Here is a 56,391-nt window from a genome sequence, read left to right on the forward strand (position 1 = left end):
GCTCGGCGCCAAAGCCCGAGTCGAAGCGGTAGTCGACGTAGCCACTGGCGGTGTATTCGGGAATCTGCACCGCGTCGAAACGCCCGGAAGGTCGCTGGTTGAGGCTGTTGTTATCGCCGAACACCGTGCCGTTGTCGGGCACGAACCCGGCCGATGCAAATCCCGCCTGGGAGGTGAATTCGTTGTAGGCATTGAGCTTGGACAGGTTCAGGCCGCTGCGCAGGTGGTCATCCGGCTGATAGCGCACGGTGGCTTCCACGCCCTTGATCACCAGCCGCGCGATGCTGTTGTTGCTGTCTGGCGCCTGGTCCCGAGCCTGCTTGAACGCGGCAAGGGTCATGAACAATTGGTTGGGCACCGCTTCGACCTTCACGCCCACTTCGTGCAACACGCTCAGGCTTTGGAACGCCAACGGGTTGAGCTGGTTGGCGCCACTGCCGCTGCCCCAGCCCAGGCCGTTGGAGAAGAACCCGGTGTTGACCGCCAGCGAGCGATCGAAGGTGTAGTACAGCGTGGTGTTTTCCGTGGGCTTGACGTAGGGGCTGACCTGGAACGCGAACAGCCGGTAGTTGTCGCTGTCCTTGCGCGGGTTGCCGCCGGCGAGCACGAACGGGTTGTCGATCTCGGCCTCGATCCAGCTGCGGCTGGCACCGATGTTCAGGCCGAAGTAGTCGCCGTACTTGAGGTTGTGCTGGCTGAACAGGGTTTTGGTGGTCCAGGTGCTTTCGGCGGTGTAGGGCGCTACAGACTCGGCGTAGAGCCCGTGCCCGGCCGGGTACATCGGTGGCAGGTTCAGCCAGCCGTAGTAGTTGGAATACTGCGGCACGCCGGGCTGGCCGATCCATGCGCCATTGCCGCCGGCGGGGTTGGCACCGGTAAGGCCCAGCAGGTCGCCGGGGTTCTTGCCCGAGGGGTTCTGGGTCAGGTCATAGGCGTTGATGGTGGAGCCGAAGCTGTTATTGGCCGCAATCGATTGGTTGAATTCGCGGCGATAGATCAGGCCGGTGTTGCTGTCATCCCGCAGGGTCCAGCCGCCCAGGCGGGTTTCATTGCGCGAGCGGAATTCGAAGCGGTTGTCGAAGATGTTGTCTTTGGACTGCACCTGGAACGAACCCACGGCATCGGTGATGTCCTTGGAGCGTTCGTAGAACGTGCTGTTGGCCAGCGTGATGGTGGGCGACAAGTCGGCCTCGACGCGCAGTTGCGTGGTAAAGCGCCGGGAGCTGCTTTCGTCTTCCTTGCGTTGCCCGGTTTGCGAGGACAGCGAGCGTTCGCCGTTGCCCGCCAGCGTCGGGTCATACACCCAGCCCCGCAGGCTGCCGGGGTTGCTCTGGGTGTTGGGCGAGGCGGTCTGGAAGCTGCCGTCCACCACGCTGTATTGGCCCTGGGCATTGCGCTGGCGCTTGACCCAGCCGAGGGTTGGCGCATCGGCGGCGCCAGATGCCAGCACCGGCGACCACAGGGTGTTACCGTTCTGGATAATCGGCGTGGCGCGCCCGGCGTAGTACTTGCCGTTGTCCACCAGGTCCTGGGTGGCGCGGTTCCAGCCGTGGGTGATGTTGTAGTCGTAGTAGTTGTCGTAGCTGGCGTTCCAGTCCACCCGCACGTTGTCGTTGCGCCAGGCGAGGGCGCCGTAGAACGCGTCGAAATTGTTGTCGACGTTGTCGTAGAAGTCCTGCTGGCGCTGCTTGGTGATGCTCAGGCGATAGGCCAGGTTGTCGTTCAGTGGCCCGGTATTGTCGATGCTGAATTTGTTGGAACTGCGGGACGTGCCGTCCGGTATCCACGAGCCCAGTTCACCGCTGAGCTTGGTCTTGAACTCATTGAAGTCAGGTTTTTTGCTCAGGTAGTTCACATAGCCGCCGCTGCCGGACACCGAACCGTAGGTGACCGACGACGGCCCGGCGACGATGTCGGCGCCTTCGTAGGCGTTGAAGTTCGCCGGGTGGCGCACGCCGTAACCGCGCTGGCCGTCCTGGAACACCTCGGAGCCCTGGGCGCGAAACTGCGGGGCGATGCCGGCGTTCTGGCCGCCGCCCCGGGTGATGCCGGGGGCGTATTTGACCAGGTCATCGGCGCTGCGGATCGAGTCGTTGGCCAACTGCTCGGCGTTGATCTGCACCACCGAACGCGGCGTGTCGAGGACCTTGGTCTCCGTGCCGCCGTACACCGACGTCGGCGGGCGGGTGGGCAGGGCATCATCATCGGACTGGCTGGCACTGGCCTGCACGGTCACGGTTTGCAGTTGGGTATCGGCGGCAAACGCCTGGATTGGCAGGCTTGCGGCCAGCAGCAGAGGTAAACGCAAGGCGATAGCGTGCATGGCAGAGGTGCCCCATAAAAAACAATGAAGAGCGCACGGTCCCTTGTAGGAGCCGGCTTGCCGGCGATGAGGCCCTTGGGCCCTGCGCCGGTCGACCGGACGCCATCGCCGGCAAGCCGGCTCCTACAGGGCGATGCGGTGTAAGTGGGTCAGGCCGTGTCTTTGAGCCAGAGCTTTTCAAAGCGCCAGGTGCTGAACAGCGACTCTTCCGACTGCGCCCCGCCGACGCGGGTGGAAACGCTGTCGAGCAAGTCGGCGTAGCCCCAGATCAGCATCCCGCCGCGCTCGTACTGGATCTGCTGGACCTGATGCACCAGGGCCTTGCGTTTTTCCAGGTCGGGCTGGGCCATGGCGGCCAGGAACAGCTCGCTGAATTGCGGGTCGTTGAAGTGGGTCTTGTTGGACACCGCAAACGGCGCGTCGGTATGGATCGCACTGGCCAGGAACGGCGCGCCGATGCTGCCGCCGGTGCTCAGGGGCCAGTCGTTTTTCAACGGGCCCTGGAAAGTCGCCAGGTCCACCTGCTTGACCTTCAGGGTCACGCCAATGCGCTTGGCCTGCTCGGCCAGCACCAGCGCCGAACTCAAGCCAGGCCCCGGAGTGGTGATCAATTCCACCTCGAGGTTTTCCTGGCCGGCGTCCTTGAGCAGTTGCGCCGCCCGTTGCGGGTCGTAGGGGCGTGGCCCGAGGTCGTGGTTGAAGGTCGGGTCGCTGGGCGCATACAGGTCATTGGCCACCCGGCCCTGGCCATTCAACGCGCGGCGCACCAGTTCTTCGCGGTCGGCCATCAGGCGAAACGCTTCGCGCACCCGTGGGTCGTTGAACGGCGGCTTGTCGAGGTTCATGTCGAACGACAGCCAGTTACCGGTCACCGAGGTGATCACCTTCAGGCGCGGGTCATTTTGCAGGATCGGCAACTGCTCGGTGGGCATCACGTTGGCCATGTCGATTTGCCCGGAACGCAGGGCGGCCAGGCGCGAGACCTGATCCTTGAAGTCGATGATCTCCAGCTCATCGGCGTAGGGCTTGCCGTCCTTGTAGTAGTTCTCGAAGCGGGTAAACAGTGAGCGTTGGCCGGGGGTGAAGCTTTTGAGCTTGTAGGGGCCGGCGCCCACCGGGTTGGTGACCGGGTGGTAGTCCACCGGCACGATGCCGCCGAAATTGACCCAGGTTTCTGCCAGCGGCATGTAGCTACGCCCCTCCCGGAAGCTCAGGCGCACGGTGCGGTTGTCGAGCTTGACCAGGTTGTCGCGGTCCACCCAGTGCAGCAGCGCCGCGTAGGGCGAGGCCAGCTGCGGGTCGGTGAGGCGGCGGATCGAGAAGATCAGGTCGTCGGCGTCGATGGTCTTGCCGTTGTGGAATTCCAGGCCGGGGCGCAGGCGCAGGGTCCAGCTGCTGGCGTCGGCATTCGGCTCCGCGAACTCGGCCAGAGCCAGGCGCGGCTGCATCTGCTCGTCCCATTCCCAGAGCTTGCTGTACAACGCAAAGCCGCGAACGATGCCGCTGCCAATGGGTTTGTGGGCATCGAGGTTGCCGCTCTGGTTGCCGTCGAGAATCCCCAGGCGCAGGCGCCCGCCGTAGCGGGGTTGATCGTTGCCGGTGACGTTTTTGGGCGTGTCAGCGGGGCCGCAACCGGCCAGCAGCAAGCCGCCGCCGACGGTCACGCTGTAGCCGAGAAAGTCCCGACGGCTAAGCAGTAGGCTCATGGCATCAGACTCCGGCCGGGCCGTTGGCGGAGCGCAGTTCCAACACCGGCTCCTGGGGACGACTCAACTCGGCGCGTTCACTGCGAAAGTGCGGCAGGATGTGCTCGCCGAGGCGGTAGGCTTCTTCCAGGTGCGGATAGCCGGCGAGGAAGAACAGGTCGATGCCGATGCTGTTGTACTCGCGAATCCGCGCCACCACGTTCTCGTAGCTGCCCACCAGCGCACAGCCCGGTGGAATACCGATGTAGCCAAAACCGGTCCATACATTGGGGTGGATGAAGAAGTCATCGAAGCCCTGGGTCTCGGTTTTTTCGCTGAAGCCGTGCTCGTAGCTGAGCTTGCGCGCCGTACGCAACCCGGCGTGGGCCGCCACGGCCTTGACCGCGCCGCGGGCGATGCCTTCGTCGAAGAAGCGTTTGGCTTCGGTGCGGGCCAGTTCTTCGGTTTCCCGGGTGATCACGTCAATCGACAGGCCGAAGCGAATGTCAGTGCGGCCCCACTTCAGCGCGCGTTCGCGCAGGTCGGCGATCAGGGCGGCGATTTCGTCCGGGTGTTCGGCGCGCATCAGGTAGAAGTCGGCGTGCTTGGCGGCAAACTCCCGGGCGGCGATGGATGAGCCGGCGGTACAGATCAGCGGCAGCTTGGCCTTCTTCAATGGCCCGCGCAGGCCACCACCGTCGGCCTTGTAGAACTTGCCGTCGTAGTGGAAGGACTCGTTGTGCCAATAGCCCTTGACCACGTCCATGAATTCGGTGGCGCGTTCGTAGCGTTCATCGTGGTCGCTGAAGTCGCCGACCTGGCGCTGGATCACGTCCGAGCCGCCGTTGATGATGTTCCACACCAGGCGGTTGCCGGTGGCCCGCTGGTAGGTCGCCGCCTGCTGCACCGCCACCCACGGGGTGTAGTGGTAAGGCTGGAAGGCGGTGACGAATTGCAGGGTACGGGTTTCCCGGGCCAGCAGCGCGCAGACGGTCCACGGTTCTTCGCCGGTGGGCGCGTTGACCATCAGTGCGCCGCCAAAGCCGTTGATCTCCGCAGCCCTGGCGATTTGCCCGAGGTAGTCGATGTAGGTGAAATGATCACCGACACTGAAGCCCGACACCGCGCCGGTGCTGGGCCCGCCGCGATGCCAGTCGCCCCGGTTGCGCGGGTCGCCGGGCAGGAACTGGGTTTCGCCGTGCAAGGGCAGGCGGGTAAAGAATTCGATGCTCATGCAAGCCTCCTGCTTATTGCTCGGTGGGGGCGCAGATCGGGGTGATCGGCTGGTCGTTGATGACTTTGTGGGCAAACGGGATCGAGTCCTTGAGCGATGCATTGACCGTGGCACTGTGGCCCAGGCCTTTGTACAGGTGGCCTTCGACGATGGAGCCAGCCTTGCAGGCGTCTTGCATCAGCTTGACCTGGGTCGCGGCGGCCGGCGTGGTGTCTTCGGCGCCGGTGCCGATGAAAATCGGCTTCGAGGTTTTCAGCGTCGGGTAAGACACCTGCGCCAGCCACGGCGCGAGTTGCTTGCCCTTGTAGTCTTTCTTGGTGTTGGCGATGCTCAGGCCGAGGCCTTCGACATCGCCTTCGAGGGCGAACAGGCAACTGGTACGGGCCTGCTCGAAAATCGGCAGGGCCTTGTCGGTATAGAAGTCGGCGGGGTTGATGCTCGGGTCGTATTGCTGGGCGGCGAGCAACGTGTAGAAGCCGTAGGCCAGGGTGGGATCGACCTTGTTGCGCACTTCCTCGCTGGGGTTCTTCGCGTAGTCGAGGGTGTAGATCACGCCGGTGCCGATGCTGCCTTTCACTCCCAGGTCCGGAGCGTAGGTGGCGGCATAGGCGGCTGCGGCGAAGGCGCCGGCACCGCCCTGGGACTGGCCGACGATCAGCACTTTGTCGGCCAGCCCGGGTACGCCGGCCACCACGGCCTTGGCGGCGTCGAGAATCCCGTAGGCGGCCATGCGGCTGTTCAGCAACGGATGCCCACCGGGTACGCCGAGGCCCTGGTAGTCGGTGGCGACGACGGCAAAGCCTTCGGCCAGCCAGCGATTGAGGTAGGCCACGTCACGGTAGGAGCGACCTTGCCACGACGGCGCACACACATCCGCCACGCCCACGGTGCCATGGCCCCAGCTCGCCACTGGCCAGCCACCGGCAGGCGGCGTGCCTTTGGGCAGGAACAACGCGCCGGACACCACGATCGGTGTCTTGTTATCGATGCCGTCGGTGGAGGTGTACAGGATGCGTTGGGCGCTGGCGGCATTGGCCAGGCTCAGGGTGTTGTCCAGCGGCTCGCTGCGCAGCAGTTTGCCGGGAACGGCCGGGATGGCTTTTTCCCAGGTGTAGAAAGCCGAGACGCGGCCATCACCTTGCAGCGGGTCAGGTTTGGGGGCGTAGGTGTCGGCAGCAAACACGCTCATGGACAGGGCCAGGACGCTGAGGCCGAAGGCAAAGGAGTGCGGCAGTTTCATGCTCAATTTCCCTATTACGGATTGGTGCTGACCTGGCCACGCAGGGCCGGCCAGTAGTCGGTGAGTTTCAGGTCGATCAGGGCCTGGTTGGTAAAGCCGGTGGCCAGTGACGGGCCGATGTCGTAGGTGTCGCGAATCAGGTGATTGGCCAGGGCGTAGGTGGTGAGGGCCTGGTAATGAGCCTTGAGTTGCTGGTCGCTTTTTGGCGCCCAGCGATCCTTCCAGGCCACCGGGTCGTTCTGGTCGTCGCGACGCAGCACGCTCTCGGCGGTGCCGGCGCGGGATGACAGTTGGTAATAGGCGTCCTGGTTCTGTGGCTGGGAAATCCACCACGCAGCTTTCACCCAGGCGGTGGCGAGCAATTGGGTGATATCAGGGTGCTGCTGTACGAAGGTCTCGGTGCCCCACAGGTCGGAGACCAGCCGCCAGTCGTTGCTGCCTTGCTTGGTCGACCAGATGATCTTGCCCACGCCTTTGTCTTCCAGGGCATAGGCCTCGCTGAGCAACACTGCTGCGTCGACCTTGCCGGCAGACACAGCCGCGGCGCCGACTTGCGGGTTGAGGTTGGCAATCTTGAAATCGTCGAGCTTCAGGCCCTTGCTGGCCAGGAAGTTGCTGAAGGCGAACTCCCATGGCCGACCGCGATGCAGCGCCAGGCGCTTGCCCTTGAGGTCTTCGATGGTGTTCGCGGCGGAGCCTTCCGGTACCACCAGGTAAATATTGTTGCCGCTGCCACCGGGCACGATCAGCTTGCCTGGTACGCCACCGGCGCCGGCAATTACCGAGGGCAGGTCACCGCGTACGGCGAAGTCCAGGCTGTTGTTGCTGAAGCCTTCGTTGATCTGCGGCCCGGCGCCGGCATGGGGCAGGGCGATCCACTCCAGCTTGACCCCGCGCTCACGCAGTTGCGCTTCGAGCCAGCCGTCTTCGATAACGCGCCCGGCGATGCCGCCGAACACCGGTTTGCCGCCCTGGGTGTAGGCGACGATCGCGATCTTCACCGACGCCGGTGGCGCCTGTTCGGCCAGCACGCCGGTGCTGACCAGCACAGCGAACATGGTGGCGATGCTGTTGCGCCAGAATCTTTTCATTGGGATCTCCCTGCTAAGTGATCGCGACCCCCTGTAGGAGCCGGCTTGTCGGCGAAAGCGTCCGTTTAGTCGGTGCAAGGCTTTAGGGCCTCTTCGCTGGCAAGCCAGCTCCTACAGGGCAGGTGGCGTTGAGAGGGAGAGAGCAGATTGCATGCCATCAGCTGAAAAACGCGCTGCACACCTTGTAGAACGTGGCTTTGCGGATTTTCGAAGGGCTGCCTGGCAACGGCTTGGTGTTGATCTGCACACACGCAGGTGCTGGCTGATTGCTGCTCCAGCAGCAGACGAGGTGCGATGTGTTGGTATATTCGTTTTGGGAATATATAAATATTAATTAATAATTAAATGGTATAGAAAACTTCATGCACTATTGACACGCGCTTTTACTGCCAGGAATGCACCATGTCGCTGATCACCCATCCCAATGCCCGTGAATTGACCAAGTCGGTGCGCGCCACCGTGCTGGTCTTCAAGGACCCGCGCTCACAGGAATTGCTGGCGCGTATCGAGCGCCTGGCCCCCAGTGAGGCCAACACCTTGATCATCGGCGAGACCGGCACCGGCAAGGAATTGGTCGCGCGGCATATCCATCACCTGAGCCGTCGCGGGCGTGAACCGTTTGTGGCGGTGAACTGCGGCGCCTTCGCCGAAACCCTGGTGGAAAGTGAGTTGTTCGGCCACGAGAAAGGCGCATTCACCGGCGCCACCACCCACAAGGCCGGCTGGTTCGAAGCGGCCAACGGCGGCACGCTGTTTCTGGATGAGATCGGCGATTTGCCGTTGAACATGCAGGTCAAATTATTGCGGGTGTTGCAGGAGCGAGAAGTGGTGCGCCTGGGCTCGCGCACACCGATTCCGATCAACGTACGGCTGGTGGCGGCCACCAACGTCAACCTCGCCGACGCGGTGGTGGCGGGGCATTTTCGTGAGGATTTGTTCTACCGCCTGCACGTCGCCACCATCCGCCTGCCGCCCCTGCGGGAACGGCCCGGCGACATCCTGCCGCTGGCGGAATTTTTTCTTGAAGAGCACTGCCAGCGCCTCGGCTACAACCGCGCGTCACTGAGCATCGATGCCGAGCGCAAGCTGCTGGAACACAGCTGGCCGGGGAATATTCGCGAGCTGGAAAACGCCATTCACCATGCGTTGCTGGTGTGCCGCAATCAACTGGTGCAGCCGCCGGATTTGCACCTGGTGGACATGCGTTCTTCCGGCATTCGCCAGGACGAGGCGAACCAGGCCGCGCCTGCGATCACTGGGCCGGTGAGCCTGGAGGCGGCGCTCACTGCGTTGTTCGAACAGAACATTCCGGACCTCTACGAGCACATCGAAGAGACGATCTTTCGCGCGGCCTATCGCTATTGCCATGGCAACCAGTTGCAGACCGGGCGCCTGCTGAATATCAGCCGCAACATCGTGCGGGCGCGGCTGGAGAAGATCGGCGAGTTGGGCAAACCGGTGCTGCTCGACGGGCAGTGACGGGGGTGTTAGCGTTTCGGGCTTCTCTGATCTGTAGAGGGCTCGACGTTGATTCGACTGACCGATTACATCGCTGATTTTTCCCGTTCGCCGCTGGCACCCTGGGTGGATCTTGCGCCGTGGGAGTTGGTGACCCAGGCGCCGGAAATCGTTCGCAAATTGCTGGCGGGGCTTTCTGATGACGACTATGAGATTCATGACGAGATTGCCGTGCACCGTACTGCGGTCGTGGAGGCGGGCGCTGTTTTGAAAGCGCCGCTGATCATCGGCGCCCACTGTTTTATCGCTGCCGGTGCCTACCTTCGCGGCGGTTGCTGGGTGGATGAATATTGCATCTTCGGACCGGGTGCAGAGCTCAAGACATCCTTTGTCTTCAGCGGCAGCAAGTTGGCGCATTTCAACTTTGTCGGTGATTCGGTATTGGGCCGCGGGGTTAACCTGGAAGCCGGCAGTATCGTGGCCAACTACCGGAACGAGCGTGACGACAAGGAAGTGCAGGTGCGCATTGACGGGCAGTTGCAGCGCACCGGCTGTGACAAGTTTGGCGCGCTGCTTGGGGATCAGTCGCGGGTTGGAGCCAATGGTGTGTTGGCACCGGGAGCGGTGCTTGCGGCGGGTAGTGTGGTTAGGCGTGGGGAGGTTTTCGATTGTGAGGGGTAGGGGTTTTTAGTGTACATATCCGTTAGTTGAGTAACGGCTGCTTATGGTTTCGCTCTTACAGCGACTCGCTTTGGAAAAGCCGGAATGCCGGCCCAGCCCAAAGTAAGCACAGGGCTCTGCCCCGCCTGTCGGCGCCTCGCTGTGGCTCGGGCTTATTGGGGCAGTCAGAGCCAGATCAAAATCAAAAGCAAGAGCACAGCGGCCTACAGGCCGGCTTGAGTGGTAGAAGCCAGAGCAAGATCAAGGGCGCACACGGTCCAAATGTGGGAGCGGGCTTGCTCGCGAATGCAGTCTGTCAGTTGATGCATTGGGTGACGGACACACCGCATTCGCGAGCAAGCCCGTTCCCACATTTTTTGACTGTGCTCGCTTTAGATTTTGATTTTGCTCTTCAACACTCAAGTCGGCTTTCAGGCCGCTGTGCTCTTGATCTGTTTTTGATCTTGATCTTAGGCGCCCCGTTAAACCACGCTGGCCGAACGCAGGTAGCACGGGGCAGGGACGCCCCGTCGCGGCGGCCCGCTTCCCAACGCTACTGCAAGTTGACAAACAATCCCCCGTCTACCAACAGCGAAGCTCCGGTCACATACCGCGCCATGTCCGAGGCGAGGAACACGATGGGCCCCGCGACGTCGTCGGGTTCACCCAGGCGCCCCAACGGCGTGCGCGAAGTCATGTACGTCAGCTTCTCCTCGTCGGCCAAGTCTTCCTTGTTGATATCGGTGGCAATCGTTCCCGGCAGCACCGAGTTGCAGCGAATACCATACGGCCCCAACGCAATCGCACAGGACTGCATCAACGAGTGCAGCCCGGCCTTGGTCGGCGTGTAGTGCGTCTGCATCCCGCCACCCACCAGCGCACTGATGGAACTGACGGCGATGATCGCGCCGCCCTTGCCCTGGTTTTTCATCTGGTTTGCCGCCGCTTGCACGGCGAAGTAGGCGCCGTTGAGGTTGGTGTTGACCGTCTTCAGGTACACCTCACGCGGCATGTCGAGAAACGAGTGGAACGGACAAATCCCGGCGTTGTTGACGAACACATCCACACTGCCGAATGCCTTGAGCGCGCCGGCCACCAGTTTGTCGCCGGTGTCCGGATCAGCCGCATCGCCGCCCACCTCCACCGCTTGGCCGCCGAACGCCTTGATTTCCTCGATCAACGAAAACGCCGCTTCAGTGCCTTGGCCGCTACCACTGTGGCCGATGACCACACGGGCACCCTGGCGTGCACATTCCCTGGCGGCGGCGCGGCCGATTCCACGGGAGGCGCCAGTAATAATCACGGTTTTGTCTGCAAGTAACATAAGTGAACTCCTGAAAAAAAAGCGGCCTCAGCCGAGATAGTTGCCGTAACCGACCATGGCAATGGCACCGAGAATCACCGCGATACCCGCGGCCAATACGCCTTTGTTGGTGGCGCTGGTGCCCTGCCATTCGCGGAAATACAGGCCCCAGCAGTTGGATACGATGATGATGAAAGACATGTGCAACACCCACGAACTGGCGTCGTTCTGCAGGCGGCTTTCGCCCATGCCGTAGAAGAAAAACTGCAGGAACCACAGGGTGCCGGCACACGCCACCAACAGGTAGTTGCCAAGCAGCGGAGTGCTGCGGTCGGTGTAGTTGTGGAACGTGCGGTTGCGCCAGTTCAGCCACAGGCACCAGAGGCCGTTGGTGGTCAGGCCACCCCACATGATCACCATGAAGGTCACGTTGTTCTGGAACAGGCTGTTGGCGCCATGCTCGACAGCCGCGGCAGCCAGTGGGCGCCCGGCTGAAATACCGTAGCTGAAGCACGCGCTCAGCACCCCGGAGATCACCGCAACCAGCATGCCCTTGGCCACCGAGAACTCGCTGATGCTGGCGAATTTCACCGCTTCCGGCACTTCTCGTTCCTTGATCAGCCCGGCCTTGCCGCACACGGCGATGCCCACCAGCGATACCGCCACGCCCCACAGCACCCAATGCCCGCCCTGGGAGGTGAGCATTGAGGTCAGGGTGCCTTCGGTGGCGTCGGTGAACAGGTCGCGATACAGCGCCGGCATCAAGGCGCCAAGGGCCGAGGTCAGGCCCAGTACCAGCGACATGCCCAGGGACAGCCCGAGGTAGCGCATGGTCAGGCCGAAGGTCAGCCCGCCGATGCCCCAGAGCACGCCGAACAGGTAGGTCCAGAGCAAGGTGCTGCTGTCGGCCTGGCGCAGGATGTCGGCCCAGCCGGGCACGGTCAGTTGCGCGGCAATCAGCGGCACGATCAGCCATGACACCAGGCCGCCGGTGATCCAGTAGCTTTCCCAGGCCCAGCCGCGGACTTTCTTGTAGGGGATGTAGAAGCTGCCGGAGGCGAAGCCGCCGATGAAGTGCAGAATCACACCGAAGAGAATGATTTCCACGTAGTCGAATCCTTTTTTATTGTTGTGGTAGCGCGCTGTTTCAGCCTGGGGTAAGGCTGAACATCGGGATTAAATCCACGCTGACGGGCGAGGCGTCCGGCTGGCTGGGCATGATGTCTTGCATGTACTGCCACCACCGTTGCATCAGCTCGGTGCCCGGCAGTGCGTCGAGCCCGTGCCGCTCTTCGTGGGTCATCACGGCGAACAAGGCGTTGCTGGCCTCGTCGAGGAAGATCCGGTAGTCCACCACGCCGGCATCACGCAGGGCCTGGGCCAGTTCGGGCCAGATCTCATCGTGGCGTCGACGGTACTCGGCGTGCTGACCGGGGTTGAGGTTCATGCGAAAGGCTCGGGTCTGCATGACTTGCCTCCGTGGGGTGGCGTAGGACTGTAGATGCGCACCGCGTTGTGCAGGAAGAACTTGCCCTGTACGTCCTCGGGTTTGCCCGCCATGCAGGCTTTCACCAGGCCCAGGGTGGTGGCGAAACTGGCCAGGTGATCGCTGTTGGGCCAGTCGCTGCCGAAGAAGCAACGGTCTTCGCCAAAGGCTTCCCACAGCACGGCCAGGCGGTCGTTGTAGAACGCCGGGTCAAGGATCAGACCCTGCGGGCCGACCTGGGGGATTTCCGCCAGTTTGGCAAATACATTCGGCCGCTCTGCCAGGCGCATCAGGTCGGCGTGATACGCGGATTCTTCGCCGGCGGGCACGCTGGCATTGGGCAGGTGATCGACGATGATGCGCAGCTCGGGCAAGGCATCGCTCAAATGCAGCAGCCCTTTGATCAAGCGCGGATTGGGGTTGGCGCTGTCCAGGCCACGCCCGTATTCGGCGAGGCGGCGCAGGCCTTCGATAAAGCCGGGGCGCTTCTGGTCGTCTGGCAAATCGCGGTCCCACAGGTTGCCGTAGCGCAAACCGAGGAACAGCGGTTCATGGGCCAAGGCATCGAGGTCTGCCGCAAAGTCGCCGTGCAGCGGGTCAAGGTTGCCGACGAAACCGAGCATGCGCAGGTCGCTGCGCAGGGTCTCCAGCAACCAGCGGTTGTCGTCGCGCCACGGGCTGGCTTCCACGGCAATCGCGCCGATCACGTTATGTTCGCCTGCCAGCGGCCAATAATCCGCCGGCAAATGTGCGGCATACAGCGCGTTTCCCGGCTCGGGCCAGGGAATACCCTGGGGGCGGCGCGGGTCGAACAGGTGCAAATGGCTGTCGATGATCGGCCCGCTGTAAGGGGTAAGGGGCATAGCGCAATCCTTCGGAACAATGGATGGGGAAGGGCCCGCACGCTACCGCGCCAAGGCCCGTTGCACCACTTCAGCTCTGCAAGTACACCGCATGGGTGTGGGTGTACTCGTACAGGCCGTGCTTGCCATCGGCGCCGCCGATCCCGGATTTACGCACGCCGGCATGAAAGCCTTGCATCGCCTCGAAGTTCTCGCGGTTGACGTAGGTCTCGCCGAACGACAATTCGCGCACCGCCTGCATCGCCTTGCCCAGGTCGCGGGTGTAGATCGAAGAGGTCAGGCCGTAGTCGCAGTCGTTGGCCATGGCGATGGCTTCATCCAGGTCGTCGACAATCTGGATCGGCAGCACCGGGCCAAAAATTTCTTCGCGCATGATTTCCATGTCGGCGTGGCAACCGGCCAATACCGTCGGCTGGAAGTGAAAGCCCTGGCCCAGGTCGGCGATCTGTCCACCGGTGACCAGCGATGCACCCTGGCTCAAGGCGGTGCGTACCTTGCGATTGACGCTGTCCAGGCCTTGGCGGTTGATCAGCGGGCCCATCTCCACATCGGCCTGGGCGATGGGGTCGCCGTAGCGGGTGGCGGCCATCGCGGCGCTGATGCGCTCGATAAACTGGTCGGCCACCTTGCGCTCCACGTACACCCGTTCGGCGCAGTTGCACACCTGGCCGCTGTTGATGATCCGCGAGTCGCGAATGGCGTTTACCGCGAGGTCCAGGTCGGCATCGGCGAGGACGATGGCAGGTGCCTTGCCACCCAGCTCGAGGTTGAGCTTGGTGATATGGGGGGCGGCGGCAGCCATGATCCGCGAGCCGGTGGCGACGCTGCCGGTGAAGCTGATCATGTCCACGCCCTTATGGGCGGTGAGGGCGCCACCGACGCGGCCATCGCCGCAGACCACATTGAATACCCCGGCCGGCAGGTCGGTCTCGGCCACCAGTTTGGCGAACTCGAAGCAGTTGTTCGGCGTTTCTTCGCTGGGTTTGATCACGATGGTGTTGCCGGTGAGCAACGCCGGGGCCATCTTGCGGGCGATCAAAAAGAACGGGAAGTTCCACGGCAGGATGCCGGCCACCACACCCAGGGGTTTGCGGAACAGGAAGATATTTTCATTGGGGCGGTCGCTGGTGATGATCTCGCCTTCAATGCGGCGCGCCCACTCGGCCATGTAGTCGAGGTAGTCGGCGGTGAAGTTGACTTCCACTTCCGCCAGGCCGCTGACCTTGCCTTGCTCCAGGGTAATGGTGCGCGCCAGGTGGGCGACGTTTTCCCGCAGCTTGGCGGCGATGCGGCGCAAGTGCCCGGCACGTTCGATCGCCGGTTTGCGCGCCCAGTCTTTTTGCGCATGACGTGCGGCAGCCAAGGCTTGGTCGATGTCTTCGGAGGTGGACGCCGGGACCTTCGACAGCAGGACGCCGGTAGCCGGGTTCAACACATCCAGGTGGGCATCGCTCGGGGTAAAGCGGCCGTTGATGAAGTTCTGGTAGACCGGTACGGATGACATGCTTGGCTCCTCAGTAAGTACGTGACGGTGCTTTGGCGTCGGCGGCGGGGCGATAGCGGGCCAGGGTCGACATGGCACCCTGGCGCAGCAGGCTGATGTCGATGGCCACCGCAATGAACTGGCAGCCCCAGGCTTGATAGCGGCGGGCGTCGTCTTCGTTGGGCGCGAGAATGCCGCAGGCCTTGCCGGCCGCCAGCGTGGCATTGACTGCGTACTGGATGCGCTCCTGTACCTCGGGGTGCCCGGGATTGCCGGCGTGACCGAGGCCGATGGACAGGTCGGCGGGGCCGATAAACACCGCGTCCACGCCTTCCACCGCCGCAATCGCCGCGACGTTTTCAACGCCGAGACGCGACTCCACCTGCACGATCAGGCACAGCTGTTCATGGGCGGTGTTGAGGTAATCCGACACGCCGTCCCAGCGGGTGGCGCGGGTCAAGCCGCCACCAACGCCACGAATACCGTGGGGCGGATAACGCATCGCACGCACCAGGGCCTTGGCTTGCTCGGCGGTTTCGACCATCGGGATCATCAGCGTCTGGGCGCCGACGTCCAGCAGTTGCTTGATCAGGTTGGCGTCGCTGCTTACCGCGCGTACCACCGGGGCGGTGGTGTAGGGAGCCACGGCCTGGAGCTGGTTGAGCACGCTGGGCACGGTGTTGGGGGCGTGTTCGCCGTCAATCAGCATCCAGTCATAACCGGTGCTGGCGACGATCTCGGCGGCATAGGCGGTGGCGAAGCCGGCCCAGATCCCGTATTGCGCGGCGTCTTTACGCAGCGCGGCCTTGAAAGCGTTGTGGGGCATGTTCATGGCAGGAGTCCTCAGCGGTTGTACGGGCGATGCAATTGGCAATCGGGGTTGAGGTCCACGCCAAACCCGGGCTTGTCGAGCACCGACAGGCGCATGCGGCCATTCACCGGCACCGGCTCACCGAGCAGTTGCGGGTGGAACATCGGCACCACCTCATCGGCCTTGGGCGCCATCATCAGGAACTCGGCGAACGGGCTGTTATGGCGGGTGGCGACGAAGTGGTAGCTGTAGACCGACGAGCCGTGAGGCACCACCAGCGCATTATGGGCGTCGGCCAGGGCCGAGATTTTCACCAGCTCGGTGAGGCCGCCGCACCAGCCCACATCCGGCTGGATAATGTCGCAGCAACCCATCTCCAGCAGCATGCGAAAGCCCCAACGGGTAGCCTCGTGTTCGCCGGTGGTGACCAACATGCCTTTGGGCACGTTGTTGCGCAGGGCGGCATAGCCCCAGTAGTCGTCGGGCGACAGCGCTTCTTCAATCCATTTCAGGCCGTATTCATGGGCGCCGATCGCCAGTTTGGTGGCGTAATTCAGGTCCAGGCTCATCCAGCAATCGAGCATCAGCCAGAAGTCCGGGCCGACCCGCTCGCGCATGGTCGCCAGTTCCTCGAGGTTTTTGCGCAGGCCTTCTTCGCCTTCCGATGGGCTGTAGTGCAAGGGCATCTTGCCGCCGATAAAGCCCATCTTCTGTGCGAGGTCCGGGCGGGCGCCGGTGGCGTAGAACTGCAATTCGTCACGCACCGCGCCGCCGAGCAACTGGTGCACCGGCTCCTGGCGGATTTTGCCGAGCAGGTCCCACAGCGCCAGGTCGACACCGGAGATCGTGTTGATCACCAGGCCCTTGCGGCCGTAGTACAGGGTGGACTGGTACATCTGGTCCCAGATTTTTTCGATATCGGTGACGCGGGCGCCTTCCAGGAAGCGCGCCAGGTGCTTCTCGACGATATAGGCGGCGGGCTCGCCACCGGTGGTCACGGCGAACCCGACGGTGCCGTTGCTGGCCTCGATTTCGACCACGAGCGTGCCGAGTACGTTGATCCCGAAACTGCGGCGACTCTGGCGGTACTCGGGGTATTTGCTCATGGGGGTGCTGATGTGATCGTCGATCCAGTGGCCGTCTGCCTGGTCGTGGTAGTCCGCGCCGCCGCCGCGCAGCACAAAGGCGCGCACGTGCTTGATTGTGAGATTGCCCATGGTGTGACTCCTTGATTAAACAGTGGCCGGCGTGTTCGTCGCTTTATGGCCTGGGGAATGGATACCGAGTACCAGCAAGGCTGCGACTACAGTGGTGGCGGACAGCAGGTAAAGGCCGGCCGCAGGGGAGTGAAAGGCGGTTTCTGCCCAGTTCTTCAGCACCGGGGCGATAAAACCGCCGAGGGCGCCGAAGGAGTTGATCAGAGCGATGCTGGCGGCCGCTGCGCTGCCGGCCAGGTAGCTGGACGGGAAGGTCCAGAACACCGGTTGCACGGCGATAAAGCCCGAGGCGGCAAAGCACAGGGCGAGCATGCCCAGCAGCGGGTTGGCAAAGGTCACCGAGCAGGCGATCCCGGCGGCGGCCATCAACAGGGTCAGGGACGCGGTTTTGCGGCGCTCGCCGGTGCGGTCGGAATAGCCGGGAATCCACCACGCGGCGAACAGCGCGCAGACCCAGGGAATCGCCGAGACCAGGCCCACCATCAAGCCGACCCTGGTCCCCAGCAGCCCACCGACCTGGGTTGGCAAGTAGAACACCACGCCGTAAACGCTGGCCTGGATCAACATGTACACCAGGCACAGGTACAGCACGCTGGGCTGGCACAGCACAGTGAGCAGGCTACGGCCGTGAGAGGTTTTGTGCTGGTCTTCGCGGTCGAGCAGGTCCTGGATCTGGCGGCGCTCTGCAACGCTCAGCCATTTGGCATCGGCGGGGCGGTTGTCCAGGTACCAGTAGGCCCAGATGCCAACCGCGGTGGCCATCAGGCCTTCCACCGCGAACAGCCATTGCCAGCCGTGCAGCCCAGAGAACCCGTCCAGCTCCAACAACAGGCCCGAGAGCGGGCTGCCGAAGATGAAGGCCAGGGGCGCGCCAAAGTAAAAGAAACCCATGGCCTTGCCGCGCACGGCAGAGGGGAACCAGTAGGTGAGGTAGAGAATCACCCCGGGGAAGAATCCGGCTTCGGCCACGCCCAGCAGGAAGCGCAACAGGTAGAAGCTGGTTTCGTTATGGGCAAACATCATGGCGGCGGACACCAGGCCCCAACTGACCATGATCCGGCACATCCACAGGCGGGCACCGACGCGATGCATGATCAGGTTGCTCGGCACTTCCAGCAGCGCATAGCCGACAAAAAACACCCCGGCGCCAAAGGCGAAGGCGGCATCACTGAGGCCGGTGTCGGCCTGGAAGGCTTGCTTGGCGAACCCGACGTTGGCGCGGTCGAGGAAGGCCATGATGTACATCAACAGCAGAAAGGGCAGCAGCCGCCAGGAAATCTTGGCGAGCAAGGACGCAGGCAGGGTCTTCATTGTTCAGTCCAGTTGTTTTGTTCTTATGGGAAGGACTGTACGGCGCTCTATCTATACGCTACAAATCGAATCTCGCTTACAACTGATAACCTCAGGGTATCGATAACAAGGAAAAAAATGAGTAGTCCCGCAATCTCCCGCAGCCTGTTCAACCGCCTGCGCTACAAGCATCTGCATATGCTGGTGGCCTTGAGTTCCAGCCAGAACCTGCACCGTGCGTCCCAAAGCCTGAACATGTCGCAGCCGGCGGCGACGCGCATGTTGCGCGAGATCGAGGATATGTTTGCCTGTGACCTGTTCGAGCGCCTGCCCCGGGGCATGCGCCCGACGGCACTGGGCAAGGAATTGATCCGCTTTGCCGAGTCGGCGCTGAGTGGCCTCGACCGCTGCGCCGAGGAACTGATGATGCGCCAGCAGGGCGGCTACGGGTATTTGTCGATCGGCACCATCATGGGCGCGGCGCCGGACCTTGTGATGGACTCCATTGCGCAGATCAAAACCCTCAACCCGCAGATGCGCATTCGCATCATGGGCGATACCAGCGACCAGGTGATCCAGTTGCTGGAGCAAGGCCGCATCGACCTGGCCATCGCCCGGCGCAACGCCGCTACCGACAGTGAGCATTACACCTTTGAGCCCCTTGGCAACGAACGCATGCTGGTGGTGGTGCACGCCGGCCACCCCCTGGCCCAGCGCGAGCATCTGCCGCTGGCGGAACTGGTCAGTGACTGGCCGTGGATCCTGCAACCGCAAACCAGCCCGGCGCGCATTGGTTTTGATGAAGCATTGCAACACCTGGCCTTGCCGCAGCCGGCGGACATTATCGAGTGCAGTTCGGTGTATTCCATGCAGCAACTGATTCAACTCACCGACGCGATCATGGTGCTCTCGGAAAGCGCCCTGCGGGATTACTTGAAAATGGGCCTCGTGGTGGCCTTGCCGGTGGTGCTGGAGGTGCAACTGGCACCGTTCGGGATGCTGCTGCGCAAGGGCGACCCGGTGAGCCGCGAGTTGGGGTTGTTTATCGACATGCTCAGGCAAAAGGCCGCAATGCTTTAAACATCGTGTGCAAAAGAACGTGGTATGCCGGCGGGTTATTAAATAGAATGAATCTCATTTGAGACTGACTCGCGCCGCGCAGGTTACTTGCCATGAATGATGCTGTAGTGCCGACGCACCTCGCTGAACCCAGCCTTCACACGTTGTATCGCGACCACCGCAGCTGGCTCGAAAGCTGGCTGCGGCGCCGCTTGGGCAACGCCTGGGATGCGGCCGACCTGAGCCAGGACACGTTCCTGCGGGTGCTGGCCAGCGCGCAGCCGATTGCGCAATTGCAGGAGCCCCGGGCCTATCTGGTGACGGTGGGCAAGCGCTTGCTGGTGAATTTTCACCAGCGGCGCAGTCTGGAACAGGCGTATCTCAATGCGTTGATGCAGTTGCCGGAGGCTTGCGTGCCGTCGCCGGAGCAACGCTGGTTGCTGCTGGAAACCCTGCAAGCCCTGGATGAATTGCTCGACGGTTTGCCGGCGGTAGTGCGCCGCGCGTTTCTTTGGAGCCAGCTGGAAGGACTCGGCTATCGGGAGATTGCCGAGCGGCTCAAGGTGTCCGAGCGTACGGTCAAGCGCTACATGGCCCAGGCTTACGAGCATTGCCTGCTGGTGGAACTGTGAGCCGTGCTGCGCCGGATCTCGCCCGGGCGGCGGCGCAATGGCTGGCGTTGCTGGAATCCGGCAGCGCCACCGAACGTGATCACGCCCGCCTGCAGCAGTGGCGTGACAGCCATCCCCAGCATGAGCAGATCTGGCAAAAAGCCCAATCGCTGCGCCAACGGTTTACCGACTTGCCGCCAGCGCTGGCCATGGCCAGCCTTGATCGTCCGCAACCGGGACGGCGTGCAGTACTCAAGCGTGCCTTGGGTATCGCCGCGTTGTTGCCAACCGCGTGGTTGCTCAGCCGGCAATTGCCTATCGACGTGTGGCGCGCCGACCTGCACACCGCCACTGGCGAACGCAAGCGAGTGCCGCTGTTGGATGGCAGCAGCCTGCAACTGAATACCGCGAGCGCGGTGGACGTGGATACGGCCCGGCGCCGTGTGACGCTGGTGGAAGGGGAGATGGCGTTGACGGTGCCGGGGGCTGGTACGCTGACGGTGCAGACGCGTTATGGCCAAGTGATCGTCAGCCAGGCTGAAGTGTGTGTGCGGCAGTTGTCTTCCGGGTGTTTGGTGTCGGTGTTGAAGGGCGCGGTGCAGGTGCAGGACCTGCGTGGGCAAGTGGCGACATTGCAGGGGGGGCAGCAGGCACGGTTGCAGGCGTCGGGGATGGGCGCTGCGGTGGGGTTTGATGCGTTGCAATTGGGTTGGCGCGACGGTGTGCTGACTGCGCAGAACCAGCTGTTGGGTGATTTTTTGCGGGAGCTGGAGCGGTATCGGCCGGGTGTGCTGCGCTGGGACCCGAGCCTTGAAGCGCTGCGGGTCACTGGGAGTTTTCAGTTGGCTGATACCAATCGAATTCTTGCGTTGCTGGCGTCGACGATGCCGCTGCAAGTGCAGTCCCGTACGCAGTATTGGGTGACGTTGACGCCGCGTAAATCGGCTGCTTGATGCGATCCTTGTGGGAGCGGGCTTGCTCGCGAAGAACCTGAGAGCGCCGCGTTGAATCAGGATGCCCGCGTCATCGTTGACGACCTTCGCGAGCAAGCCCGCTCCCACATTTGAACCGTGCCCGCTTTAGCTCTTGATTTTGGGCGGCCTCAACACGTGCCTTTCAGATCACATGCGCCCGCTGCAACTCAGTCAGCGCCAGTGCCTTGAGCCGCGCCAACAGCGGATCCCGCCGATCCCGCGGATGCACCAGCTCCACCGCCAGCTCCTGGCGAATGCTGCTGGGCCGGTTATCCATCACCAACACCCGGTCACTCAGATACAACGCCTCGTCCACATCGTGAGTCACCAGCAGCAAGGCGATCCCATGATGCTCAGCCAATTGCAGCAGCAAATCCTGCAGCTTCATGCGGGTAAACGCATCCACTGCGCTGAACGGCTCGTCCAGCAACAACACTTGCGGCCTTGAATACAACCCGCGAGCAATCGCCACCCGTTGCGCCATCCCGCCAGACAATGCCTTGGGCAACGCCTGGCCAAAGCCTGTAAGCCCCACTTCATCGATCAACTGCGCAACCCAGGCCCTGTCATAGCCGTCGTCATCGCTGAAGCCGATGTTTTGCTCCACCGTCAGCCAGGGCATCAGGCGCGGCTCCTGAAAGACAAAAGCGACCTCACCACCGCCTTGCAGCAGTTCCCCCTGATAGTCCTTTTCCAGCCCGGCGACGATCCGCAGCAAGGTGCTTTTGCCACAGCCGCTGGGCCCCAGCAAGCTCACCGCTTCCCGGGGTTGCAGGGCCAAGTGGACGTTGGTCAGTACGGTGGTCGCGCCGAAGCTCTTACGCTCGACGCGAATATCCAATAGCGCTTCACTCATGTTCAATGCTCCGGACCTTGGCCGTTGAAGGTATCGCGCCAGGCCAGGCAGCGTTTTTCCAGGGCAGCCAACAGGCCGTCGCTGATCTTGCCCAGCAGCGCCAGCACGATGATCGCCGCCAGCACAATGTCAGGCCGTGAGGTTTCCCGGCCATCGCTGAGCAGGTAACCCAGGCCCTTGGTGGCGGCGATCAACTCGGCCGCCACAAGGAACATCCACGCCAGGCTCAAGCCGCTGCGCAGGCCGGTGAACAAACCGGGCAGGGCGGCGGGCAAGAGGATGCGACGCACCAGGCGCGTACGGCTGAAGCCATACATCTGCCCGACTTCCACCAGCTTGCGGTCGATATCGCGTATCGCCGCAACGCCATTGAGGTACACCGGGAAGAACGCGCCGATGGCAATCAGCACGATCTTCGAGGTCTCATCAATGCCCAGCCACAGCAGCAACAGCGGCACCCAGGCCAGGCTCGGGATCGAGCGCAGGCCGGCGAAGGTCGGCTCCAGATACGCCTCGGCCTCGCGGCTCAAGCCGACCCAGGCGGCAAACACCAACGCCAGGCTGGCACCAATGGCGAACCCCAGCAGCACCCGCAACAGGCTGGCGCTGATGTGTTTCCACAGCGCGCCTTCGGCGAGGTCGGTGAGGGTCACGGCGATCTCGCTGGGGGCTGGCATCTGGTAGGAGGGCAGCCAACCGATGCGCACCACCACTTCAAGGATCACCAGGATCAGTACCGGCAACGCCAGGCCCTTGATTCGCCTTGGCCAGGCGCTGCGCTGCGCGGTGACGGAGGGCGCAAGCGCGACGGGCAGGGTTTCGCTTTTGCTGCTCATGACGCTCCCCTTATGGACGAGGCAAGGCCTGGCCGAAGCTTGGGTCGATCAACTGGTCGATCACCTGATCCACATTCACCCCACGGCGCACCAGTTCTTCCGACACCAAAATCGGCGCGGCGGCCTTGGACGACACCACGTCCTGGGACGTGAGCAATGGGCTGCTCAGGTCGGTACGGGATAGTTGCAGCTTGGCCACGTCGAGGGGCAGGCCGGACTCGTCGGCCAGCAGCTTGGCGAATTCATCTGGGTGCTTGACCGCCCAGTTGCGAGCTTTTTCATAGGCGCCGAGCACCTTGGCGATGGTCTGTGGATGCTCCTTTGCGTATTTGTCGGTCACGCTGACCACGCCGTAGCTGTTGAAGTCCTTATTGCGGTACAGCAGGCGCGAGCCCGCCTGGATTTCGCTGGCGGCCATGTGCGGGTCGAGACCGGCCCAGGCATCCACATCACCTTTCTCCAGGGCGGTACGGCCATCCGGGTGTTGCAGGTGCACCAACTCCACATCGTCCTTGCTCAGGCCGGCTTTCTGCAGGCTGCGCAGGGTGAACAGGTACGGGTCGGTGCCTTTGGTGGCGGCGATTTTCTTGCCCTTGAGGTCGGTGACGCTCTTGAACGTCGAGTCCTTGCGCACCACCAGTGCGGTCCACTCGGCGCGGCTGTACACATACACCGACTTGATCGGGCTGCCATTGGCCCGGCTGAGCACCGCCGACAGGCTGGCGGACGAGGCGAAGTCGACGCCGCCGCTGTTGAGGTATTCCAGGGAACGGTTGCTGCCCTGGCTCAACACCCAGCCGACCTTGGTTTGCGGCAGCGCTTCTTCAAGCCAGCCGAAGTGCTTGAGCACCAGGCTCACCGGGGAGTAGTAGGCGTAGTCCAGGTTGACTTGCGCAGGGTCGGTTTCCGCTGCATGGGCCAGGGGTTGCAGGCTGAAGGCGAGGGCGCAGGCGCCCAACAGGGTATTGAAGAAGGGTTTCATGGAACAGCTCCGGGCAAGGCGGGAAAAGAGAAAGCTTTCTTATATTCAGAAAATTCATATGGCATGCTCCATCATGCGTTATAGGAATATGCAGTCTCTGTGCCAGCGTCTTTGCAGGGCAGGGCAACACCCTGGCGTAGCAGCTGTCGAGCCCAAGCGAGGCTGCGTTCGCGGTGTGTCAGACAGACCGCTGACGCAGTCTCGCTTGGGCTTGACAGCTGCTACGTGGGGAGTGGTTGGGAGTAGGGAGGCGGGCACTTTGTTGAATCACTGTTGGCTGTGCAACAGCTTGCATATGTTTTTAGGGAATAAATAAAGAGTTATATATTCCTTTTGTTGGTTTCACGAATAGGGCACTTTGAGTGCCTGCGCATTCGTGCGGATTGACCCAACAGACCAAAGGAAAGCCGACATGACCATTAAAGCGATCAACGTGCGCAACCAGTTCAAAGGCGTGATCAAGGAAATCCTGATCGGCGAAGTGGTGTCCGAGATCGACGTGCAAACCGCGTCGGGCATCGTGACGTCGGTGATTACCACACGCTCGGTGCGTGACCTGGAATTGAAGGTGGGCAGTGAAGTGATTGCCTTTGTGAAGTCGACTGAAGTGTCGATCGCCAAGCTGTAAACCCGAGTCCAGTTGTGAACCCAATTCAAATGTGGGAGCGGGCTTGCTCGCGAAGGCGGTGTGACAGTCGACATCTACAATGACTGATCCAGCGCTTTCGCGAGCAAGCCCGCTCCCACATTTTGTTTTGCATACAGCCGTTGGAGGGTTAGTTGAGTCGAGGCCCGCCTCCCGATGGCCGGGACCCAGGCTTCTCATCCGACGCATCCGGCAGTGCCTTGGGCGTTTCACTCGGGTCCTTGTAGTCCTTGTGCAAATCCCCATCCAGCCGGTTGCTCGACGAGCCGCCGCTTTGTGGTGTGGAGTCGAAATGCTCCCACTCCGATTGCTGGAAGCGGAACAGGCTGTCATCGGTCGGCGTGTCGCGGCCGTGGTAGTGGTGGATCTCGTAGTGGGCGTATTCGACCTTGTCCGCCCAGTTGTCCTGCAGCAAGCCGTCGCCGGCCAGGTCGCGGTACCAGTCGTTTTCCTTCTCGGTAGCCTTCTGTTTTTTATTGTGGTCGACGAAGTAACCGATGATCCCGCCTACCACCGCCAACACCACGCCCACCAGGAACAGCGGCCCGGTCAGCGCCGCCGCCGTGCCCGCGCCAAACAGCGCCGCCGCACCCAATACCCCGGCCGACGCGCCGAACGCACCGCCCGCCACTTGCAAGCCCCCTGCGGCCTGAGCCAACGGGTCTTTGCTGTCCACGCCGCTTTTGATCGCCAGGGCGCCGAGCACAATGTCGGCAAAACCACCGGCAATGTCCGTCGCCGGGCCCAACACCTTGATCACGGAACCGGCGATCTTCGCCGATTGGGAGGCGCCAAGCTTGGCCGCACCGGCTGCCTTGAGGCCGTCATCCAGGTGAGTGGCGAGGCCTTCGGTAGCTTCGGTTACCGCCTTGTCGCCCTCGCCAAACAGCTTGGCCACGCCGTCGTACTGGCTGTCGGGAACCGCGTCCAGGGCCGCAGCGATTTCCTTGCTGACCTTTGAGTCGATTTCGGTGGGCTTGCTGAAGTCGATGACTTTGCCGGCCGCCCCTTCCTTGCCCCAGATTTCCGGCAGGGTCTTGTCCAGGCCGAGGAAGTCCACCAGGCCGCCCTTGCCCAGGGCTTCGCCGATCTTGTCACCGAGCTTGACGAAGTGGCTGGCGCCGCCGGCAAAACTCAGGAAGTCCTTGGCGATGGTCATGCGTTGGGCCGGGGTTTCGCCGAGCTTGCCGCCTTTGCCCACCAGTTGGTAAATCCCCGAGAACAGGCTGACGCCGGCGCCCATCGAACCGAGGATGCCTTTGCTGTTGAGGGTGTTGAACACTTCGCCGAGCATGCCGCGATCCGCCACCGGGATATACGGTTTGCTCAGGGCGGTTTTCACGTCGGCTTCGCTGATGGTGCCGCTGTTCTTGTAGACGTCGCCGAGCTCTTCCAGGGCCTTGGTCACGGCCGAGGATTTCTCCTTGCCCTCCAGGCCTTCGTTGAGGAATTTCTCCAGCACTTCCTGGCTGCGGCGCGGCAGGTCCAGCAGGTTGCCCTTGAGCACGCCCTTGAGCAGGCCGAACAGGTCCTTGGTGGCCAGCTCCTTGTTGTCGTCGGAGATCTTGCTCGGGTCCGAGAGAATCTCGTTGAGGTCGGTGGTGAGGCCGTCGGCCTGGATATTCTGCGCGGCCTTGGTGGCGGCTTCCGGGTCGAACAGCGACAGCGAGGTCAGGGTGTTGCTCAGATCCTGCTGGGCTTCGTGGCTCTTGCCCTGTTTTTGCAGGTCCTTGAGGTACAGCACATAGTCGGGGTTGCTGGTCAGGTCGAGAAGCTTCTGCTTGATCTCGTCCTTGTTGGGCAGGTGACTGATGGCGTCGTCCATCTTGGTCTTGTAGTCGGCCTGCACCGTCGGGTCCTTGAACAACTCGCCGATCTGCTCCTGCACCGCCTTGCCGTCGATGATGTCGTGCATGTCGGCGGAAGTGAGCTCGGTCTGCTTGTCATCGAACTCGCGCCAAGTGGTATTGAACGGGCGCTTGGATTCTTCGTAGCCGGTGATGCCATGGCCGTTCTGGTAGGCGGCCTGGGCTTCCAGGGCGCGGACCAGTTTGGCCCGTGGGTCGTCCTTGGGAATCGAGCCGTCCTTGACGCCGGCGCGGTAGGTGTCGATCAGTTCGGTGGTGGCCAGTTCGCTGACGCTCTGGGTCGGCGATTTGTCGTCGTCCTTGTCGGCATGCACGCCGGTGTCGAGGTTGAGCACGTCGAGCTCATCGTTGCTCGGCAGGTTGTACTTGGCGCGGGTCTCGTCGACGGTGCCGGCGCTCCAGGCTTCCCATTTCGCCACCACTTCGTCGTAGAGCTGCGGGCTGAGCTCCTTGGAGACGATGACCTTGCCTTCGCTGGTTTCATAGCGGATCAGGCCATCCCCCAGCTCGTCGGGGGAACCGAAGGTGATCTCGGTGTTCTTCAGGAAGTCATTCGGCCCGGCCAGCTTGTAGCCGGCGTCTTCACTGGAGTGGATCTTGCTCCAGGTGTCCTGGGCGGTGGCCACGCTCTTGAACAGTTCCGGGCTGACGTCGGCCGATACGACGACCTTGGTGCCGTCGTGGGTTTCATAGGTCAGCACATTGCCTTGCTGGCCTTCGATCCAGCCGAAGCCCTTGTAGTCGTTCAGCTCCGGCGCCTTGGTATTGGCGTCTGCCAGGGTCGAGCCGTCGTTGAGCGCGGACTCTACGGCGGCCTTTTTGTCGGGGTTGGTGTAGACCTCGTGCAAGCCTGCCAGGTAGTCGAACAGCTTGGGGTTGTCGTCGCGGGCCACGACCATTTTCTGGCCATTGCTTTCAAAGCGGATCAGGCCGGGGCCGACTTCATCCTTGGGGCCGACGGTGGTGCCGGCGTAGGGCGGCCACACTTCGTTGTCGCTGGCGCGCTTGTAGCCGGCGTCTTCGCTGCTGCCCAGGCCGGTGAAGCTTTCATAGGCTTCCTTGGCTTTCTGGAAGGCCTCCGGGTTGTCGCGCTGGCTGATGACGAACTTGTTGCCGTCCTGGGTCTCGTAGCGAATCACGCCGGGGCCGGTTTCGTCGGGCGGGCCGAGGGATTTGTAATCACCGAGCTTTTCCGGGGCCGTGGCGTCGCCGCCCAGGCGCTGGTAGCCGGCAGCTTCGCTGGCGTTGACGCCGGAGAGTGCCTTGAAGTCGGCGCTGACTTGCTTGAACAGCTCGGGGCTGTCTTTTTCGCTGACGATGACTTTCTTGCCGTCCTGGGTTTCATAGCGGATCAGGCCGGGGCCGACTTCGTCCGCCGGGCCGATGGCCTTGTAATCCCCCAGGGTGGTGGGCGGCGCGGCGTCCTTGGCGGCCAGTTCATAGCCTTGTTCCTTGCTGGCAGCGAGCCCTTGCGCGGTTTTGTCGCCGGCCTCCACCTTCTTGTTGTTGGCGCTGTTCTTGAGCAGCACGTGGAACGCCGCGCCGGACTTGGGCGGTGTGAGAGGAAGGGCTTTGGGGTCGGTCGAGCGGTTGAGCGGCTGGGTCGTCATGCCATGGAACTCCTGCTGTTACCGGTGGGACGAATCGGCAAAAACAGTAACAGCAGGGGTTCGGCGGTCGTTGCGAAAAGTTGTGAATTGCGCCTTAACGGTGACGCAGGCTGCGTTCCAGGCGGGCGATGCCTTCTTCCAGCATGGCCCGTGGGCAGCCGAAGTTCAGGCGCACGAATTGCTGGCTGTCATCGCCGAATTCAATCCCGGCGCTCAAGCCGACCCTGGCCTGTTCGAGGAAGAACCGTTGCGGGTCGTCCAGGCCCAGGGCGCTGCAATCCAGCCAGGCCAGGTAGGTGCCTTGGGGCGCATGCATGACCACGCCGGGCAGGCGGGTTTGCACGGCGTTCAGCAGGTAATCGCGGTTGGCTTGCAGGTAGGCCACCAGCGCCTGCAGCCAGTCGCCGCAGTCGCTGTAGGCCGCACGCGTGGCTTCCAGGCCCAGGGGGCTGACGCTGTCGACCATGCCGCAGCGGGCTTGGTTGAAGCGCTCGCGGATCTCGGGATTCTGGATCACCGCGAAGCAGGTCTTCAATCCGGCGACGTTATACGCCTTGCTCGCCGACATCAGGGTGATGGTGCGCTGGGCAATCTCGGGGCTGAGGCTGGCGGTGGGAATATGCCGGCGGCCGTCAAAGCACAGCTCGGCGTGGATTTCATCGGAGACGATCAGCGCACCCTGGTCCAGGCAGGCGCTGGCCACGGCCAGCAGTTCCTCACGGGGGAAGACCTTGCCCATCGGGTTGTGCGGGTTGCTCAACAGCAGCGCCCCGGCGCCGGTGAGGGCTTCACGCATTGCCGGCAACGGCGTGAGGTACTCGCCTTCGGCGCTCAGCTCAAATGGCACTTCGATCTTCGGCAGGTTCCAGTGGCCGGGCGCCAGGCGGATCGGGCGATAGTTGGGGGTTTGCAACACCACCGGTTGGCCGGGCTGCACAAATGCGTGCAGCGCCATGTTGAAACCAGGCTCGACCCCCGGCAGGAACAGCAACTCATCCGGCTGTACGCGCCAGGCGTACTTGGCCCACAGGTCGGCGACGATCGCCTCGCGCACGCCATCGCAGGCCACGCTGTAGCCGAGGATCTGTTGACCGAGGCGCTGGTGCAGCGCCTGAAGCACAGCCGGTGGTGCGGCGATGTCCATGTCGGCAATCCACATCGGCAGAACGTCTTGCGGGTAACGACTCCACTTGGTGCTGCCGGTGCCGAGGCGGGAGTGGATCGTGTCGAAATCAAAGCTCATGGGTGGCTCGTATCAGGGAGGCGGGCGTAGAAATGGCGCTGATTCTAGCGCCATTAATTTTACGCGCCAGCGCTGATTGCCGCCCGGGCGCCCGCTTGCCGGTCAAATGCCTCGGCCAACTGCGTGTGGGCCTGTTCCAGGCTGCGCTGCACGGCGGCTGCGCCACGCACCATGGCCCCCAGATAGACGAAATCCACCGCGTGAATGCCCACGGTTCCAAGGATCGCCTGCAGGTAGGGCGTGAGGAAGTCGGGCTCGCGGTTTTTTCGCGAACTGCCGGAGCTGACCAGTACAAAGGTGCGCCGGTCCTTGAGCAAGCCGACTTTCTCAAACTGCGGATTCACCGTGAAACTGCGGTGGATGCGCACCACATGGTCGATCCAGCACTTGAGGGCCGCCGGCACCGTGAAATTGTGCACGGGGGTGCAGATGATCAACAGGTCACAGGCTTCCAGCTCGACAATCAGTTGCTCGGAGCGCTCGGTTGCCGGGCCGCTCAGGCCGCCGGGCGTGGTCAGGGCGTTGGCGTATTCCCGGGTCAGCGCCGGCAAGCCCTGGCCGCCGTAGTCGCGTTCGACCACTTCGGCCTCGGGTGCCTGTTCGCGGAGCAGGGCGCGGGCCAGGCGGAAGGTCTGGGCGGCCTTGCCGTGGGGGCTGAAGCTCAGTAGCAGGGCGCGGGTCATTGGCCGAGGTCCTGTGAAAAGTGCATCCCCAGTGGCAGCAGGCCCTGGCGAAAATAGAAGCGTTGGGCCAGGGCCATGTGCATGCCGGTGTCCAGCACCAGGTAGCGATAGCCCAGGCGGCGGGTGTGCTGGCGTACCTCGTCCAGCAGGCGCGCACCCAGGCGTCGGCGTTGCAGGGAGGCGTCCACCACCAGGTCATCGACGTAGATAAAGCGCCCATACAGCAGGTTTTCCGTCAGGCGATAACCGGCCAGGCCCAGCACCTGGCCGTTTTCCCGGGCGGCCAGCAGGCGGTAGCCGGTTTCGCGCTGGCGCTGAATCTGCTGGACGAAGGCGTGCGGGTCTTCGAGCTTTGGCCGCAGTTGCTGCATGACGGCAAAGCAGGCCAGGCAGTCGGCGTCGCTTTCGATGTGCACAAACTCAACAGAGTCATTCATGGTTGCCGTGCTCCATGTGCGCTTTTACGGCGGCAGGGACTTTGCGAAAGCTGATGGCGACGCGGTTCAGGGCGTTCATCAGGGCGATAGCCAGGGTCAGGTCGGCAATTTCCTTGTCATCGAAGAGGGCCTTGGCCTCGGCATAGTGTTCGTCCGGCACCTCGGTTTGTGCGACCTGGGTGACCGACTCGGCCCAAGCTAACGCGGCGCGTTCACGCGGGCTGAACAACGGCAACGCTTCGCGCCAGGCGGCCAGCAGCATCAGCTTTTCCAGGCTCACGCCCTGTTTGAGCAGGTCGCGCGAATGTGAGTCCAGGCAGTAGGCGCAGCCGTTGAGTTGCGAGACCCGCAGGTACACCAGGTCAATCAATTCCTTCTCCAGGCCGCAGCCGTGGATGTAGCTGTGCACCGAGCCAAGGGCCTTGTAGCCGACGGGCGCCGCCAGGGCGTAGTCGAGACGGTGTTGCATGGGGTGCTCCTTGTTTTGTGAAGTGATGCCGTCAGTGTGGCGGCCGGGTCGCCGGCTCAATAGGGCCAAGAATGGACAAGCGGGTTGGGACAAGATCAGACTTCAGGGCTGATTCACTGTGAGCCGGATAACGATGTCGTCACTGCCCAAATACCAGGAGATCTACCGGCGCTTTCGCCAGGCCATCGACCAGGGCCAACTGCGCCCCGGTGAGCGGGTGCCGTCGGTGCGCAGCCTGGCCCAGGAACTGAAGGTGGCCCGGGGCACGGTGGAGACGGCCTACCAGTTGCTGGTGAGCGAAGGGTTCTTCCTGGCGCGGGGCCAGGCGGGAACAGTGGTGGCCGAGGCGTTGCCGCAGCGCTCGATCAAGTCGTTGCCGGTTGAACCCGAACCCGTGGCGCCGGCGTCGGCCCCGCGCCTGTTGCAGTTGGGCTTGCCGGCGCTCGACAGCTTTCCGCGCAAGCTGTGGGCGCGGCTGGTCACCCGGCAAGTGCGCCGAGTCGATGTGAACAGCCTGGCCATGGGCGATGTGCGTGGCGCCCGCTCGCTGCGTGTGGCGATCGCGCAATACCTGGCGCTGTACCGGGGCGTGGAGTGTTCGTCGGAGCAGGTGTTCGTGTGTGCCGGTTACTCGGCGTGCCTCGCGCTGGTGTGTGATGCGCTGCAGATGGCCGGCCAGCCATGCTGGTTCGAAGACCCGGGCTACCTGCATGCGCGGCAACTGCTGCTGCACCTGGGGGCGCAGTTGGTCCCGGTGCCGGTGGACCACGACGGGCTTGATGTGGAGGAGGGCATACGGCGTGCGCCCGGCGCCCGGCTGGCGATTGTCACCCCGGCCCACCAGAGCCCGCTGGGGGTCGCCCTCGGTACTGCGCGGCGCCATCGCTTGCTCGATTGGGCACAGGCCCACGGCGGCTGGGTGGTGGAAGACGACTACGACAGTGAGTTTCGCTACAAGGGCCAGCCCCTGGCCGCGCTCAAGAGCCAGGACACGGCCGACCGGGTGATCTACTCCGGCAGTTTCAGCAAGATGCTCTTCCCGGGGCTGCGCCTGGGTTATCTGGTGGTGCCTCGGGCGCTGCTCCCGGCCTTTGAGGCCAGCGCCGGCGTGCTGCAAAACCGCAGCGCCGAATTGTTGCAAGCCACCACGGCGGACTTTCTCGACCAGGGCCATTTCACCCGCCACCTGAAAAAAATGCGCCAGCTCTACACCGCGCGGCGCGGCTTTCTGGTGGAGGCACTGGCCAGTCATTGCGGGGCGCTTTTGCAGGTGGATGAGCAGTCCGGCGGGATCAACCTGCTGGCGCGGCTGCGGGTGGACGTCTGCGATCAGGCCGTCGCTGCGGCCGCCGCACGTGCCGGGCTGGGGATACAGGCCGTGTCGGGCTGGAGCATCGAGCCCGGTGGTCAGCAAGGTCTGTTGATGGGCTTCACCAACCTGGCGACTCGCCAGCAAGCGGTGCAAGCGGCGCTGGTGTTGCGCGAGGTCATCGACGGCGCTTTATGAACACCGGTTGAACATCTTCATTCGCCACATCGGCCCCGAGCTTCTACCCTGAAGGCATAGCCCTCAGGACGCCAAGCGCTCATGTACAAAGACCTGAAGTTCCCGGTTCTGATCGTACACCGCGACATCAAGGCCGACACCGTTGCCGGCGACCGCGTCCGGGGCATCGCCCGGGAGCTTGAGCAGGAGGGCTTCAGTATCTTTTCGGCGGTGGACTACGCCGAGGGTCGCCTGGTGGCTTCGACCCATCACGGCCTGGCCTGCATGCTGATTGCCGCCGAGGGCGCCGGGGAAAATACCCATCTGATGCAAAACATGGTGGAGCTGATCCGCCTGGCGCGGGTGCGGGCGCCAAACCTGCCGATCTTCGCCCTCGGTGAGCAGGTCACCCTGGAAAACGCCCCAGCCGATGCCATGAGCGAGCTGAACCAGTTGCGGGGCATTCTTTATCTGTTTGAAGACACCGTGCCGTTTCTTGCCCGGCAAGTGGCCCGTGCGGCCCGCGCCTACCTGGATGGCCTGTTGCCGCCATTCTTCAAGGCCCTGGTGCAGCACACGGCGGATTCCAATTATTCCTGGCACACCCCCGGTCATGGCGGCGGCGTGGCCTATCGCAAAAGCCCGGTGGGGCAGGCGTTTCATCAGTTCTTCGGGGAAAATACCCTGCGTTCGGACTTGTCGGTGTCGGTGCCGGAGCTCGGCTCGCTGCTGGACCACACCGGCCCGTTGGCCGAAGCCGAGGCGCGGGCAGCGCGCAACTTCGGCGCCGATCACACCTACTTCGTGATCAATGGCACCTCCACCGCCAACAAGATCGTCTGGCACTCGATGGTGGGCCGGGATGACCTGGTGCTGGTGGACCGCAACTGTCACAAGTCGGTGTTGCATTCGATCATCATGACCGGCGCCATCCCGCTGTACCTGTGCCCGGAGCGCAATGAACTGGGGATCATCGGGCCGATTCCCCTGAGCGAGTTCAGCCCCGAGTCGATCCGCGCCAAGATCGAGGCCAGCCCGCTGACCCGAGGCCGACCGGCCAGGGTCAAGCTGGCGGTGGTCACCAACTCCACCTATGACGGCCTGTGCTACAACGCCGAACTGATCAAGCAGCAACTGGGCAACAGCGTCGAGGTGCTGCACTTCGACGAAGCCTGGTACGCCTACGCGGCGTTTCATGAGTTTTTCGCCGGGCGCTATGGCATGGGCACTTCGCGCACGCCCGAGAGCCCGCTGGTGTTCACCACGCACTCCACGCACAAGCTGCTGGCGGCGTTCAGCCAGGCGTCGATGATCCATGTGCAGGATGGCGGCGTGCGCAAGCTGGACCGCGACCGCTTCAACGAAGCGTTCATGATGCATATTTCCACCTCGCCGCAGTACAGCATCATCGCCTCCCTGGACGTGGCCTCGGCGATGATGGAAGGCCCGGCGGGGCGTTCCTTGCTGCAGGAGATGTTTGACGAAGCCCTGAGCTTCCGACGTGCCCTGGCCAACCTGCGCCAGCACATCGCCGCTGAAGACTGGTGGTTTTCCATCTGGCAGCCGCCGCTGGTGGCGGGCATTGACCGGGTGGTGACCGCAGACTGGCTGCTGCAACCCCAGGCCGACTGGCATGGCTTTGGCGATATCGCCGAAGACTACGTGCTGCTGGACCCGATAAAAGTCACCCTGGTGATGCCTGGCCTGAACGCCGGCGGGGCTTTGAGCGAGTGCGGAATTCCCGCTGCGGTGGTCAGTAAATTCCTCTGGGAACGTGGGCTGGTGGTGGAAAAGACCGGGCTGTATTCGTTCCTCGTGCTGTTTTCCATGGGCATCACCAAAGGCAAGTGGAGTACCCTGCTCACCGAACTGCTGGAATTCAAGCGCAGTTATGACGCCAACGTGAGCCTTGCTGTCTGTTTGCCATCGGTGTTTCAGCAGGGCCCGGCGCGGTATCAGGGATTGGGTTTAAAGGATCTGTGCGACCAGTTGCACAGCTGTTACCGCAGCAACGCCACGGCCAAGCACCTGAAGCGGATGTACACGGTACTGCCGGAAATCGCGATGAAACCGGCCGACGCCTACGACCTGTTGGTCAAGGGCGAAGTCGAGGCGGTGTCCATCGACGCTTTGCCAGGTCGGGTCGCAGCGGTCATGCTGGTGCCTTACCCGCCGGGCATTCCGTTGATAATGCCGGGTGAGCGCTTTACCGAATCGACTCGCTCGATCATTGATTACCTGGCGTTTGCCAGGACGTTCGATAGCAGTTTCCCCGGCTTTGTTGCCGATGTTCATGGACTGCAACACGAAGATGACGGCAGTGGTCGTTGTTACACCGTCGACTGCATCAAGGGTTAAGGATGTTTATGCAAGCTGTAATGAACCCGAAGTACCCGGGCCTCAGTGTCCGGGTGGCTGACGAAGGATTTGACGCCTACGTGTGGGGGAACGACTTCAGCTTTGAAGTCAACGCCTACGGCAAGCCGGAAATGGGCAAGCGCGTCGACCAGTGGGCGGTGGAGCGTATCGTGCCATACCGCAAATGCTACGGCATCGATCCCGAGGAATTCGCCAGCTTCCGTGACGCGGCCGACAGTGCGGTGTTCATGGCCTACCTCGATGACCGGCCCGTGGGGCATATCGTGGTCAGCACCAACTGGAACGGCTTTGCCCATGTGGATGAGCTGGCGGTGGTCTTGCCCGCGCGGCGCCACGGGGTGGCCAAGGCATTGCTGGACGTGGCGCAGTTCTGGAGCCGCAAGAAGAACCTGCCGGGGATGATGCTGGAGACCCAGAACAACAACCTCGGTGCCTGCCGGCTGTATGAGCGCTGCGGGTATGTGATGGGCGGGATCGACCACCTGCGCTATCGCGGGATTGATCCGCAGACGCGCGAAGTGGCGATTTTCTGGTATCGGTTGTTCAAGACAGAATTGGAAGCAGTCTGAGCTGCACCGATCAACTGTAGGAGCCGTCGAGCCCCAGCGAGGCCGCGATGGCGGTGTGTCAGGAAACCTCTTTATCGACTGTGCCGCCGTCTTCGCAGCCTCGCTAAAGCTCGACAGCTCCCACATTCGATTTGCGCAATTCAAGTACTTGCGACCGAACACACAGCTCCCAGACTTCCCCCGATCCCCTGTGGGAGCCGTCGAGCCCCAGCGAGGCCGCGATAGCGGTAGATCAGGCAACCTCTTTATCGACAGTGCCGCCGTCTTCGCAGCCTCGCTAAAGCTCGACAGCTCCTACATTCGATTTGCGCAAGCCGAGTGCTTGCGACCGAGCACACAACTCCCAGACTTCCCCCGATCCCCTGTGGGAGCCGTCGAGCCCCAGCGAGGCCGCGATGGCGGTGTGTCAGGCAACCTCTTTATCGACAGTGCCGCCGCCTTCGCAGCCTCGCTAAAGCTCGACAGCTCCCACATTCGATTTGCGCAACCCGAGTGCTTGCGACCGAGCACACAACTCCCAGACTTCCCCCGACCCCCTGTGGGAGCCGTCGAGCCCCAGCGAGGCCGCGATGGCGGTGTGTCAGGCAACCTCTTTATCGACTGTGCCGCCGCCTTCGCAGCCTCGATGAAGCTCGACAGCTCCCACATTCGATTTGCGCAACCCAAGTACTTGCGACCGAACACACAGCTCCCAGACTTCCCCCGCCCCCCTGTGGGAGCCGTCGAGCCCCAGCGAGGCCGCGATAGCGGTAGATCAGGCAACCTCTTTATCGACTGTGCCGCCGCCTTCGCAGCCTCGCCAAGGCCCGACAGCTCCCACATTCACGGCAATGTGCTTGTCAGCAGGTTTTCAGCCTTCTCGGTGACGATCTCCAGCAGCGCATTCAAGGCGGGCGATGGCTCGCTACCCTTCAGGGTCAACGCATACAAGGTCACCACAATCGGCGGTGACAACGGGCACGCATCCAGCCCGGCTTCCCGTGCGCCGCTGGCGGTGAACGGGTCGACAATCGCCAGGCCTTCCCCGGCTTCTACCATGCTGCGCATCATCTGGTACGTCTGCACCCGCGTTTGCACCACCGGCAGCGGGCGCAGGGCTTGCAGTTTGCTGTCCAGCAGGCGACTCAGCGGGTCCTGGCCTTCAAGGCCGATCATCGACTGCCCGGCCAGTTCCTGTAGCGCAATGTACTTCTGCCGAGGCTTCAGCCAGCCATGGGGCGCGAGCAATTGCAGCTTGCCGTGGGCCAGTGGTTGGCTGTGGATTTGCGGATGGTCCGGGTCGTGCAGGCTCAGGCCGAGGTCGGCTTCGTGCAGCAGCAGGCTTTTGACGATATCCCGGGTGGAATGGCTGGAGAGGTTGCACGGCGTGTCTTGGAAACGTCGGCGCAGCACGGCGATCGCCTGGGGCAGCAGTTGATTGGCCAGCGGCGGGGTGCACAGTGCGCGCAAGGGCGGGGCATGATGGTGCTTAAGGCTGCTGGCCAGGCGTTGCACCGGCTCAAGGGCTGCATAGAGGTGGGCGATTTCGGCCTGCAGCTCAAGGGTTTCCCGGGTGGCCTGCAAGCGTCCGCGCACACTGGCGAACAGCATGAAGCCCAACTGCAGCTCGGCATCCTTGAGGGTTGCGTCCACATCGGCCACAGGCAGTTGCAACCATTCGGCGGCGGTGCCGAGGTGTCCGGTCTGTAAAATCGCTTGAATGACTTCGATATGACGTAAACGCATGGCCGGAGTCTATGTTCAGCGCGACGTGGATTCAATGGCTCAGGCCCGGGCGTGGAAAAAAGACCCGCCACGGCAGCGCCCCAACTAGACTTGCACGATCAAGTCCCTTGGCGCCTGCAACCAGCAGGTCATACAAAGGGCGTATCAACCAGAGGATCCACGGGGGAGCCTTATCGATGCTCGGTAAAACAGACACGCGCGGGTTTTCGTTGTGGGACCTGCTGGTGGTGGTGCTGGTGGTCGGCGTGTTGGCGGTTGCGGTGGGGCCGCGGATCTTCGGCGACGTGACTCAGTCGGAAATCGCCACGGCCAAGGTCCAGTTGAAAGAGCTGGGCAAGGCAGTCGAGCAGTTTCATCAGGATGTAGGGCGTTATCCTACCGACGACGAGGGGCTGGCGGTGTTGACGGTTCAGCCAGCGGGAGAAGGGAAGTGGCGGGGCCCCTATCTCAAGGATCAGGACATGCTGACGGACCCTTGGGGCGTGGCCTATCAGTACCACTATCCTCCCAGCCAGGCCAAAACCAACTTTGATCTGTTCTCGTTCGGCAAGGACCGGACACTGGGAAGCGTCGGCGATAATGTTGATATCGCCTATGGGGAATAACGTCTTATGAAGCCTGGATCGTTGCCGATTCGCGTTTGATGACGGTGCCCGACTGAATCAGCCTGAACTCATCGCCATCCAGTTTTTCTACGCGGTCGCCAATGGCCAGCTTGTACGTGGTGGTGGGCGCCGAGCCAGCCAGGCCGTCGAGGGGCGGGTTGGATTCCTGGAACTCATGCACCGAATAAACGCGACCTTCCGCGTCTCTGGCATGGAACTGTCCGACAAGTACTGCTGCCATCTGTTTAGAACCTCTGGAGATAAACACTCGATTTGCGGTTCTGTAGACCGTAGGAGAGCGGGGTAGTTTACCTATTGAAAAAAAATACTATTCGTTGACTTTTTCAGACATTACTTACAAATCCATCTGCGGTGTAAACGTCCCTGGGGATTGCAAAAACGCGCTGGTGATAGCGTCGCGCAGGCTCTATAACTACAAACTCCTTAAGTCAGAAATCGGGAAACCCCAATGAGCAAGGTCTACACGATTGCCGTACTGGTCGGCAGCTTGAGAAAAGAGTCGATCAACCGCAAGGTCGCCCTGGCACTGGCCGAGTTGGCGCCCGCCAACCTCAAGTTGAACATTGTCGAAATTGGCGATTTGCCGCTCTACAACGAGGACATCGACGGTGCTGCACCGCCGGCAGCCTACAGTACTTTCCGTCAACACGTGCGTTCATCCGACGCGGTGTTGTTTGTGACCCCCGAATACAACCGCTCCGTGCCGGGTGTATTGAAGAATGCGATTGACGTCGGTTCACGTCCTTATGGCCAGAGTGTCTTCAGCGGCAAGCCGGGTGCGGTGATCAGTGTGTCTCCCGGCGCCATCGGCGGTTTTGGGGCCAATCACCATTTGCGCCAGTCGCTGGTGTTTCTCGATGTGCCGTGCATGCAGCAGCCGGAAGCCTATCTGGGCGGTGCGGGCAGCGTGTTCGATGAGTCGGGCAAGGTCTCGGAAAAGACCAAGCCGTTTTTGCAGGCGTTTATTGATGCCTACGGCAAGTGGGTGGAAAAGCAAAGCGCATAAGTAACCTGTAGGAGCGAGCTTGCTCGCGAAGAACGTCCAGGCGACGCGAGCTTTCAAATAGCCCGCGTCATCGTTAACGATCTTCGCGAGCAAGCTCGCTCCTACAGTGGCGGGACTTACCTGAGCCAGTTGGTTTTCGCCAACTCGATCACTTCATCACCACGCCCGCTCATCACCGCCTTGAGCATGTACAGGCTGAAGCCCTTGGCCTGTTCCAGCTTGATGCTGGGCGGCATCACCAGTTCCTGAGTGGCGGTCACCACATCCACCAGCACCGGGCCGTCATGAGCCAGGGCGCGGCGCAGGGCCGGTTCGAGGTCTTCGGACTGTTCGACGCGAATGCCGAGGATGCCCATGGCGTTGGACATGGCGGCAAAGTCCGGATTCTTCAGCTCGGTGCCGGTGTCCAGATAGCCCGCAGCTTTCATCTCCATGGCGACAAAGCCCAAGGACGAGTTGTTGAACACCACCAGTTTCACCGGCAGGTTCAACTGCGCCAGGCTGATGAAGTCACCCATCAGCATGGTAAAGCCACCGTCGCCAGACATCGAAATCACCTGGCGCCCGGGAAACGCGGCTTGGGCGCCGATGGCCTGGGGCATGGCGTTGGCCATCGAGCCGTGGTTGAACGAGCCGATCAACCGGCGCTTGCCGTTCATTTTCAAGTAACGCGCCGCCCAGACGGTCGGCGAGCCAACGTCGGCGGTGAAGATCGCATCGTCGTCCGCCAGCTCACTGAGCAGGCGCGCGACGTATTGCGGATGAATCGGCCGGCCGGCCTTTGACGGTTCCGCCAGGTCATCCAAGCCTTGGCGCGCTTTCTCATAATGCTTGAGCGAGGTTTCGAGGAAGCTGCGATCCGTCTTGCGGGTCAGGCGCGGCAACAGCGCTTGAATCGTTTCGCTGACGTCGGCAGCAATCCCCAAGTCCAGCGTGGCACGTCGGCCCAATGCCTGCGGGTTGCGGTCGACCTGGATGATCTTCGCGTCAGTCGGGTAGAACTGGCGATACGGGAAGTCGGTGCCGAGCATGATCAGCGTGTCGCAGTTGAGCATGGCGTGGTAACCGGAGCTGAAGCCGATCAGGCCGGTCATGCCGACGTCGAACGGGTTGTCCCACTCCACATGCTCTTTGCCACGCAGGGCGTGAACCACCGGTGCACCGAGGGCGTCGGCCAGGGCTACCACTTCATCGTGGGCGCCGGCACAGCCGCTGCCGCACAGCAGGGTGACTTTGCCGCTGTGTTCGAGGATGTCGGTAAGGCGTTGCAGGTCCTGTTCTGCCGGCAACGTGCGCGGTGCCAGCAGGGCCGGCCACGGTTTGAATTTATCTTCTACTTCCAACAGTGACACATCCCCGGGAATCACCACCACCGCAACGCCGCGATTGAGGATCGCCGAGCGCATGGCACGGTGCAGCACGTGAGGCATCTGCTCGGGGTTGGTCACCAGCTCGATAAAGTGGCTGCACTCCTTGAACAGTTCCTGGGGATGGGTTTCCTGGAAGTAGTTCAGGCCGATCTCGGAGGAGGGGATCTGTGCGGCAATGGCCAGCACCGGCACGTGGTTGCGATGGCAATCGAACAGGCCATTGATCAAGTGCAAGTTGCCGGGGCCGCAGCTGCCGGCGCATACGGTCAGTTCGCCGGTGGCGGCGGCTTCGGCACCGGCGGCAAACGCGGCCACTTCTTCGTGGCGCACATGCATCCACTCGATGCTGTCCATGGTGCGCAGGGAGTCGGTCAGGCCGTTGAGGCTGTCGCCGGTCAGGCCCCAGATGCGCTTGATGCCCGCCTGTTCAAGGGTGGTCGCCAATTGCTGGGCCAGGGTGATTTTCGCCATGAAGAACTCCAATCGTCAGTGAGGGTAAAAAGCTGCTGATCAGTTAAGGACAGTTCCATGGCGCTGAATGCTCCCCGCTCAATGTGAAGAATTGGTCATCGCAGCGCGATATTGCCGAGTGCGGCGGGCGATAAACAGTTGGTCTTTTATCAACGCCAGCAGCGGCGTCACCCCGGGTTTCGGCTGGCGGCCACGGCTCAGGCGGCGAAGCTGATAGCGCACCACTGCCATGCTCGCCAGGCTGGCCAGGGGTTTGCGCTTCCAGCGGATCGGCGGCAATTGCGGGTTGAGATCGCGGCCGGCGCGCCATTGCTTGATCAGGTGCGGCTCCAGGGTCAGCGCGGTGGCGATCCCGGCCATGGCGATGCCGCTGTCCAGGACTTGCTGCACGATCGGCAAGCGCCGGATGCCGCCGGTGACCATCACCGGCATGTTGGCGACTTTCGCCAGGTCGCTGGCCATCTCGATGAAATAGGCTTCGCGGGCCAGGGTGCGTCCGTCGCGAGCCTCGCCTTGCATGGCCGGGGCTTCGTAGCTGCCGCCGGACAACTCCAGCAGGTCGATGGCCAGCGGGTTGAGCAGTTCGACCACGGCGTGGGCGTCGGCGGCGTCAAAGCCACCGCGCTGGAAGTCGGCGGAGTTGAGTTTCACCGCCACGCAGAAATCCGCGCTCACGGCGGCGCGCACGGCTTTGATCACCTCCAGCAACAGCCGAGCGCGGTTTTCAACGCTGCCGCCCCAGCGGTCTGTGCGCTGGTTGCTCAAGGGCGAGAGAAACTGGCTGAGCAGGTAGCCGTGGGCCGCATGGATCTGCGCACCGCTGAAACCGGCTTTTTCGGCGAGACGCGCGCTGGTGGCGAAGCGCGAGATGACGTCCTGGATATCGTCCTCGGTCATGGCTTTGGGTTGGGCGAACATCTTCGAAAAGCCGCCGAGATCGAGGGCCACCGCCGAAGGTGCCAGGGCCTGCTGGCCGAGGTTGGCCATGGTCTGACGGCCCGGGTGGTTGAGCTGCACCCAGAAGTGCGCGCCCTTGGCCCGGCCAATCGCGGCCCATTGGCGAAACTTGTCCAGGTGACGTTCGTCTTCCAGCACCACGCCGCCGGGGCCGGTCATGGCGTGGCGGTCGATCATCACGTTGCCGGTCAGGATCAGGCCGGGCTCGCCGTCGGCCCAGGCTTGATACAAGCGCATCAGGGCCTCGGAAGGCGCCTGGTTCGCATCCGCCATGTTCTCTTCCATCGCCGCCTTGGCGATGCGGTTACTGATGAGCTGGCCGTTGGGCAATTGCAACGCTTCAAAGGGCGACATGCTTGACTCCTCACATTGGGAGCGCTCAGGCTAAGCTTAAAGGTCACTTTAAGGTCAATGGGGTTGGCGATGAATATTGGTGAACTGGCGGAACGCAGCGGCTTGGCAGCCTCGAAGATTCGCTTTTACGAAGCCCAGGGGCTGATCCAGGTCGAGCGACAAGGTAATGGCTATCGCCGTTATCCCATGCAGACGTTGCAGACGCTGCAATTGATCCAGGGCGCTCAGCGCGCCGGTTTCAGCTTGCAGGAGTTGAAGGCGCTGATGCCCGACGATTCGCCGAGCGAGGCGAAACGCGCCGATATCATCTTGAGGCTTGAGCGCAGGATTGCGCAGATAGAAGAGCTTCAAGCCCGAATGGACCAGAGCAAGGCAGAGTTACGCGCGGTGATCGCCACGATCCAGGCACACCCGGAAGGCACGCCGTGCACCCAGGCGCAGGACAAGGTCTGGGCCTCAATCGAGGCGCATAAAAAAACGCCGCGCATCTGATGATACGCGGCGTTCGTTTACAGCAACAAAACCTTAGGCTTGAACCACAGGAATGTTGGCGCTTGCAGCAATTTCACGGAACTCGGCGATCTGGTCAAAACTCAGGTAGCGATACACGTCGCTGGCCATGGTGTTGATCTTCGCGGCGTATTCCATGTACTCCTCGACGGTCGGCAGGCGACCCAGGATGGAAGCCACCGACGCCAGCTCGGCCGAAGCCAGGTAGACGTTTGCGCCGTCACCCAGACGGTTCGGGAAGTTACGGGTCGACGTCGACACAACTGTCGAGTTCGGCTCTACACGTGCCTGGTTACCCATGCACAGCGAGCAGCCCGGCATTTCCATGCGCGCGCCAGCCTTGCCGTAGATGCCGTAGTAGCCTTCTTCGGTCAGTTGGTGAGCGTCCATCTTGGTCGGCGGCGACAGCCACAGACGGGTTGGCAGCTGACCCTTGACCTGATCCAGCAGTTTACCGGCAGCGCGGAAGTGACCGATGTTGGTCATGCACGAACCGATGAACACTTCGTCGATCTTCTCGCCAGCAACGCTGGACAGCAGACGGGCGTCGTCCGGATCGTTTGGCGCGCAGAGCACAGGCTCCTTGATGTCGGCCAGGTCGATCTCGATGATTTCCGCGTATTCGGCGTCAGCATCGGCAACCATCAGCTCAGGGTTGGCAACCCAGGCTTCCATCGCTTGGGCACGACGTTCCAGGGTGCGCGCATCGCCGTAGCCTTCACCGATCATCCAGCGCAGCAGGGTGATGTTGGAGTTCAGGTACTCGGTGATGGATTCTTTCGACAGCTTGATGGTGCAACCGGCAGCCGAACGTTCAGCCGAGGCGTCGGACAGCTCGAAGGCTTGTTCGATGCTCAGGTTGTCCAGGCCTTCGATTTCCAGGATGCGGCCGGAGAAGGCGTTCTTCTTGCCTTTCTTCTCTACGGTCAGCAGGCCAGCCTGGATCGCGTAGTAAGGAATGGCGTGAACCAGGTCACGCAGGGTGATACCAGGCTGCATTTCACCTTTGAAACGCACCAGGATCGATTCCGGCATGTCCAGCGGCATGACGCCGGTGGCGGCGGCGAACGCTACCAGGCCGGAACCGGCCGGGAACGAAATGCCCATCGGGAAACGGGTGTGGGAGTCACCACCGGTACCGACGGTGTCCGGCAGCAGCATGCGGTTCAGCCAGCTGTGGATGATGCCGTCGCCCGGACGCAGCGATACGCCGCCACGGGTCATGATGAAGTCAGGCAGGGTGTGGTGGGTGGTCACGTCGATCGGCTTTGGATAGGCCGCGGTGTGGCAGAACGACTGCATTACCAGATCGGTGGAGAAGCCCAGGCACGCCAGGTCTTTCAGTTCGTCACGGGTCATGGGACCGGTGGTGTCCTGGGAGCCGACGGTGGTCATCTTCGGTTCGCAGTAGGTGCCTGGACGAACGCCAGCCACGCCGCAGGCCTTGCCGACCATTTTCTGCGCCAGGGTATAGCCCTTGTCGCTTTCAGCCGGGGCTTCCGGCAGTTTGAACAGGGTCGAAGGTGGCAGACCCAGCTCGGCGCGAGCCTTTTCGGTCAGGCCACGGCCGATGATCAGCGGGATACGACCGCCGGCACGGACTTCATCCAACAGGACCGGAGTCTTCATTTCGAAGGTGGTCAGGACTTCATCGCTGTTGTGCTTGGTGACTTTGCCAGCATGCGGGTACAGGTCGATCACGTCGCCCATGTTCATGTTGGTAACGTCGAACTCGATTGGCAGTGCGCCGGCATCTTCCATGGTGTTGTAGAAGATTGGAGCGATCTTGCTGCCGAAGCAGAAGCCGCCAGCGCGCTTGTTCGGCACGTAAGGCACGTCGTCGCCGAAGAACCACAGTACCGAGTTGGTGGCCGATTTACGCGACGAACCGGTACCGACCACGTCACCGACGTAGGCGATCGGGAAGCCCTGGCCGCGCATTTCTTCGATCTGCTTCATCGGGCCGGTCTTGCCTTGCTCATCCGGCACGATGCCTTCACGGGCCATTTTCAGCATGGCCAGGGCGTGCAGCGGGATGTCAGGGCGGGACCAGGCGTCCGGGGCAGGGGACAGGTCGTCGGTGTTGGTTTCGCCGGTGACCTTGAACACGCGCAGGCTGATCTTGTCGGCCAGGGTCGGGCGGTTCTTGAACCACTCGCCGTCGGCCCAGGACTGGATCACGGCTTTGGCGTGTTCGTTGCCGTTCCTGGCTTTTTCCGCGACGTCGTGGAAAGCATCGAACATCAGCAGGGTGTGCTTGAGTTGGGCGGCTGCGACGGGGGCCAGGGTGGCGTCGTCCAGCAGCTCGACCAGGGTCACGATGTTGTAGCCGCCTTGCATGGTGCCGAGCAGTTCAACAGCGCGTTTCTTGTCGATCAGGGGAGAAGTGGCTTCGCCCTTGGCCAGGGCAGACAGGAAACCGGCCTTGACGTAGGCAGCTTCGTCAACGCCTGGTGGAATGCGGTTGGTGATCAGGTCAACGAGGAATTCTTCTTCGCCAGCCGGGGGATTTTTCAGCAGCTCGACCAGGCCTGCGGTTTGTTCGGCGTTAAGCGGCTGGGGAACGATACCCAGGGCTGCACGCTCTTCGATATGTTTGCGGTAGGCTTCAAGCACAGTTATTACCCTCATCAGTGGTCCCACGGGACGCTCATCCAGAAATGCACGGCACGCATGCGCTCAGGGGCTTTTTGGGCCGTAGAGCCAGCGCTGCCGGCAATCCTCACAGAAGCTGCTTTCAAAGTTTTACGCCTGCAGAACGGAGCTGATGAGGGTTGGCGCTGGCTATTTACCGGGTAAATAACCATCGCCAACACCGTTCTTTAGGAACGACTGTGCTCGTGACGCTTTGAAAACAGCTTCCAACGGATTATTGGCGCCTTACAAGGCCGGATGATTCTACGGCAAAAAAATTCTAAACGTAAGTTGCCGCGCCAAGTTTGCAGGGTGATCAACCTTAGACAAAGGGCTAACATGTGCAACTGTTTCGCTGATTTGTGCGTTGTCGACCATGTCTAACCAAACCATCAAGACCCCCTGCGTAGGCCTGTGCTCCACGGTTTACGGCGATCTTGTGTGCCGGGGGTGCAAGCGGTTTCACCATGAGGTGATTCAGTGGAACGGGTATAACGAGGAAGAAAAACGTGCGGTGTGGCTGAGGCTGGAGCAGTTGTTGGTGCAGGTGATGGCCGGGAAGCTTGAGGTGTTTGACCCTAAAATGCTGCGGGGGCAGCTGGAGCAGCGCAAGATTCGGTTTGTGCCGCATCAGTCGGAGTACTGCTGGGCCTATCAGTTGATTGCCCGTGGGGCTCGGGTGATCAGCAATCTGGAGGCTTACGGGATGGTGTTGATGCCGGAGTTTCGGGAGTGGGGGTTGCCTGAGTTGCGGGATGCCATTGACCGGGAGTTTTTTATTTTGTCCGAGGCGCACTATCAGCGGTATATCGCGCCGGGGTTTTTGCGGGATGCTTTTGGTAGCTGACTGTGTACATATCCGTTGCTGCGGTAACGGCCACTTATGGTTCCGCCCTTACAACGGCTAAACCGGCGTCCTGCCGGTTTACCCGCTGCGCAATACCTGCGTTCGGCCTCGGGCTTATTGGGGCAGTCAGATCAAGATCAAAAGCAAGGGCACGGCGGCCTGAAAGCCGACCTGAGTGTTAAAAGCCAGATCAAAAACCAGAGCGAAAGCAGAGCTGCTCTTCTGTAGGAGCTGGCTTGCCGGCGATGCAGGCACCTCGGTACATCAGACACACCGAGGTGATGCCATCGCCGGCAAGCCAGCTCCTACAGTGGACCGTGCCCGCTTTAGCTTTTGATTTTGCACTTCAACACTCACCCATTAGCCAGCTCTTCCAGATGATCCATCAACTCCTGCGGCTTAAGCACCAACACATCACTGTCCACCGCATCCAGCACCACCTCCGCCGTATTCCCGATCAACGCCCCGGAAATCCCGGTGCGCGCCACCGTACCAATGATGGTCACCGCCGCCTGCCACTTGTGCGCCGCGTGAGGAATCAACACATCCGCCGGCCCTTCCTCGATATGCAGATGAGTGTCGTCAATATCAAACTCCGCCTGGAACGCCTTGCACTGCTCACGATAGCGCGCCTCGATCGTCTCCTTGAGCTGAAACACCGGATCCGCCGCCGACAACATCGGCGACGGATGCGCACTGATCACATGCAACTGCGCCTTGGCCAGGCTCGCGATATCAAACCCATGATCAATGATCGCGTTATGCAATGCCTGATGCTCGGCATCAGAATTGCCCACATCGATGGCCGCCAAAATCACCCCGCCAGCCCAAGGCCTGGACGTCTTCACCAGCAGCACCGGAGTCGGGCAGTAGCGCATCAACTTCCAGTCGGCAGGCGTCAACAGCGCCTTTTTCAGCGGGCTGTCAGCGAAATGCTGCTTGACCACCAACCCACAACCCTCTGCCTGCTGCACGTCGATGATGGTTTCATGCAGGCTGTCATTCCACGCCTGTTCGGTGGTGACGCTGTAGCCATCCTCCTGCAAACCGGCTTTCAGCAGGCTCAACATCGCAGAATGCTCGTGCTTCTTGTCACACACCAACAAATGCAAATGTGCCCCGGTGACGCCGGCAATCAGCTTGGCGCGCTTGAGGGCCAGGCTTTCCGAATGCGCAGGCTCGATGACCACCAGGATGCTGCGTATGGCTTGCATGGTCGGGTTCTCCAAAAAAGGGTGGGCGTGGAACAACTATAGTTGCTGCCCGGCACACGTCATGTTGATGCACATCAAGCCCGGTAGCTGGCGGTCTGCGGCGCGGTCGGTATAATCGCCGGCCTTTTGTGAATCTTTGCCCGTGAGCCCGATGAACCTGCCAGAAATCCACGAATTCCTCGGTTGCCGCACCCCCGACGGCTGGGTCCAGGCCGCGTTGGCCGACCAGGAAACCCTGCTGATCGACCACAAGAACTGTGAATTCAAGGCCGCCAGCACCGCCTTGAGCCTGATCGCCAAGTACCATTCCCACGTCGACCTGATCAACCTGATGTCACGCCTGGCACGGGAAGAACTGGTGCACCATGAGCAAGTCATGCGCCTGATGAAGAAGCGCAAGATCGAGCTGCGCCAGCTGTCCGCCGGCCGCTACGCTTCGGGTTTGCGCAAGGTGGTGCGCAGCCATGAACCGGTCAAACTGGTGGATACCCTGGTGGTCGGCGCGTTTATCGAAGCCCGCAGTTGCGAGCGTTTCGAAGCGCTGGTGCCGCATTTGGACGAAGAACTCGGCAAGTTCTATTTCGGCCTGCTGAAAAGCGAGGCCCGGCATTTCCAGGGTTACCTGAAACTGGCTTACCAGTACGGCGACGCCAAGGACATCGCCCAGGTCATCGACCGTGTACGCGCCGCCGAGCAGGAACTGATCGAGTCACCGGACGTCGAGTTCCGCTTTCACAGTGGCGTGCCAGCCTGACGCAACCGCTGCACCGAGCAACGCGGTGATCCCGGCGAGTATTAGGATCACCGCCTGCGTCCCCAGCGGCGCCGCCAGCAGTGCGATCAGCAACCCGGCCAGCGGCTGCGAGAGGTTGTTGAGCAAGGTCAGCACGCCCACCGTCTTGCCAAAGTCCCGGGCCGGGATTACCCGTTGTCGGACACTGCGGATGTACACGTTGAACATCTTGTCGAAACCGGTCAGCAGCAGGAAACCCACGGCATAAGCCCACACATTCGGGCTGATGGCCGTGATCAACGCTCCCACGGCAATCATCGAATACGACAAACCGCCCAGCACCTTGAGCGGCAGGGACGCGCGCGCCAGGAAAAACAGGATGGCGATGGTCACCAGCGCGCCGGCCGCCTGCAACCCGGCGTAGGTGTCCTTGCCGGCGGCGTATTGGCCAATGACCATCGCGGCGGAAGTGGCGAGGGTGACGCCGATGATCAGGTTCACACCCACCGCCAGGGCGATAATCCTTTTCAGCTCCGGCAGGTCGCGGATATGCCCGAAGGCAACGCGCAACGGCTGCAGCCAGATGTCGTTGTGCTGCTCGAAGGTTTCAAGATTGACCGTGGTGTGGCGTTGCCAGATGCGCATCGTCAGGTCCGCCAGCAGGAACAGCCCGGCAACCCCCAGCACGACCCAGTGCCAGGCCCAGACGCCCAACATCAGCGCGGCCACCAGCGGGCCCAGCACCAGCCCGGTCTGGTCGGCAATCTGCGAGTAGGACAAGGTCTTGGCGTAGGTGTAATGCTTGAAGATATGCGGCAGCAGCACTTCCCGGGCCATGATGCCCTGGGTGGTCAACACGCCGCACAGCGCCGAAAGCATGACAATCCAGTAAATCCCGTCGAACATTCCATACAGCAGCACCGCCGCCCCACACGCCAGCGCCCGGTACACCTGGCTGATATGCAGGACGCGCACGGCGGGGTATTTGTCGCACAACGCCCCGCACACCGGGAACGACAGGTACCGCGGCAAGGATTCGACAAAAAACGCCAGGCCCGCCCAGGACACACTGTTGGTGGTCTGGAACACGATCAGCGGCACGATGAACAACAGAATCTGGTCGGCCAGGCGTGACAGAAACAACGAAATGAAGAAAGCCAGGTAATCCTTGCGCATGGTGTGCTCGTGTCCGTGAGTCAAATTGTCGTCAGTAGCCGGAGCCGGATTTATCCGTGAGATTGTGGCGCTCGTCGCCCTTGAGCGGCGGGTTGAATACGCTGACCAGCACCAGGTCCTGCTCCTTTCCGCCTCTTAGATAATGGCAGTCGTGTTGGTCCAGCGCATAAATATCACCGGGGCGGATCGGGTAGACGTTACCGTCCATATCTTCGACTTCACCCTCACCGGCGATGCAGTAGCAAGCCTCCAGGTGATTGCGGTATTGCAGCAGTGACTCGGTGCCGGCACGCACGACGGTGTGGCAGACGGTATAACCCATCCCGTCCTTTTCCGTCAGCAACCGATGGCTGGTGCCAGCGCCCCATTCGACAAAGTGCGCGGTGTTTTCTATGTCTGATTTGTGACGAACGAACATGGTTTTCTCCCGCTATGTAGGTAGAGGGCCATGATTCTCTTGTGTTTGTGGTGTTGTCATCAGCGACACTTCCGAAAAGCGTGTGGGGCGCATCTGGCGGACGGTACCGAGTTAAAGACTGCGGTGAAACTGTTAAAAACTCTTAAAAGCATGAAGCTTCGTCGGCCAGTGATGGCCAGCTGCTTTAGTCTGCCGGCTTGCCACCTATAATGCGCACACTTCAATCCGCGCGTGCACTGGAAATTTATGGATAACTTGGGTCTCGGCAAGGTCTTGCTCGTGGAGGACGATGAGAAGCTGGCAGGGCTGATCGCCCATTTCCTGTCCCAGCATGGCTTCGAGGTGCTGGCCGTGCACCGCGGCGATCTGGCGCTGGCGGCGTTCCTGGAGTTCAAGCCGAAGATCGTCGTGCTCGACCTGATGCTGCCCGGCCAGAGCGGCCTGCATGTGTGCCGTGAAATTCGCAACGTGTCCGACACGCCCATCGTGATCCTCACCGCCAAGGAAGACGACCTCGACCACATTCTCGGCCTGGAGTCCGGCGCCGATGATTATGTGATCAAGCCAATCAAGCCGCCTGTGCTGCTGGCTCGCCTGCGCGCCCTGCAACGTCGCCAGGCGCCGGAACCCACGGTGCGCGGCGCCCTTGAGTTCGGCCGACTGGCCATCGACCGCAGTTGCCGGGTGGTGAGCCTGGGCGGGGAGAAGATCGACCTGACCACCATGGAATTCGAACTGCTGTGGTTGCTGGCCAGCGCCGCCGGGAAAATCCTCTCCCGCGATGACATCCTCAACCGCATGCGCGGCATTGCCTTTGACGGGCTCAACCGCAGCGTCGACGTGTACATCAGCAAGCTGCGCGGCAAGCTCAATGACAACCCCCGGGAACCGGTGTGCATCAAGACCATCTGGGGCAAGGGCTACCTGTTCAATCCGTTCGCCTGGGAGGTCTAGATGTTAAGGCTGTTTCTGCGTCTGTATATCATCCTGGCCATTGGCTTGGCCGGGGCGATCTGGCTGGTGAACTACACCTTCGATGAGCTGTTGCCGGAAGCCAACGAAACCTACAACCGCGAAGCCCTACGCGGCCCGGCGTATGGGGTGGTGGAACAATTGCGGCCGGTGACGGGGGAAGCGCGCGCCGCCCGCCTGGCCGAGCTGCAACCGCACTATGGGCTGCGCCTGGCGCTGGTGCAGCGGGACAGGCTGAAACTTACCGAGCGTGAGCAGCAGCTGCTGGCCAGTGGCGAGTTGGTGGTGCGTGGGGATTTCATGGAGTTCATCTCCAACATCGACGGCGGCCACCAACTGCTGGAAATCAAACTGCCGGAAGAGCCCAAGTGGCTGTACATGTGGGCCTATGGCTTTCTCGGCCTGTGCCTGGCGATTGTCCTGTACTTCTGGGTTCGGCCCCATTGGCGTGACCTGGAGCATATCCGCCTGGCCGCGCAACGTTTCGGTGACAACGATCTCGGCTCGCGCATCCTGCTGCCGCGCCGTTCTACCGTGCGCGAGCTGGCGGGGCACTTCAACCAGATGGCCGAGCGCATTGAAAGCCTGATCGCCAACCAGCGCGAGTTGACCAACGCCGTGTCTCACGAGCTGCGTACGCCGATTGCGCGGCTGTCGTTTGAGCTCGACCAGCTCAAGCAACAGGCCGATCCACGGGAGAGCCGCGCACTGATCGCCGACATGTATGCCGACCTCGGCGAGCTGGAAGAAATGGTCTCGGAACTGTTGACCTACGCCAGCCTGGAGCGCGGCGCCACGCAGATCACCCGGGAAAGCATCGAGGCCCACAGCTGGCTCGACAGTGTGATCGGCAGCGTCGCCCTGGAGGCCGAGGCGGCAGGCGTGCAGTTGCTGCTGCGCACCTGTGAAGTCGATTACATCCGTATCGAGCCGCGCTTTATGGCACGGGCGGTGATCAACCTGTTGCGCAATGCAATTCGCTATGCCGACCGGCGCGTGGAAGTGTCGCTGGTGAAGTTTGGCACCGGCTATGAAGTACGGGTCAATGACGACGGGCCCGGTGTGCCGGTGGAAGGGCGAGGGAAGATTTTCGAGCCGTTCCTGCGCCTGGACGCCAGCCGTGACCGCCGCACCGGTGGCTTCGGCCTCGGCCTGGCGCTGGTGCGGCGGGTGTGCCAATGGCATGGCGGGCAGGTTGAAGTGCTGGATTCGGAGTGGGGCGGGGCATCGTTCCGGATGACCTGGGCGTATGCCGAGTAGCTATCTCGAAGGCTGTGAAGATCAAATGTGGGAGCTGGCTTGCCTGCGATAGCATCACCCGGGTCTGACTGAAAGACCGAGGTGCCTGTATCGCAGGCAAGCCCGCTCCCACATTTTGATTGGGTTACCAAAGTTAGAACGTGTATTCGACCATCCCCATCACCGACGTCTGCAAGCGTCTCTCCACAATCGGGCTTTGCCCGGCCTTGTCTGCCAGGTACTGCACATCCAACAGCGTCGAAAACTGTGTGTGTTCGCTGATCGGCAAGCTCCACACCAGATTCATCCCGTTGCTGATGTTGCCGCCGCTGGCCTTGTAGGCCTTGAAGCGACTCTGTGCGGCCTGGCCGGTGGTGACGCCGTACCAGGTCTGCAGGTAGTTGCTGTCGCCAAAATGGCTGCTGAGGCTGGCATCCAGCGAACCGTAGTCGCCGTCGTACAGGTTGGTGCCCAGGCTCAGCTCCAGGTGGGTGAACGCCTTGCCGGAATCCTTGTGATCATCTTCCTCAAGCGCATGCTCCAGGGTTGCGCCGAGAATCACCCCGCCCAGGTTATAGCTGCCACTGACACCCACCTGGGCGCGAGTCTTGATCTCGCCCATACCCTTGAGTTTCTTCGAGCCCGGGCGCCCGGTCTTGCTTTCGTCCTTGCGTGAGCCGCTGGCGCCGACGTAGGCGCTGAAGCTCGCACCGCCGCCGTCATAACCCCAGCCCAGGCCCTTGTCGGTGTCGAGGAAAATCCCCCACGGGCTGACGATGGCCGCCCCCAGCACCGGCGCGGTGACTCGCTCGTCGCTGCCGCTGTAGCGGGGCAGGTTGGCCACGCCGGCCTTGAGGGTGTACTCCCAGTCGTCGGCCAGCAGGGTGTCGGCGCTGGCCAGCAGGTACAGCGACGTCAGGGACAGGCACAGGTGTTTTGAACGCATGATGGTCTTCATGTGAGGTCAGAGACTCAAGGGGTTGTGGGGAGAATCGGTACGTTTGAAGTGGTAGCCGGAGGCGCTCAGGCCGTTGACCTGGCGACTCACGGTATCGCCCAGGCCATAGCCGTTGCCGGCCAGCACCGCGTGGGCGTTGTCCACGGGCAGCAGGATGTAGTCGGTCAGCGGCTCGTCGTGCAGTTGGCCGCGGATCACCAGGAAGCCGTTCTCCAGGCGCACGCTGATGCCGCTCAGGGGCGCGTCGGGCTCATGGGTGTTGAGCACTTGATAGGTACCGATGGTGTCGGCCCAGGCATTGCTCAGCGGGGTCTGTTCGATGCGTTCGCCCACCGGGACGCGTTGGCCGTGGCTGCGGGCGGTGAGCATCTGGCGCCCTTGCACCGTTACCACATCCAGCTGCACACGGCCCAGTTCGCCGAGGTCCTTGAGCCAGAAGCCGAGGAATTTCTGTTGTGCCCGCAGCCAGCCCTGGCCGTCGCGCAGCAGTTCGAAACGGGTGTCGGCCAACTCGCCATACAGCTGGCCGTTTTCGTCCTTGATACGGAAGACACCCCAGGCCGTGGCGTAGAAACCCGCCAGGCGCCTGCGGTCGATCGCGGCGGGCACCTGGCGGATTTTCAGGCCGTGGGCGGGCGCCTGGCAGTTGTCGGCACACACCGGGTCGCCGGTCTGGGCCTGGAGCATCAGGCGCAGGGTGTCGGTGGTCAGGGACACCACCATCTCTTCGGCGTTGCTGTCGTTGGCCATCACGATCACGGCCAGTTGCTGGTCCGGCAGCATCGTCAGTTGCGCCGCGAAATCATCTCCGCCACCGCTGTGCTGGAAGGTGCGAATGCCGGGGCCCACCGGCTCATCGCCGCAAGGGGCGAGAAACCATCCCAGGCCCATCTGGCAGTCGAAGTCCAGGGCGTTGCCGGTGTTTTGCTGGCTGAACATCTCGTCAATCGACTGGCTGCCCAGTACCTGTCTGTCTTTATAGAGGCCCCGGGCGAAGAGCATGCGCACGTAGTGGCTGAGGTCCTTGGGGCTGCTCCACAAGCCACCGGCCGCAAGGTCGCGCACCTGGGCGTCGGCGCTGACGGTGCCGTCTGCATAACCCCGGGCGCGAAAGCCCGGTTGCGCGCCGGTGCCGACGAAGCTCGACTGGTTCATCTCCAGGGGCTTGAGCAGGCTGCTTTGCAGTCGGGTTTCGAAATCCTGCCGACTGCTGCGTTCGATGGCGGCGCCGACCAGGGCGTAGCCGAGGTTGGAATAGGCCACCTGGGTCCCCGGTGGCGTGCTCAGCCAAACCCCTGAAATACGCATTGGCATCTGGCCCATGGCGAAGGTGTTGCGCACGTCCCGCAGGTGTTCGCTGGGCAGGCCGGACTGGTGGCTGAGCAGGCGGCGCAGGGTGATGTCGCGGTCGGCGGCAGCCTGGTCGGAATGAAAGCGCGAGCGTACGTAGAACTCCCGCAGGGTGTCCTGGATCGGGGCGTCGAGGGCCAGGCGCTGTTGCTCCACCAGTTGCAGGGCGGCGGTGGCGGTCAGCAGTTTGGAGAGGGCGCCGGCGCGGAACGCGGTGTTGGGGGTGACGGGTTTGCCCAGGGCCTTGTCGGCCAGGCCAAAGCCCTGGGCCCAGATCAGTTCCTGGCCGTTGACCAGGGCGATGGACAGGCCGGGTATGTTTTGCCTGGCCATTTCGCTGGGAATGCGTTTTTGCAGGTAGCGGATGATTGCGCTGTAGTCGCCCTTGGGAATGGGCGGCGGGGCCGGCGGCTGGCCGTGGCAGCCGAGGCTGCCCAGCAGGCAACCCAGCAGCGGAATACTGCGCAATGTGCGAAACATGATGAGCACCCGAGGGGTGGTTTGGATGCTCGAATGCTAGGGGCGGGCCGTCGATGAGTCTTTGTGAGCTTTGTCGGGAAACTGTCAAAGACTGTTAATGCAGGCCGCCCCTGGAGGGTTTGCTTCATTGCCGCAGCTCCAGCATCAGCTATACCTAACGCTCAACGCTTCCTCAACGTCAGCCAAGGAGTCTCGCGATGAAACTGGGAATAATGATCAGCACCGTGTGTATTGCCACGATCGGGGTGATGGGGTGTTCCAGCAAGGTGACGCAGCCGGACGAATACTCCGGGTTTCTCTCCGACTACAGCAACCTCAAGGAAGCCAAGTCGCCATCGGGCGCGCAGGTGATGCGTTGGGTGGACCCCAACCTGAGTCTGAGCCGCTATAACGCGGTGTACATCGAGCCCACCCAGTTCTACCCCAAGCCGCAAGCCAGCACCAGGATCCCTGAAAGCACCTTGCAGGGCATCAGCACCTACTACAGCCAGGCGCTCAAGCGCGAACTGGAAAAGTCCTTGCCTCTGGCCGACGGACCAGGCCCGGGCGTGATTGTGGTGCGTGCGGCGATCACTGCCGTCAGCAGCAAGACCGAAAGTCTCAAGCCCTATGAGTACATTCCTGTCGCCCTGGTGGTCGCCACGGTCAGCACGGGCGCCGGGATTCGTGACCAGGAAACCACCTTGGGCACCGAAGCCCAATTCCTCGACGGTGCCAGTGGCAAGGTGGTCGCCCAAGTCGTGCGCAAAGGCACCGGTAAACCGTTGGCAAACGACTCCCAGGTGATGAAAGCCGATGACGTGAAAAACGTCATCGACGGCTGGGCGTCGGACCTGCATCAATCGTTTTTGAAGCTTAAAAAGGGCTAAGCCTCAAACGGTGCGCGACTTGAGCGGGTGCTATTTGATCGGTGTGAGCGGTGGCTGCTTCCATTGCCCGTTACCCACTTCAGGCTTGGGCAGGTAAATGCGCAATAGGGCATAGAACGGGCCGGGTGGTGCTGGCAGCCAGTTGCTTTGTTCCGCCTTCGGTGGCTCGTGGTGCGCGACCAACAGCGTCAGGCCGCCATCGGCGTCGAGCTTGAAGTTGGGCAACATCCCCGACGTGAGCACGTAGCGCTTCTTCAGGTTGGGGGTCAGCAGATTGGTCTTGGCGTTGTACATGGTCAGTGACCAGAATGCGTCGGTCGGTGGCAACTGGTCCTTGGCGAAGTGCAGGGTGTAGCTGTGGCGTGCGCCGTTGGCGGGTTTGCCCTCGCTGTCCACGGAGTAGCGCAGGTAGGCCGTTTCATCGCCGGAGTTGCCAAACAGGTGCAGGTTGGCGCCAGCGTAGCGGTACAGGTAGTTGTTTTGAAGGTGGTCGCGATTGCCGAACAGGTCTGCACTGGATACTTGATGGGTATCGATCTTGTCTTTTTTGAAGGCTGCATACTCGGCTTTGCCGTCGGCGATGCCGTCATCCAGCGCTTTGCGTTGCTCAACCGTCAGGGCCTTGAGGTCGAACGGTTTACCCGCCTCGACGCCGATCCTGGCAAAACGCGCGAGCACGTCTTTCTCACTGTCCTGCGGTGCTGCGTAGGCCAGCATGAAGTTCAGATAGCGGAACAGATGCACGCTGTCGCTCATGTTCGGCGTAGGCTTGGGCCAGGCAATTTTCGGCGGCTTGATGGGTTTGGGCTGCTTCACGTAGCTGCTCAGGGTCTGGACCTTATAGCCGCCCTGGATCTGTCTGACTTTGCCCAAGTCCTTTTCATCGAACAATTGAGTGCGGTACAGGGCGTAGGCGATGTTGCTTTCGCTGTACACGACGCGGTCGATATCGGTTGGCTGCTGGCCTTTCCAGCCCGGGCCGGCAATCATGTAGTGGCCACCGTTGTTACCGGTGCTGCGGGTGCCCAGATAGCCGAAGTTCTGCGTATAGAGGTCGACCAACTGCACGGCGTAGTAGCGGTTGTCTTCGATCCTGGGCAGGGTCAACACCACGGGCTCGGCCCGCAGATCGAGCCAGACAAAGGAGTTGGGCGTGTCCGGGTTGGGGGTGGGGATCGCTGTATCTTTAGGGGTTATCGCCTGCGCGGTGTTCCCGATGTGGTTGAACGGCGCCTTGAAGTTCGCCCCGGTCTTGTCGACAGCCTGGGTGTAGAGAGTCTTGTACATCTCCACCACCGGGAAGCCATAAAGATAGGCTTCCTTGGCGATGGCCCGGGCTTCACTCGGCGTGGCGGTGAAATCGGCCCAGGCGCCGGTACTCATGAAAATCGAGAGGCTCGCCAGCAGCAGGCGCGTCGGTGTTCGAATCATGTTGTTGCGTCCTTACTGAGTCAGTCGGATGTCGTCGAGTTTTCAGCTGTTATAAAAGCAGGCTCCGGTGGGCGCGTACAGTCGCAACTAGCTGAACCTTTGCGTGTCAGGCAGAGTTTGCACTCAGTTGCTCGGGAAGTCTTTTGGCACGTGAGGTTCAACGCAAAGATCTATCGATCAGTTGACATCAACGAGATCA

Annotated in this window: 49 protein-coding genes (1 of these 49 cut by a window edge); 17 read left to right on the plus strand and 32 right to left on the minus strand. The window is 62.1% G+C overall.

Annotated features, from left to right (window positions below; translation table 11 throughout):
* The 5 genes from V6607_RS15920 to V6607_RS15940 all read right to left on the minus strand — a co-directional run.
* Positions 1-2,323, minus strand: partial view of a TonB-dependent receptor plug domain-containing protein gene (locus tag V6607_RS15920; protein ID WP_087693862.1) — the 5' portion only. 239 nt of this gene lie to the left of the window's left edge; 2,323 of the gene's 2,562 nt are visible here — the first part of the coding sequence; it begins with the start codon at positions 2,321-2,323; its stop codon lies off the left edge, out of view.
* A 149-nt stretch (positions 2,324-2,472) separates the two neighbouring features.
* A complete protein-coding gene (locus V6607_RS15925; RefSeq protein WP_134326596.1) occupies positions 2,473-4,029 on the minus strand; it encodes an ABC transporter substrate-binding protein in 1,557 nt (518 codons plus the stop codon).
* A gap of 4 nt (positions 4,030-4,033) precedes the next feature.
* On the minus strand, positions 4,034-5,242 hold the full coding sequence (locus V6607_RS15930) for an LLM class flavin-dependent oxidoreductase (RefSeq protein WP_008430959.1): 1,209 nt from the start codon (positions 5,240-5,242) through the stop codon (positions 4,034-4,036).
* A 13-nt stretch (positions 5,243-5,255) separates the two neighbouring features.
* Positions 5,256-6,482: a lipase family protein gene (locus tag V6607_RS15935; protein WP_008430961.1), complete on the minus strand. Its 1,227-nt coding sequence runs from the start codon at positions 6,480-6,482 to the stop codon at positions 5,256-5,258.
* A gap of 14 nt (positions 6,483-6,496) precedes the next feature.
* Positions 6,497-7,573, minus strand: coding sequence for an ABC transporter substrate-binding protein (locus V6607_RS15940; RefSeq protein WP_003216993.1), 1,077 nt, complete (start codon positions 7,571-7,573; stop codon positions 6,497-6,499).
* A gap of 402 nt (positions 7,574-7,975) precedes the next feature.
* Here V6607_RS15940 and V6607_RS15945 point away from each other — a divergent pair, with 402 nt between their 5' ends.
* Positions 7,976-9,052 (plus strand): sigma-54 dependent transcriptional regulator, encoded by a 1,077-nt coding sequence (locus V6607_RS15945; RefSeq protein ID WP_003216996.1) that lies wholly within the window; start codon positions 7,976-7,978, stop codon positions 9,050-9,052.
* Between the two features lie 48 nt (positions 9,053-9,100).
* Complete coding sequence (locus V6607_RS15950; RefSeq protein WP_087693858.1) at positions 9,101-9,712, plus strand: LpxA family transferase; 612 nt, start codon at positions 9,101-9,103, stop codon at positions 9,710-9,712.
* Between the two features lie 532 nt (positions 9,713-10,244).
* Here V6607_RS15950 and V6607_RS15955 read toward each other — a convergent pair.
* The 8 genes from V6607_RS15955 to V6607_RS15990 form a co-directional block, all read right to left on the minus strand.
* Complete coding sequence (locus V6607_RS15955; protein ID WP_087693857.1) at positions 10,245-11,015, minus strand: SDR family NAD(P)-dependent oxidoreductase; 771 nt, start codon at positions 11,013-11,015, stop codon at positions 10,245-10,247.
* Between the two features lie 27 nt (positions 11,016-11,042).
* Positions 11,043-12,101 carry an L-rhamnose/proton symporter RhaT gene (gene rhaT / locus V6607_RS15960; protein ID WP_134326598.1) on the minus strand — a complete coding sequence of 353 codons (1,059 nt, stop codon included), beginning with the start codon at positions 12,099-12,101 and terminating at the stop codon, positions 11,043-11,045.
* 40 nt (positions 12,102-12,141) lie between these two features.
* Complete coding sequence (gene rhaM / locus V6607_RS15965) at positions 12,142-12,462, minus strand: L-rhamnose mutarotase (protein WP_102605251.1); 321 nt, start codon at positions 12,460-12,462, stop codon at positions 12,142-12,144.
* Complete coding sequence (locus V6607_RS15970; protein WP_134326599.1) at positions 12,438-13,343, minus strand: amidohydrolase family protein; 906 nt, start codon at positions 13,341-13,343, stop codon at positions 12,438-12,440. Before V6607_RS15970 ends, rhaM begins: the two co-directional genes overlap by 25 nt.
* A gap of 70 nt (positions 13,344-13,413) precedes the next feature.
* The gene (gene aldA, locus V6607_RS15975) at positions 13,414-14,847 is read right to left on the minus strand and encodes an aldehyde dehydrogenase (protein ID WP_134326600.1); all 1,434 of its coding nucleotides are present in this window, start codon (positions 14,845-14,847) and stop codon (positions 13,414-13,416) included.
* 10 nt (positions 14,848-14,857) lie between these two features.
* A complete protein-coding gene (locus tag V6607_RS15980) occupies positions 14,858-15,658 on the minus strand; it encodes an HpcH/HpaI aldolase/citrate lyase family protein (RefSeq protein WP_134326601.1) in 801 nt (266 codons plus the stop codon).
* 11 nt (positions 15,659-15,669) lie between these two features.
* A complete protein-coding gene (gene rhmD, locus V6607_RS15985) occupies positions 15,670-16,854 on the minus strand; it encodes an L-rhamnonate dehydratase (RefSeq protein WP_008431312.1) in 1,185 nt (394 codons plus the stop codon).
* Positions 16,855-16,869: 15 nt separating this feature from the next.
* Entirely contained in the window at positions 16,870-18,165 is a 1,296-nt protein-coding gene (locus V6607_RS15990) for an MFS transporter (RefSeq protein WP_087693850.1), read from the minus strand.
* A 117-nt stretch (positions 18,166-18,282) separates the two neighbouring features.
* On the opposite strand from V6607_RS15990, the gene V6607_RS15995 reads away from it, so the two are divergent.
* From V6607_RS15995 to V6607_RS16005, 3 genes are all read left to right on the plus strand, one after another.
* Positions 18,283-19,224: a LysR family transcriptional regulator gene (locus tag V6607_RS15995; RefSeq protein ID WP_087693849.1), complete on the plus strand. Its 942-nt coding sequence runs from the start codon at positions 18,283-18,285 to the stop codon at positions 19,222-19,224.
* Positions 19,225-19,316: 92 nt separating this feature from the next.
* A complete protein-coding gene (locus tag V6607_RS16000) occupies positions 19,317-19,835 on the plus strand; it encodes a sigma-70 family RNA polymerase sigma factor (protein WP_087693848.1) in 519 nt (172 codons plus the stop codon).
* A complete protein-coding gene (locus V6607_RS16005) occupies positions 19,832-20,767 on the plus strand; it encodes a FecR domain-containing protein (protein ID WP_134326602.1) in 936 nt (311 codons plus the stop codon). Before V6607_RS16000 ends, V6607_RS16005 begins: the two co-directional genes overlap by 4 nt.
* Positions 20,768-20,930: 163 nt before the next feature.
* Here V6607_RS16005 and V6607_RS16010 read toward each other — a convergent pair whose 3' ends face one another.
* Genes V6607_RS16010 through V6607_RS16020 form a run of 3 tightly spaced genes read right to left on the minus strand, consistent with a single transcriptional unit; the run spans position 20,931 to position 23,462 of the window.
* Entirely contained in the window at positions 20,931-21,644 is a 714-nt protein-coding gene (locus V6607_RS16010; protein WP_134326603.1) for an ABC transporter ATP-binding protein, read from the minus strand.
* Between the two features lie 2 nt (positions 21,645-21,646).
* Positions 21,647-22,480, minus strand: a complete 834-nt coding sequence (locus V6607_RS16015; protein WP_134326604.1) for an ABC transporter permease — start codon at positions 22,478-22,480, stop codon at positions 21,647-21,649.
* A gap of 10 nt (positions 22,481-22,490) precedes the next feature.
* The gene (locus V6607_RS16020; protein WP_134326605.1) at positions 22,491-23,462 is read right to left on the minus strand and encodes an aliphatic sulfonate ABC transporter substrate-binding protein; all 972 of its coding nucleotides are present in this window, start codon (positions 23,460-23,462) and stop codon (positions 22,491-22,493) included.
* A 412-nt stretch (positions 23,463-23,874) separates the two neighbouring features.
* Between V6607_RS16020 and V6607_RS16025 the strand changes: the two genes are divergently transcribed.
* Complete coding sequence (locus tag V6607_RS16025; protein ID WP_003217010.1) at positions 23,875-24,090, plus strand: TOBE domain-containing protein; 216 nt, start codon at positions 23,875-23,877, stop codon at positions 24,088-24,090.
* 148 nt (positions 24,091-24,238) lie between these two features.
* On the opposite strand, the gene V6607_RS16030 is transcribed toward V6607_RS16025, so the two are convergent.
* From V6607_RS16030 to V6607_RS16050, 5 genes are all read right to left on the minus strand, one after another.
* Positions 24,239-27,586, minus strand: a complete 3,348-nt coding sequence (locus tag V6607_RS16030; protein WP_134326606.1) for a hypothetical protein — start codon at positions 27,584-27,586, stop codon at positions 24,239-24,241.
* Between the two features lie 94 nt (positions 27,587-27,680).
* The gene (locus tag V6607_RS16035; protein ID WP_102605241.1) at positions 27,681-28,829 is read right to left on the minus strand and encodes a PatB family C-S lyase; all 1,149 of its coding nucleotides are present in this window, start codon (positions 28,827-28,829) and stop codon (positions 27,681-27,683) included.
* A gap of 59 nt (positions 28,830-28,888) precedes the next feature.
* Positions 28,889-29,512, minus strand: a complete 624-nt coding sequence (locus V6607_RS16040; protein WP_102605240.1) for an NAD(P)H-dependent oxidoreductase — start codon at positions 29,510-29,512, stop codon at positions 28,889-28,891.
* Entirely contained in the window at positions 29,509-29,949 is a 441-nt protein-coding gene (locus tag V6607_RS16045) for a GNAT family N-acetyltransferase (RefSeq protein ID WP_003217019.1), read from the minus strand. The genes V6607_RS16040 and V6607_RS16045 overlap by 4 nt, the downstream gene beginning before the upstream one ends.
* Positions 29,942-30,418 carry a carboxymuconolactone decarboxylase family protein gene (locus V6607_RS16050; protein WP_003217021.1) on the minus strand — a complete coding sequence of 159 codons (477 nt, stop codon included), beginning with the start codon at positions 30,416-30,418 and terminating at the stop codon, positions 29,942-29,944. The genes V6607_RS16045 and V6607_RS16050 overlap by 8 nt, the downstream gene beginning before the upstream one ends.
* Positions 30,419-30,551: 133 nt before the next feature.
* Here V6607_RS16050 and V6607_RS16055 point away from each other — a divergent pair, with 133 nt between their 5' ends.
* The 3 genes from V6607_RS16055 to V6607_RS16065 all read left to right on the plus strand — a co-directional run bounded on the left by V6607_RS16055 (position 30,552) and on the right by V6607_RS16065 (position 34,852).
* Positions 30,552-31,925 (plus strand): PLP-dependent aminotransferase family protein, encoded by a 1,374-nt coding sequence (locus tag V6607_RS16055; protein WP_134326607.1) that lies wholly within the window; start codon positions 30,552-30,554, stop codon positions 31,923-31,925.
* Between the two features lie 81 nt (positions 31,926-32,006).
* Complete coding sequence (locus V6607_RS16060; RefSeq protein WP_008431331.1) at positions 32,007-34,262, plus strand: arginine/lysine/ornithine decarboxylase; 2,256 nt, start codon at positions 32,007-32,009, stop codon at positions 34,260-34,262.
* Positions 34,263-34,282: 20 nt separating this feature from the next.
* A complete protein-coding gene (locus V6607_RS16065; protein WP_003217028.1) occupies positions 34,283-34,852 on the plus strand; it encodes a GNAT family N-acetyltransferase in 570 nt (189 codons plus the stop codon).
* 822 nt (positions 34,853-35,674) lie between these two features.
* Here the strand turns inward: V6607_RS16065 and V6607_RS16070 are convergent.
* On the minus strand, positions 35,675-36,577 hold the full coding sequence (locus V6607_RS16070) for a LysR substrate-binding domain-containing protein (RefSeq protein WP_102369042.1): 903 nt from the start codon (positions 36,575-36,577) through the stop codon (positions 35,675-35,677).
* Between the two features lie 176 nt (positions 36,578-36,753).
* Here V6607_RS16070 and gspG point away from each other — a divergent pair, with 176 nt between their 5' ends.
* A complete protein-coding gene (gene gspG, locus V6607_RS16075; protein WP_338743965.1) occupies positions 36,754-37,182 on the plus strand; it encodes a type II secretion system major pseudopilin GspG in 429 nt (142 codons plus the stop codon).
* Between the two features lie 4 nt (positions 37,183-37,186).
* Here gspG and V6607_RS16080 read toward each other — a convergent pair whose 3' ends face one another.
* Positions 37,187-37,423: a hypothetical protein gene (locus V6607_RS16080; protein ID WP_134326608.1), complete on the minus strand. Its 237-nt coding sequence runs from the start codon at positions 37,421-37,423 to the stop codon at positions 37,187-37,189.
* 228 nt (positions 37,424-37,651) lie between these two features.
* Between V6607_RS16080 and V6607_RS16085 the strand changes: the two genes are divergently transcribed.
* The gene (locus V6607_RS16085; RefSeq protein ID WP_076013377.1) at positions 37,652-38,209 is read left to right on the plus strand and encodes an NAD(P)H-dependent oxidoreductase; all 558 of its coding nucleotides are present in this window, start codon (positions 37,652-37,654) and stop codon (positions 38,207-38,209) included.
* A gap of 116 nt (positions 38,210-38,325) precedes the next feature.
* On the opposite strand, the gene poxB is transcribed toward V6607_RS16085, so the two are convergent.
* Together poxB and V6607_RS16095 are read right to left on the minus strand one after the other, a co-directional pair.
* On the minus strand, positions 38,326-40,050 hold the full coding sequence (gene poxB / locus V6607_RS16090) for a ubiquinone-dependent pyruvate dehydrogenase (protein ID WP_008431335.1): 1,725 nt from the start codon (positions 40,048-40,050) through the stop codon (positions 38,326-38,328).
* 78 nt (positions 40,051-40,128) lie between these two features.
* Entirely contained in the window at positions 40,129-41,361 is a 1,233-nt protein-coding gene (locus V6607_RS16095) for an NADH:flavin oxidoreductase/NADH oxidase family protein (protein WP_134326609.1), read from the minus strand.
* Positions 41,362-41,430: 69 nt separating this feature from the next.
* Here V6607_RS16095 and V6607_RS16100 point away from each other — a divergent pair, with 69 nt between their 5' ends.
* Complete coding sequence (locus tag V6607_RS16100; protein WP_087693749.1) at positions 41,431-41,853, plus strand: MerR family transcriptional regulator; 423 nt, start codon at positions 41,431-41,433, stop codon at positions 41,851-41,853.
* Positions 41,854-41,886: 33 nt separating this feature from the next.
* Here the strand turns inward: V6607_RS16100 and acnB are convergent, their stop codons facing one another.
* Positions 41,887-44,487 carry a bifunctional aconitate hydratase 2/2-methylisocitrate dehydratase gene (acnB, locus tag V6607_RS16105; RefSeq protein ID WP_003209239.1) on the minus strand — a complete coding sequence of 867 codons (2,601 nt, stop codon included), beginning with the start codon at positions 44,485-44,487 and terminating at the stop codon, positions 41,887-41,889.
* A 394-nt stretch (positions 44,488-44,881) separates the two neighbouring features.
* Between acnB and V6607_RS16110 the strand changes: the two genes are divergently transcribed.
* Positions 44,882-45,352 carry a DUF1289 domain-containing protein gene (locus V6607_RS16110; RefSeq protein WP_008431341.1) on the plus strand — a complete coding sequence of 157 codons (471 nt, stop codon included), beginning with the start codon at positions 44,882-44,884 and terminating at the stop codon, positions 45,350-45,352.
* A gap of 353 nt (positions 45,353-45,705) precedes the next feature.
* On the opposite strand, the gene V6607_RS16115 is transcribed toward V6607_RS16110, so the two are convergent.
* On the minus strand, positions 45,706-46,566 hold the full coding sequence (locus V6607_RS16115) for a universal stress protein (RefSeq protein ID WP_134326610.1): 861 nt from the start codon (positions 46,564-46,566) through the stop codon (positions 45,706-45,708).
* A 151-nt stretch (positions 46,567-46,717) separates the two neighbouring features.
* Between V6607_RS16115 and miaE the strand changes: the two genes are divergently transcribed.
* Positions 46,718-47,320 (plus strand): tRNA isopentenyl-2-thiomethyl-A-37 hydroxylase MiaE, encoded by a 603-nt coding sequence (gene miaE / locus V6607_RS16120; protein WP_008431008.1) that lies wholly within the window; start codon positions 46,718-46,720, stop codon positions 47,318-47,320.
* Here miaE and V6607_RS16125 read toward each other — a convergent pair.
* Positions 47,276-48,475, minus strand: a complete 1,200-nt coding sequence (locus V6607_RS16125; RefSeq protein WP_134326611.1) for an MFS transporter — start codon at positions 48,473-48,475, stop codon at positions 47,276-47,278. The two genes, miaE and V6607_RS16125, sit on opposite strands and share 45 nt — an antisense overlap.
* 31 nt (positions 48,476-48,506) lie before the next feature.
* The gene (locus V6607_RS16130) at positions 48,507-48,893 is read right to left on the minus strand and encodes an ectoine synthase (protein WP_003217559.1); all 387 of its coding nucleotides are present in this window, start codon (positions 48,891-48,893) and stop codon (positions 48,507-48,509) included.
* 246 nt (positions 48,894-49,139) lie between these two features.
* On the opposite strand from V6607_RS16130, the gene V6607_RS16135 reads away from it, so the two are divergent.
* Both V6607_RS16135 and V6607_RS16140 read left to right on the plus strand, forming a co-directional pair.
* Positions 49,140-49,847, plus strand: coding sequence for a winged helix-turn-helix domain-containing protein (locus V6607_RS16135; protein WP_003217561.1), 708 nt, complete (start codon positions 49,140-49,142; stop codon positions 49,845-49,847).
* Positions 49,848-51,125 (plus strand): ATP-binding protein, encoded by a 1,278-nt coding sequence (locus tag V6607_RS16140; protein ID WP_087693018.1) that lies wholly within the window; start codon positions 49,848-49,850, stop codon positions 51,123-51,125.
* A 133-nt stretch (positions 51,126-51,258) separates the two neighbouring features.
* On the opposite strand, the gene V6607_RS16145 is transcribed toward V6607_RS16140, so the two are convergent.
* Together V6607_RS16145 and V6607_RS16150 are read right to left on the minus strand one after the other, a co-directional pair.
* Complete coding sequence (locus tag V6607_RS16145) at positions 51,259-52,062, minus strand: MipA/OmpV family protein (RefSeq protein WP_134326612.1); 804 nt, start codon at positions 52,060-52,062, stop codon at positions 51,259-51,261.
* 6 nt (positions 52,063-52,068) lie between these two features.
* Entirely contained in the window at positions 52,069-53,892 is a 1,824-nt protein-coding gene (locus tag V6607_RS16150; RefSeq protein ID WP_134326613.1) for a serine hydrolase domain-containing protein, read from the minus strand.
* Positions 53,893-54,089: 197 nt separating this feature from the next.
* Here V6607_RS16150 and V6607_RS16155 point away from each other — a divergent pair, with 197 nt between their 5' ends.
* The gene (locus V6607_RS16155; protein ID WP_087693015.1) at positions 54,090-54,761 is read left to right on the plus strand and encodes a DUF3313 domain-containing protein; all 672 of its coding nucleotides are present in this window, start codon (positions 54,090-54,092) and stop codon (positions 54,759-54,761) included.
* 30 nt (positions 54,762-54,791) lie between these two features.
* Here the strand turns inward: V6607_RS16155 and V6607_RS16160 are convergent, their stop codons facing one another.
* Positions 54,792-56,192 (minus strand): DUF1254 domain-containing protein, encoded by a 1,401-nt coding sequence (locus V6607_RS16160; protein WP_003217572.1) that lies wholly within the window; start codon positions 56,190-56,192, stop codon positions 54,792-54,794.
* Between the last annotated feature and the right edge of the window lie 199 nt (positions 56,193-56,391).

Origin of the sequence: Pseudomonas sp. KK18 (genome assembly GCF_037094675.1) — a bacterium.
Taxonomy (GTDB): Bacteria; Pseudomonadota; Gammaproteobacteria; order Pseudomonadales; family Pseudomonadaceae; genus Aquipseudomonas.

What these genes read in the sequence shown, in the direction of transcription:
- V6607_RS15925 (WP_134326596.1), bottom strand. Translation starts at nt 4,029, where the DNA reads ATGAGCCTACTGCTTAGCCGTCGGGACTTTCTCGGCTACAGCGTGACC.
- V6607_RS15930 (WP_008430959.1), bottom strand. Translation starts at nt 5,242, where the DNA reads ATGAGCATCGAATTCTTTACCCGCCTGCCCTTGCACGGCGAAACCCAG.
- V6607_RS15935 (WP_008430961.1), bottom strand. Translation starts at nt 6,482, where the DNA reads ATGAAACTGCCGCACTCCTTTGCCTTCGGCCTCAGCGTCCTGGCCCTG.
- V6607_RS15940 (WP_003216993.1), bottom strand. Translation starts at nt 7,573, where the DNA reads ATGAAAAGATTCTGGCGCAACAGCATCGCCACCATGTTCGCTGTGCTG.
- V6607_RS15945 (WP_003216996.1), top strand. Translation starts at nt 7,976, where the DNA reads ATGTCGCTGATCACCCATCCCAATGCCCGTGAATTGACCAAGTCGGTG.
- V6607_RS15955 (WP_087693857.1), bottom strand. Translation starts at nt 11,015, where the DNA reads ATGTTACTTGCAGACAAAACCGTGATTATTACTGGCGCCTCCCGTGGA.
- rhaM (WP_102605251.1), bottom strand. Translation starts at nt 12,462, where the DNA reads ATGCAGACCCGAGCCTTTCGCATGAACCTCAACCCCGGTCAGCACGCC.
- V6607_RS15970 (WP_134326599.1), bottom strand. Translation starts at nt 13,343, where the DNA reads ATGCCCCTTACCCCTTACAGCGGGCCGATCATCGACAGCCATTTGCAC.
- aldA (WP_134326600.1), bottom strand. Translation starts at nt 14,847, where the DNA reads ATGTCATCCGTACCGGTCTACCAGAACTTCATCAACGGCCGCTTTACC.
- V6607_RS15980 (WP_134326601.1), bottom strand. Translation starts at nt 15,658, where the DNA reads ATGAACATGCCCCACAACGCTTTCAAGGCCGCGCTGCGTAAAGACGCC.
- rhmD (WP_008431312.1), bottom strand. Translation starts at nt 16,854, where the DNA reads ATGGGCAATCTCACAATCAAGCACGTGCGCGCCTTTGTGCTGCGCGGC.
- V6607_RS15990 (WP_087693850.1), bottom strand. Translation starts at nt 18,165, where the DNA reads ATGAAGACCCTGCCTGCGTCCTTGCTCGCCAAGATTTCCTGGCGGCTG.
- V6607_RS15995 (WP_087693849.1), top strand. Translation starts at nt 18,283, where the DNA reads ATGAGTAGTCCCGCAATCTCCCGCAGCCTGTTCAACCGCCTGCGCTAC.
- V6607_RS16000 (WP_087693848.1), top strand. Translation starts at nt 19,317, where the DNA reads ATGAATGATGCTGTAGTGCCGACGCACCTCGCTGAACCCAGCCTTCAC.
- V6607_RS16010 (WP_134326603.1), bottom strand. Translation starts at nt 21,644, where the DNA reads ATGAGTGAAGCGCTATTGGATATTCGCGTCGAGCGTAAGAGCTTCGGC.
- V6607_RS16015 (WP_134326604.1), bottom strand. Translation starts at nt 22,480, where the DNA reads ATGAGCAGCAAAAGCGAAACCCTGCCCGTCGCGCTTGCGCCCTCCGTC.
- V6607_RS16020 (WP_134326605.1), bottom strand. Translation starts at nt 23,462, where the DNA reads ATGAAACCCTTCTTCAATACCCTGTTGGGCGCCTGCGCCCTCGCCTTC.
- V6607_RS16025 (WP_003217010.1), top strand. Translation starts at nt 23,875, where the DNA reads ATGACCATTAAAGCGATCAACGTGCGCAACCAGTTCAAAGGCGTGATC.
- V6607_RS16030 (WP_134326606.1), bottom strand. Translation starts at nt 27,586, where the DNA reads ATGACGACCCAGCCGCTCAACCGCTCGACCGACCCCAAAGCCCTTCCT.
- V6607_RS16035 (WP_102605241.1), bottom strand. Translation starts at nt 28,829, where the DNA reads ATGAGCTTTGATTTCGACACGATCCACTCCCGCCTCGGCACCGGCAGC.
- V6607_RS16040 (WP_102605240.1), bottom strand. Translation starts at nt 29,512, where the DNA reads ATGACCCGCGCCCTGCTACTGAGCTTCAGCCCCCACGGCAAGGCCGCC.
- V6607_RS16045 (WP_003217019.1), bottom strand. Translation starts at nt 29,949, where the DNA reads ATGAATGACTCTGTTGAGTTTGTGCACATCGAAAGCGACGCCGACTGC.
- V6607_RS16050 (WP_003217021.1), bottom strand. Translation starts at nt 30,418, where the DNA reads ATGCAACACCGTCTCGACTACGCCCTGGCGGCGCCCGTCGGCTACAAG.
- V6607_RS16055 (WP_134326607.1), top strand. Translation starts at nt 30,552, where the DNA reads ATGTCGTCACTGCCCAAATACCAGGAGATCTACCGGCGCTTTCGCCAG.
- V6607_RS16060 (WP_008431331.1), top strand. Translation starts at nt 32,007, where the DNA reads ATGTACAAAGACCTGAAGTTCCCGGTTCTGATCGTACACCGCGACATC.
- V6607_RS16065 (WP_003217028.1), top strand. Translation starts at nt 34,283, where the DNA reads ATGAACCCGAAGTACCCGGGCCTCAGTGTCCGGGTGGCTGACGAAGGA.
- V6607_RS16070 (WP_102369042.1), bottom strand. Translation starts at nt 36,577, where the DNA reads ATGCGTTTACGTCATATCGAAGTCATTCAAGCGATTTTACAGACCGGA.
- gspG (WP_338743965.1), top strand. Translation starts at nt 36,754, where the DNA reads ATGCTCGGTAAAACAGACACGCGCGGGTTTTCGTTGTGGGACCTGCTG.
- V6607_RS16080 (WP_134326608.1), bottom strand. Translation starts at nt 37,423, where the DNA reads ATGGCAGCAGTACTTGTCGGACAGTTCCATGCCAGAGACGCGGAAGGT.
- V6607_RS16085 (WP_076013377.1), top strand. Translation starts at nt 37,652, where the DNA reads ATGAGCAAGGTCTACACGATTGCCGTACTGGTCGGCAGCTTGAGAAAA.
- poxB (WP_008431335.1), bottom strand. Translation starts at nt 40,050, where the DNA reads ATGGCGAAAATCACCCTGGCCCAGCAATTGGCGACCACCCTTGAACAG.
- V6607_RS16095 (WP_134326609.1), bottom strand. Translation starts at nt 41,361, where the DNA reads ATGTCGCCCTTTGAAGCGTTGCAATTGCCCAACGGCCAGCTCATCAGT.
- V6607_RS16100 (WP_087693749.1), top strand. Translation starts at nt 41,431, where the DNA reads ATGAATATTGGTGAACTGGCGGAACGCAGCGGCTTGGCAGCCTCGAAG.
- V6607_RS16110 (WP_008431341.1), top strand. Translation starts at nt 44,882, where the DNA reads ATGTCTAACCAAACCATCAAGACCCCCTGCGTAGGCCTGTGCTCCACG.
- V6607_RS16115 (WP_134326610.1), bottom strand. Translation starts at nt 46,566, where the DNA reads ATGCAAGCCATACGCAGCATCCTGGTGGTCATCGAGCCTGCGCATTCG.
- miaE (WP_008431008.1), top strand. Translation starts at nt 46,718, where the DNA reads ATGAACCTGCCAGAAATCCACGAATTCCTCGGTTGCCGCACCCCCGAC.
- V6607_RS16125 (WP_134326611.1), bottom strand. Translation starts at nt 48,475, where the DNA reads ATGCGCAAGGATTACCTGGCTTTCTTCATTTCGTTGTTTCTGTCACGC.
- V6607_RS16130 (WP_003217559.1), bottom strand. Translation starts at nt 48,893, where the DNA reads ATGTTCGTTCGTCACAAATCAGACATAGAAAACACCGCGCACTTTGTC.
- V6607_RS16135 (WP_003217561.1), top strand. Translation starts at nt 49,140, where the DNA reads ATGGATAACTTGGGTCTCGGCAAGGTCTTGCTCGTGGAGGACGATGAG.
- V6607_RS16140 (WP_087693018.1), top strand. Translation starts at nt 49,848, where the DNA reads ATGTTAAGGCTGTTTCTGCGTCTGTATATCATCCTGGCCATTGGCTTG.
- V6607_RS16145 (WP_134326612.1), bottom strand. Translation starts at nt 52,062, where the DNA reads ATGAAGACCATCATGCGTTCAAAACACCTGTGCCTGTCCCTGACGTCG.
- V6607_RS16150 (WP_134326613.1), bottom strand. Translation starts at nt 53,892, where the DNA reads ATGTTTCGCACATTGCGCAGTATTCCGCTGCTGGGTTGCCTGCTGGGC.
- V6607_RS16155 (WP_087693015.1), top strand. Translation starts at nt 54,090, where the DNA reads ATGAAACTGGGAATAATGATCAGCACCGTGTGTATTGCCACGATCGGG.
- V6607_RS16160 (WP_003217572.1), bottom strand. Translation starts at nt 56,192, where the DNA reads ATGATTCGAACACCGACGCGCCTGCTGCTGGCGAGCCTCTCGATTTTC.